At 30.3% G+C, this 57,671-nt stretch carries 56 protein-coding genes, 4 tRNA genes, 3 rRNA genes, 1 pseudogene and 1 riboswitch (2 of these 65 only partly in view); of the genes and pseudogenes, 42 read left to right on the top strand and 22 right to left on the bottom strand.

What is annotated here, in order from left to right; translation table 11 throughout:
- From AB8B22_RS08295 to AB8B22_RS08285, 3 genes are all read left to right on the top strand, one after another.
- Positions 1-232, top strand: partial view of a helix-turn-helix domain-containing protein gene (locus tag AB8B22_RS08295; protein WP_369710754.1) — the 3' portion only. Its footprint begins 143 nt before the window's first position; only the last 232 of its 375 coding nucleotides appear in the window; the start codon falls outside the window, past its left edge; it ends in the stop codon at positions 230-232.
- The gene (locus AB8B22_RS08290; protein ID WP_369710753.1) at positions 213-743 is read left to right on the top strand and encodes an ImmA/IrrE family metallo-endopeptidase; all 531 of its coding nucleotides are present in this window, start codon (positions 213-215) and stop codon (positions 741-743) included. Before AB8B22_RS08295 ends, AB8B22_RS08290 begins: the two co-directional genes overlap by 20 nt.
- 152 nt (positions 744-895) lie before the next feature.
- Complete coding sequence (locus AB8B22_RS08285; RefSeq protein ID WP_314081238.1) at positions 896-1,129, top strand: hypothetical protein; 234 nt, start codon at positions 896-898, stop codon at positions 1,127-1,129.
- A 28-nt stretch (positions 1,130-1,157) separates the two neighbouring features.
- Here the strand turns inward: AB8B22_RS08285 and AB8B22_RS08280 are convergent, their stop codons facing one another.
- Entirely contained in the window at positions 1,158-1,310 is a 153-nt protein-coding gene (locus tag AB8B22_RS08280; protein WP_314081241.1) for a hypothetical protein, read from the bottom strand.
- 361 nt (positions 1,311-1,671) lie between these two features.
- Between AB8B22_RS08280 and AB8B22_RS08275 the strand changes: the two genes are divergently transcribed.
- On the top strand, positions 1,672-2,055 hold the full coding sequence (locus AB8B22_RS08275; RefSeq protein WP_369710752.1) for an FxLYD domain-containing protein: 384 nt from the start codon (positions 1,672-1,674) through the stop codon (positions 2,053-2,055).
- Here the strand turns inward: AB8B22_RS08275 and AB8B22_RS08270 are convergent.
- The 10 genes from AB8B22_RS08270 to AB8B22_RS08225 all read right to left on the bottom strand — a co-directional run bounded on the left by AB8B22_RS08270 (position 2,036) and on the right by AB8B22_RS08225 (position 11,489).
- Positions 2,036-2,782 (bottom strand): amino acid ABC transporter ATP-binding protein, encoded by a 747-nt coding sequence (locus tag AB8B22_RS08270; protein WP_094079881.1) that lies wholly within the window; start codon positions 2,780-2,782, stop codon positions 2,036-2,038. The two genes, AB8B22_RS08275 and AB8B22_RS08270, sit on opposite strands and share 20 nt — an antisense overlap.
- Before the next feature lie 51 nt (positions 2,783-2,833).
- Positions 2,834-4,351 (bottom strand): ABC transporter substrate-binding protein/permease, encoded by a 1,518-nt coding sequence (locus tag AB8B22_RS08265; protein WP_369710751.1) that lies wholly within the window; start codon positions 4,349-4,351, stop codon positions 2,834-2,836.
- An 8-nt stretch (positions 4,352-4,359) separates the two neighbouring features.
- Positions 4,360-5,361 carry an aspartate-semialdehyde dehydrogenase gene (locus tag AB8B22_RS08260; RefSeq protein WP_369710750.1) on the bottom strand — a complete coding sequence of 334 codons (1,002 nt, stop codon included), beginning with the start codon at positions 5,359-5,361 and terminating at the stop codon, positions 4,360-4,362.
- Between the two features lie 258 nt (positions 5,362-5,619).
- A riboswitch (Lysine riboswitch) is annotated at positions 5,620-5,793 on the bottom strand.
- Between the two features lie 89 nt (positions 5,794-5,882).
- Positions 5,883-6,926: a GDP-mannose 4,6-dehydratase gene (locus tag AB8B22_RS08255; protein ID WP_369710749.1), complete on the bottom strand. Its 1,044-nt coding sequence runs from the start codon at positions 6,924-6,926 to the stop codon at positions 5,883-5,885.
- A gap of 1 nt (position 6,927) precedes the next feature.
- Positions 6,928-7,218, bottom strand: a complete 291-nt coding sequence (locus AB8B22_RS08250) for a lipid-A-disaccharide synthase N-terminal domain-containing protein (protein ID WP_369710748.1) — start codon at positions 7,216-7,218, stop codon at positions 6,928-6,930.
- Positions 7,200-8,618 carry an ArnT family glycosyltransferase gene (locus AB8B22_RS08245; RefSeq protein ID WP_369710747.1) on the bottom strand — a complete coding sequence of 473 codons (1,419 nt, stop codon included), beginning with the start codon at positions 8,616-8,618 and terminating at the stop codon, positions 7,200-7,202. Before AB8B22_RS08245 ends, AB8B22_RS08250 begins: the two co-directional genes overlap by 19 nt.
- Entirely contained in the window at positions 8,590-9,306 is a 717-nt protein-coding gene (locus AB8B22_RS08240; protein WP_369711944.1) for a glycosyltransferase family 2 protein, read from the bottom strand. Before AB8B22_RS08240 ends, AB8B22_RS08245 begins: the two co-directional genes overlap by 29 nt.
- 36 nt (positions 9,307-9,342) lie before the next feature.
- Positions 9,343-10,254 carry a UDP-glucose dehydrogenase family protein gene (locus AB8B22_RS08235; protein WP_369710746.1) on the bottom strand — a complete coding sequence of 304 codons (912 nt, stop codon included), beginning with the start codon at positions 10,252-10,254 and terminating at the stop codon, positions 9,343-9,345.
- Between the two features lie 19 nt (positions 10,255-10,273).
- Positions 10,274-10,681, bottom strand: coding sequence for an NAD-binding protein (locus tag AB8B22_RS08230; protein WP_369710745.1), 408 nt, complete (start codon positions 10,679-10,681; stop codon positions 10,274-10,276).
- A 283-nt stretch (positions 10,682-10,964) separates the two neighbouring features.
- Positions 10,965-11,489: a PepSY domain-containing protein gene (locus AB8B22_RS08225; RefSeq protein ID WP_369710744.1), complete on the bottom strand. Its 525-nt coding sequence runs from the start codon at positions 11,487-11,489 to the stop codon at positions 10,965-10,967.
- A gap of 370 nt (positions 11,490-11,859) precedes the next feature.
- Between AB8B22_RS08225 and AB8B22_RS08220 the strand changes: the two genes are divergently transcribed.
- The 3 genes from AB8B22_RS08220 to AB8B22_RS08210 all read left to right on the top strand — a co-directional run bounded on the left by AB8B22_RS08220 (position 11,860) and on the right by AB8B22_RS08210 (position 13,766).
- Positions 11,860-13,128, top strand: a complete 1,269-nt coding sequence (locus AB8B22_RS08220; protein WP_369710743.1) for a hypothetical protein — start codon at positions 11,860-11,862, stop codon at positions 13,126-13,128.
- Positions 13,109-13,378: a hypothetical protein gene (locus AB8B22_RS08215; RefSeq protein WP_018497864.1), complete on the top strand. Its 270-nt coding sequence runs from the start codon at positions 13,109-13,111 to the stop codon at positions 13,376-13,378. Before AB8B22_RS08220 ends, AB8B22_RS08215 begins: the two co-directional genes overlap by 20 nt.
- 247 nt (positions 13,379-13,625) lie before the next feature.
- Positions 13,626-13,766, top strand: a complete 141-nt coding sequence (locus AB8B22_RS08210; RefSeq protein ID WP_369710742.1) for a hypothetical protein — start codon at positions 13,626-13,628, stop codon at positions 13,764-13,766.
- Between the two features lie 231 nt (positions 13,767-13,997).
- On the opposite strand, the gene AB8B22_RS08205 is transcribed toward AB8B22_RS08210, so the two are convergent.
- Positions 13,998-14,726 carry a phosphatase PAP2 family protein gene (locus AB8B22_RS08205; protein WP_369710741.1) on the bottom strand — a complete coding sequence of 243 codons (729 nt, stop codon included), beginning with the start codon at positions 14,724-14,726 and terminating at the stop codon, positions 13,998-14,000.
- 368 nt (positions 14,727-15,094) lie between these two features.
- Here AB8B22_RS08205 and AB8B22_RS08200 point away from each other — a divergent pair, with 368 nt between their 5' ends.
- Together AB8B22_RS08200 and AB8B22_RS08195 are read left to right on the top strand one after the other, a co-directional pair.
- Entirely contained in the window at positions 15,095-15,742 is a 648-nt protein-coding gene (locus tag AB8B22_RS08200) for a response regulator transcription factor (protein ID WP_369710740.1), read from the top strand.
- Positions 15,739-17,052 carry a sensor histidine kinase gene (locus AB8B22_RS08195; protein WP_369710739.1) on the top strand — a complete coding sequence of 438 codons (1,314 nt, stop codon included), beginning with the start codon at positions 15,739-15,741 and terminating at the stop codon, positions 17,050-17,052. The genes AB8B22_RS08200 and AB8B22_RS08195 overlap by 4 nt, the downstream gene beginning before the upstream one ends.
- A gap of 58 nt (positions 17,053-17,110) precedes the next feature.
- Here the strand turns inward: AB8B22_RS08195 and AB8B22_RS08190 are convergent, their stop codons facing one another.
- Both AB8B22_RS08190 and truA read right to left on the bottom strand, forming a co-directional pair.
- Positions 17,111-17,581, bottom strand: coding sequence for a GNAT family N-acetyltransferase (locus tag AB8B22_RS08190; RefSeq protein WP_094079896.1), 471 nt, complete (start codon positions 17,579-17,581; stop codon positions 17,111-17,113).
- Between the two features lie 144 nt (positions 17,582-17,725).
- The gene (truA, locus tag AB8B22_RS08185) at positions 17,726-18,463 is read right to left on the bottom strand and encodes a tRNA pseudouridine(38-40) synthase TruA (protein ID WP_369710738.1); all 738 of its coding nucleotides are present in this window, start codon (positions 18,461-18,463) and stop codon (positions 17,726-17,728) included.
- A gap of 231 nt (positions 18,464-18,694) precedes the next feature.
- Between truA and AB8B22_RS08180 the strand changes: the two genes are divergently transcribed.
- Complete coding sequence (locus AB8B22_RS08180; RefSeq protein WP_369711943.1) at positions 18,695-19,678, top strand: S66 peptidase family protein; 984 nt, start codon at positions 18,695-18,697, stop codon at positions 19,676-19,678.
- A 58-nt stretch (positions 19,679-19,736) separates the two neighbouring features.
- Here AB8B22_RS08180 and AB8B22_RS08175 read toward each other — a convergent pair whose 3' ends face one another.
- Entirely contained in the window at positions 19,737-20,408 is a 672-nt protein-coding gene (locus tag AB8B22_RS08175; protein ID WP_094079898.1) for a DUF3298 domain-containing protein, read from the bottom strand.
- A 168-nt stretch (positions 20,409-20,576) separates the two neighbouring features.
- Here AB8B22_RS08175 and AB8B22_RS08170 point away from each other — a divergent pair, with 168 nt between their 5' ends.
- The 12 genes and pseudogenes from AB8B22_RS08170 (at position 20,577) to queA (ending at position 32,901) form a co-directional block, all read left to right on the top strand.
- Positions 20,577-21,590: a DUF3829 domain-containing protein gene (locus tag AB8B22_RS08170; RefSeq protein WP_369710737.1), complete on the top strand. Its 1,014-nt coding sequence runs from the start codon at positions 20,577-20,579 to the stop codon at positions 21,588-21,590.
- Positions 21,591-21,866: 276 nt separating this feature from the next.
- Positions 21,867-23,364 (top strand): 16S ribosomal RNA (locus tag AB8B22_RS08165).
- A gap of 109 nt (positions 23,365-23,473) precedes the next feature.
- Positions 23,474-26,350: ribosomal RNA gene (locus tag AB8B22_RS08160) — 23S ribosomal RNA — on the top strand.
- Positions 26,351-26,401: 51 nt separating this feature from the next.
- Positions 26,402-26,514: ribosomal RNA gene (rrf, locus tag AB8B22_RS08155) — 5S ribosomal RNA — on the top strand.
- The 16S, 23S and 5S rRNA genes sit together here with 1 tRNA gene alongside, the layout of an rRNA operon.
- A 14-nt stretch (positions 26,515-26,528) precedes the next feature.
- Positions 26,529-26,605, top strand: a tRNA-Asn gene (locus AB8B22_RS08150).
- An 86-nt stretch (positions 26,606-26,691) separates the two neighbouring features.
- Positions 26,692-27,771 (top strand): peptide chain release factor 1, encoded by a 1,080-nt coding sequence (gene prfA, locus AB8B22_RS08145; protein ID WP_094079900.1) that lies wholly within the window; start codon positions 26,692-26,694, stop codon positions 27,769-27,771.
- A complete protein-coding gene (prmC, locus tag AB8B22_RS08140) occupies positions 27,764-28,867 on the top strand; it encodes a peptide chain release factor N(5)-glutamine methyltransferase (protein WP_369710736.1) in 1,104 nt (367 codons plus the stop codon). The genes prfA and prmC overlap by 8 nt, the downstream gene beginning before the upstream one ends.
- A gap of 93 nt (positions 28,868-28,960) precedes the next feature.
- A complete protein-coding gene (locus AB8B22_RS08135; RefSeq protein ID WP_094079902.1) occupies positions 28,961-29,965 on the top strand; it encodes a hypothetical protein in 1,005 nt (334 codons plus the stop codon).
- A gap of 79 nt (positions 29,966-30,044) precedes the next feature.
- Positions 30,045-30,308, top strand: a pseudogene (locus tag AB8B22_RS08130) (S-adenosylmethionine:tRNA ribosyltransferase-isomerase); the annotation flags it as partial.
- Positions 30,309-30,348: 40 nt separating this feature from the next.
- On the top strand, positions 30,349-30,465 hold the full coding sequence (locus tag AB8B22_RS08125; protein ID WP_080680096.1) for a MarR family transcriptional regulator: 117 nt from the start codon (positions 30,349-30,351) through the stop codon (positions 30,463-30,465).
- A gap of 417 nt (positions 30,466-30,882) precedes the next feature.
- Positions 30,883-32,046, top strand: coding sequence for an RNA-guided endonuclease InsQ/TnpB family protein (locus AB8B22_RS08120; RefSeq protein WP_369710735.1), 1,164 nt, complete (start codon positions 30,883-30,885; stop codon positions 32,044-32,046).
- 66 nt (positions 32,047-32,112) lie between these two features.
- A complete protein-coding gene (queA, locus tag AB8B22_RS08115) occupies positions 32,113-32,901 on the top strand; it encodes a tRNA preQ1(34) S-adenosylmethionine ribosyltransferase-isomerase QueA (RefSeq protein ID WP_369710734.1) in 789 nt (262 codons plus the stop codon).
- 198 nt (positions 32,902-33,099) lie between these two features.
- Here queA and AB8B22_RS08110 read toward each other — a convergent pair whose 3' ends face one another.
- Positions 33,100-33,933, bottom strand: a complete 834-nt coding sequence (locus AB8B22_RS08110; protein WP_094079905.1) for a TetR/AcrR family transcriptional regulator — start codon at positions 33,931-33,933, stop codon at positions 33,100-33,102.
- Positions 33,934-34,210: 277 nt separating this feature from the next.
- Between AB8B22_RS08110 and AB8B22_RS08105 the strand changes: the two genes are divergently transcribed.
- Genes AB8B22_RS08105 through AB8B22_RS08095 form a run of 3 tightly spaced genes read left to right on the top strand, consistent with a single transcriptional unit; the run spans position 34,211 to position 36,158 of the window.
- Positions 34,211-35,131 (top strand): manganese-dependent inorganic pyrophosphatase, encoded by a 921-nt coding sequence (locus tag AB8B22_RS08105; RefSeq protein WP_369710733.1) that lies wholly within the window; start codon positions 34,211-34,213, stop codon positions 35,129-35,131.
- Between the two features lie 24 nt (positions 35,132-35,155).
- Positions 35,156-35,503: a hypothetical protein gene (locus tag AB8B22_RS08100; RefSeq protein WP_094079907.1), complete on the top strand. Its 348-nt coding sequence runs from the start codon at positions 35,156-35,158 to the stop codon at positions 35,501-35,503.
- A gap of 13 nt (positions 35,504-35,516) precedes the next feature.
- Positions 35,517-36,158 (top strand): peptidylprolyl isomerase, encoded by a 642-nt coding sequence (locus tag AB8B22_RS08095; RefSeq protein WP_094079908.1) that lies wholly within the window; start codon positions 35,517-35,519, stop codon positions 36,156-36,158.
- An 82-nt stretch (positions 36,159-36,240) separates the two neighbouring features.
- Here the strand turns inward: AB8B22_RS08095 and AB8B22_RS08090 are convergent, their stop codons facing one another.
- Positions 36,241-36,990, bottom strand: coding sequence for a gamma-glutamyl-gamma-aminobutyrate hydrolase family protein (locus tag AB8B22_RS08090; protein ID WP_369710732.1), 750 nt, complete (start codon positions 36,988-36,990; stop codon positions 36,241-36,243).
- A 264-nt stretch (positions 36,991-37,254) separates the two neighbouring features.
- Here AB8B22_RS08090 and carA point away from each other — a divergent pair, with 264 nt between their 5' ends.
- From carA to AB8B22_RS08070, 4 genes are all read left to right on the top strand, one after another.
- A complete protein-coding gene (gene carA, locus AB8B22_RS08085; protein WP_094079910.1) occupies positions 37,255-38,337 on the top strand; it encodes a glutamine-hydrolyzing carbamoyl-phosphate synthase small subunit in 1,083 nt (360 codons plus the stop codon).
- A 130-nt stretch (positions 38,338-38,467) separates the two neighbouring features.
- Positions 38,468-41,650, top strand: coding sequence for a carbamoyl-phosphate synthase large subunit (gene carB, locus AB8B22_RS08080; RefSeq protein WP_369710731.1), 3,183 nt, complete (start codon positions 38,468-38,470; stop codon positions 41,648-41,650).
- Positions 41,651-41,714: 64 nt separating this feature from the next.
- Positions 41,715-42,464, top strand: a complete 750-nt coding sequence (locus AB8B22_RS08075; protein WP_369710730.1) for a glycosyltransferase family 2 protein — start codon at positions 41,715-41,717, stop codon at positions 42,462-42,464.
- Between the two features lie 28 nt (positions 42,465-42,492).
- Entirely contained in the window at positions 42,493-43,164 is a 672-nt protein-coding gene (locus AB8B22_RS08070) for an HAD family hydrolase (RefSeq protein ID WP_369710729.1), read from the top strand.
- Between the two features lie 174 nt (positions 43,165-43,338).
- Here AB8B22_RS08070 and AB8B22_RS08065 read toward each other — a convergent pair whose 3' ends face one another.
- Complete coding sequence (locus tag AB8B22_RS08065) at positions 43,339-44,082, bottom strand: TRADD-N-associated membrane domain-containing protein (protein ID WP_369710728.1); 744 nt, start codon at positions 44,080-44,082, stop codon at positions 43,339-43,341.
- A gap of 347 nt (positions 44,083-44,429) precedes the next feature.
- Here AB8B22_RS08065 and AB8B22_RS08060 point away from each other — a divergent pair, with 347 nt between their 5' ends.
- The 7 genes from AB8B22_RS08060 to AB8B22_RS08030 all read left to right on the top strand — a co-directional run bounded on the left by AB8B22_RS08060 (position 44,430) and on the right by AB8B22_RS08030 (position 50,876).
- Positions 44,430-45,728 carry an adenylosuccinate synthase gene (locus AB8B22_RS08060; RefSeq protein ID WP_369710727.1) on the top strand — a complete coding sequence of 433 codons (1,299 nt, stop codon included), beginning with the start codon at positions 44,430-44,432 and terminating at the stop codon, positions 45,726-45,728.
- A 92-nt stretch (positions 45,729-45,820) separates the two neighbouring features.
- Complete coding sequence (gene purB, locus AB8B22_RS08055) at positions 45,821-47,263, top strand: adenylosuccinate lyase (protein ID WP_369710726.1); 1,443 nt, start codon at positions 45,821-45,823, stop codon at positions 47,261-47,263.
- 8 nt (positions 47,264-47,271) lie between these two features.
- Positions 47,272-47,775, top strand: a complete 504-nt coding sequence (locus tag AB8B22_RS08050; RefSeq protein ID WP_369710725.1) for a very short patch repair endonuclease — start codon at positions 47,272-47,274, stop codon at positions 47,773-47,775.
- An 85-nt stretch (positions 47,776-47,860) separates the two neighbouring features.
- Positions 47,861-48,856 carry a YiiG family protein gene (locus AB8B22_RS08045; RefSeq protein WP_369710724.1) on the top strand — a complete coding sequence of 332 codons (996 nt, stop codon included), beginning with the start codon at positions 47,861-47,863 and terminating at the stop codon, positions 48,854-48,856.
- A gap of 106 nt (positions 48,857-48,962) precedes the next feature.
- Positions 48,963-49,631, top strand: coding sequence for a sakacin A production response regulator (locus AB8B22_RS08040; protein WP_369710723.1), 669 nt, complete (start codon positions 48,963-48,965; stop codon positions 49,629-49,631).
- Between the two features lie 7 nt (positions 49,632-49,638).
- The gene (locus AB8B22_RS08035; protein WP_369710722.1) at positions 49,639-50,373 is read left to right on the top strand and encodes a hypothetical protein; all 735 of its coding nucleotides are present in this window, start codon (positions 49,639-49,641) and stop codon (positions 50,371-50,373) included.
- A 194-nt stretch (positions 50,374-50,567) separates the two neighbouring features.
- Positions 50,568-50,876, top strand: coding sequence for a J domain-containing protein (locus AB8B22_RS08030; protein ID WP_369710721.1), 309 nt, complete (start codon positions 50,568-50,570; stop codon positions 50,874-50,876).
- 356 nt (positions 50,877-51,232) lie between these two features.
- Here AB8B22_RS08030 and AB8B22_RS08025 read toward each other — a convergent pair.
- The 3 genes from AB8B22_RS08025 to AB8B22_RS08015 all read right to left on the bottom strand — a co-directional run bounded on the left by AB8B22_RS08025 (position 51,233) and on the right by AB8B22_RS08015 (position 51,473).
- Positions 51,233-51,308, bottom strand: a tRNA-Phe gene (locus AB8B22_RS08025).
- Positions 51,309-51,312: 4 nt separating this feature from the next.
- Positions 51,313-51,389 (bottom strand) — tRNA-Asp (locus tag AB8B22_RS08020).
- Positions 51,390-51,397: 8 nt separating this feature from the next.
- Positions 51,398-51,473 (bottom strand) — tRNA-Val (locus AB8B22_RS08015).
- 212 nt (positions 51,474-51,685) lie between these two features.
- Here AB8B22_RS08015 and AB8B22_RS08010 point away from each other — a divergent pair.
- The 4 genes from AB8B22_RS08010 to AB8B22_RS07995 all read left to right on the top strand — a co-directional run bounded on the left by AB8B22_RS08010 (position 51,686) and on the right by AB8B22_RS07995 (position 55,119).
- Entirely contained in the window at positions 51,686-52,183 is a 498-nt protein-coding gene (locus AB8B22_RS08010) for a hypothetical protein (RefSeq protein ID WP_369710720.1), read from the top strand.
- A gap of 262 nt (positions 52,184-52,445) precedes the next feature.
- Positions 52,446-53,786: an electron transport complex subunit RsxC gene (rsxC, locus tag AB8B22_RS08005; RefSeq protein WP_369710719.1), complete on the top strand. Its 1,341-nt coding sequence runs from the start codon at positions 52,446-52,448 to the stop codon at positions 53,784-53,786.
- A 3-nt stretch (positions 53,787-53,789) separates the two neighbouring features.
- Positions 53,790-54,047, top strand: a complete 258-nt coding sequence (locus AB8B22_RS08000) for a hypothetical protein (RefSeq protein WP_369710718.1) — start codon at positions 53,790-53,792, stop codon at positions 54,045-54,047.
- Positions 53,998-55,119, top strand: a complete 1,122-nt coding sequence (locus tag AB8B22_RS07995) for an RnfABCDGE type electron transport complex subunit D (RefSeq protein WP_369710717.1) — start codon at positions 53,998-54,000, stop codon at positions 55,117-55,119. Before AB8B22_RS08000 ends, AB8B22_RS07995 begins: the two co-directional genes overlap by 50 nt.
- A gap of 158 nt (positions 55,120-55,277) precedes the next feature.
- Here the strand turns inward: AB8B22_RS07995 and AB8B22_RS07990 are convergent, their stop codons facing one another.
- Entirely contained in the window at positions 55,278-55,514 is a 237-nt protein-coding gene (locus tag AB8B22_RS07990) for a hypothetical protein (RefSeq protein ID WP_314082987.1), read from the bottom strand.
- Positions 55,515-55,674: 160 nt separating this feature from the next.
- On the opposite strand from AB8B22_RS07990, the gene AB8B22_RS07985 reads away from it, so the two are divergent.
- Both AB8B22_RS07985 and AB8B22_RS07980 read left to right on the top strand, forming a co-directional pair.
- Positions 55,675-57,219 (top strand): flotillin family protein, encoded by a 1,545-nt coding sequence (locus AB8B22_RS07985; RefSeq protein WP_369710716.1) that lies wholly within the window; start codon positions 55,675-55,677, stop codon positions 57,217-57,219.
- Positions 57,220-57,413: 194 nt separating this feature from the next.
- A protein-coding gene (locus AB8B22_RS07980; RefSeq protein ID WP_369710715.1) for a CorA family divalent cation transporter crosses the window boundary here: on the top strand, positions 57,414-57,671 show its 5' portion. 648 nt of this gene lie beyond the right edge of the window; 258 of the gene's 906 nt are visible here — the first part of the coding sequence; its start codon is at positions 57,414-57,416; its stop codon lies off the right edge, out of view.

Below are 57,671 nucleotides of genomic sequence, written 5' to 3'. Positions count from 1 at the left end.
TCCAAAAGATTTTGCAGAAAAACTTTTCAAAGTCTATCAATTGAGTGAGAATGTTAAGGAAAAAATTTTGCAGGCAATAAATATTTATTCAGGCGAAATGAAGATACGGTTAGATTCTTTGAATGAAAAACAGCAAGAATTAAGTTTATTGTATGCTAGAGAAATTAGTAAGCTGAATGACAAACAAATAGAAAAGATAAGGGGGTACTTGAATGGAAATACAGAAGAATAGTTCAAAAATAAAGGTAAAGCCACTCTCTAGAAAAGATATAAGAAATATTGCTGAAACTCTAAAGAAAAAGTGGGGGTTAAAAGGAAAAAAGATAAATATTTTAAAATTTTTGGAGATATTTGTGTCTTTAGTAAAGTATGAGTATGAAATTGTAGAAGATTCTCAACTTAAAACAAATTATGCAGAATTCGATCCTTCGGACAAGGTTATGAGAATAAGAGAAAGTGTTTATTCGGGAGCGGCTAAAGGGAATACCAGAGATAGATTTACAATAGCACACGAAATAGGACATATGATATTACATTCTTTGATGGATGCTGAAATAAAATTTTGTAGATTCGATGAGACTGTGAAATCTTATGAAGATATTGAATGGCAGGCAAATACTTTTGCAGCAGAGTTTTTAGTCGATTTTTCTGAAATTGAATATATGAATATAGATGAAATATCTGAAAAATTTGGAGTATCAAGAAAAGTTGCCCAAATTCAGAAAGAGAAATTATATTTATAATTTTATATATATAAAAAAATAGTTTAACAAACGGCAAATTTGTAAAACTATTATAAATCTTGAAAAGTAAAAGATTTTGTTGTATTTCCTAAAATTATTATAACAAAAAAACCTTTATTTTTCAAGAAATATTTTGAAAAATGGAGGTGCTTATGGAAACTAAAGAAATAGCAAATTTAGCAGGACATATTTTGGAGCCAGAGTATAAATCAACAAACAGTTTGGTAAAAAGTATTGCTGGTTCAGCTTTAAAATGTTGCGGACATAAAGGAGTTCCACACGCTGAAATAATTGAAAAAGCAACGATGATAAGCTATGCTGGCTCAAAAATCTATAAAAAGATGGAAGTTAAGCTAGCGAACGAAATATTAAGAAAATATGCGTAACTGAGTTTAAAGACTAGGACAAAAAGTTCTAGTCTTTTTCTATATTCTTAATAGCTGTTTCAATTTTAACTTTTAAAATTTTCAAATCTTGAAGTTTCATTTCTTTCAGCTCAATTATTTTAATTTTCTTCAAATTTTGAATATCTTTTTCAGAAAGATTTGTTATTTTTAGTTTTTTCATTTATCGCTCCTTGATTTTTTGGTAAGGATTTGGTAAAATGAATTTGTAAAGAGTTATTTTATTTCTCTATCAATGTTCTAGCATTGATAGGGATATATTTATAATAATCAACATAAATAGTGCTCTAAGTATGTGTGGTTAAGATTAGTGCGTACTTTCGCACCATAAAGTGGTTTTGTTTATATCAATCCTTACGGTATTGATATTTTTTTTTAGAATATTTTAGAAAAAATGAGGAGAAAATTATAAATAAAAAAATAAAGAAAAAGTAAATAACATTACAAATAATGTCCAATCTAATGATATTTCTGTTCCGTCTAAATCTAACTCAGAAAAAAAGAATATGAAATAAAAGATATAGATGTTAAAAGAGAATTTAACAGCCTATATAAAAGGAACTTTGGTTAATACTGGAGAAGAAAAAGGACATTTTTTCAAAATTTCGATTCCTTGTTATGATGATGCTGGAAATGAATTGGGAAATGCACAGACAGAAGATACAGTTGACAATGTTGAAGTAAATGGAAAGTGGGAATTTAAAGCTGCATTCATGGGAACAAAGCTAGAAAAATGTGATGTTGAACAAGCGAAAGTATCAGGATTAAAAAAAAGAAAGCTTTATAATTTAAGGATTTTTTTGCAATTTTTATTTTTGTATGTTTTAAAAAATTTTTTTCAAAGAAAACAGAGTGGCTATGACCACTCTGAAATTATATTTAAATTTATTACTTTTTCAACATTCTAAATAAAAATTCTTTTGTCCTATTGTGTTTTGGTTTCTCAAAAATAATTTCTGGCTTATCATCTTCTAGAATTATCCCTTGATCCATGAAAACTACTCTACTTGAAACATCATGAGCAAAATCCATTTCATGTGTAACAACAATCATTGTAAGTCCACTTTTGGCTAAATCTTTCATTACTTTTAAAACTTCTCCAACCATTTCAGGATCTAGTGCAGATGTTGGTTCATCAAATAGTAGTACTTCTGGTTCCATCGACAAGGCTCTTGCAATTGCAACCCTTTGCTTTTGACCACCTGAGATTTGATTTGGTTTTGCATTAATAAATCTTGACATTCCAACTTTTCCTAAAAATTTTTTTGCCACTTTTTCAGCTTCTTGCCTAGTTCTTTTCAAAACTTTCATTTGTCCGATAACGCAGTTATCTAGAACACTTAAATTATTAAATAAATTAAATTGCTGAAAGACCATTCCAACTTTTTCTCTCAACTCAACCAAAGGAACATCGCCGTTCAATACATCTTTCCCGTGGATTAAGATTTGCCCGCTAGTAGGTGTTTCTAGTAAATTTATGCATCGTAAAAGCGTAGATTTTCCACTTCCAGAAGAACCTATTATACTCACGACTTCTCCTTCGTGTACATTAAAGTTTATATCTTTTAAAACCGTTCTATTCCCAAAATCTTTTCTTATATTCTTAATTTCTATTACTTTTTGTTTATCTGACATTATTTTTCTCCTTCTTCAACTTCTTCTAAAAATTCAAATGTTTGATACCATCTATTTTTTCTCAAGTTGTTTTAGAAGTAGTGATAATGTAAATGTTAAGAAGAAGTAAATCACACTTGTTATGATAAATACTTCATAGTATCTCGAATATGTTCCCGCAACAGATTTTGAAATAAAGAATAATTCTGTAACGCTGATTACGTTTAGTACAGAAGTATCTTTAATATTTACAATAAATTCATTTCCAATCATCGGTAAAATATTTCTAAACATTTGTGGGAAAATTATACTCTTCATTGTTTGGAAATTTGTCATTCCAATCGCTTTTGCGGCTTCAAATTGCCCTTTATCAATTGAATCAATTCCACCTCTTATGATCTCACTCATATAAGCTCCAGTATTTATTGAAACAATAAACAACGCAGCTACAATCGGCGATAAATTTAGTCCAAATACTTGCGATAATCCGTAGTAAATTACCATTGACTGCACCATCATCGGAGTTCCTCTAAACACTGCAATATATATTGCAAATAATTTATTTAAGATATAAAATCCTGCTTTTTTGGCTTTAGAAGTTCTGTTATCTGCTTCAGCTTCCACTTGTCTTGACAAGGCAACCACCATTCCAATTAAAAATCCAACCACAGTTCCTGTTAATGAAATAAATAGTGTCATAATTGTCCCTTTAACAAATTGATGCCAGTTTTTTTGAATAAAGAACGCAACCCATTCAAAAAATGATCTTGAAGTATTCCCAGGTTGTGTTTTTATCGCCTTTTCCATTATTTTTTGTCTTGCTTTTGGAGTTAAATCTTCATCAAGTATTTTATTTACTTTCTCTTCCAATTCTGTATTTCCCAGTTTCATTCCAATCGCAACATTTACTTCTGAAGTTTCATACTTAAATCCTGTATTTTTATCAAATGATATAAATGTTAAATTTGGATTTGAATATTGAGCTGCCATCGCTCCTGGTCTTTCTGATACATATCCATCAATTTTATTGGAATTTAGAGCAACTATCATCGCTGGGAAACTTTCCATCGCAGTCTGCTTACTAACACCTTTCATTTGATCAATTACATCATAATGCAATGTGTTTAACTGTCCTGTAATTCTTGCTCCAGAAAAATCATTGATTGATTTTGCTTTAGCATATTTTCCATTTTTCTTAACAACTACTACTAAATCTGATTCATAATACGGTTTGGTAAATAATAGACTTTGTTTTCTTTCAGGTGTCGCCGACATACCAGCTATTACCAAATCAACTTTCCCAGATGTTAGCGCAGGTCCTAACAAAGCATCCCATTCTGTTTTTACTATTACTAACTTTTTCCCTAATTTTTTAGCTATAACTTTAGCTATTTCAACATCGTAACCGCCACAGTATCCACCATTAGTTGGTACTGCACCATTTTTATTCGTGTCTTGGAACCAGTTGAATGGAGCGTACCCACACTCCATTCCCACTTTAATTTCATTACTTGCACTATACCCTGTTACGAATGTCAACATAAAAATTAAGAATACTATTAATCTACTTTTTATTTTGTTCATTCTCATTTTTATTCTTACAATGCTCCTTCTTTAATTAATGTTTCGGCAATTTGAATTGTATTTGTTGCCGCACCTTTTCTAATGTTGTCTGCAACTACCCATAAATTTAATCCATTATCAACAGTATCATCTCTTCTTATTCTACCAACATAAACTTCATCAGTATCTTGTGCTGTTATTGGCATTGGATAAACTTTGTTTTTACCATCATTTTGAACGATTACACCTTCTTTTTCTTCAAATGCTTTAATTACATCTTCTAATTCAAAAGGTTTTTCCAATTCAACATTTACAGAAACTCCATGTCCAAATTTAACTGGAATTCTAACACAAGTTGCTGTAACTTTTAAATTTGGTAAACTTAAAATTTTTCTTGTTTCATTTATCATTTTTTCTTCTTCTTTTGTATATCCATTTTCTAAAAATACATCAATGTGTGGCAATGCATTGAAAGCTATTTGATGAGGGAAATTTGTTGATGGTTTTCCTTGTAAATTATTTTCTAAATCATCTAATCCTTTTTTTCCAGCTCCTGCAACTGCTTGATAAGTTGAGTAAATTACTCTTTTTAATCCATATTTATCTTGCAATACTTTTAAAATTGGCATTACTTGAATTGTTGAACAATTTGGGTTTGCAATAATTCCTCTGTGATTTTTCAATGCTTCTGGATTTGCTTCAGGTACAACTAAAGGAATGTCTTTATCCATTCTCCAAGCACTACTATTATCCACTACTACAGCACCTTTATCTCTAAATTTAGGTGCGAACTCTTTAGAAATTCCTCCTCCTGCTGAGAATAAAGCTACATCAATATCTTCTTTAATATTTTCGTCTTTCAATTCGATTACTGTGTATTCTTTTCCTCCCCAATTTACAACTTTTCCAGCCGATCTAGCCGATGCATAAAGATATAAATTTTCCACTGGGAAATTTCTTTCTTTTAATACTTTTAAAAATGTTTGTCCTACTAATCCTGTTGCTCCAACTACTGCTACGTTATATTTTTTACTCATTATACTTTCTCCTCCTAGTAATTTTTATTATTTATTAAAAATTTTGTTTTTACTGGTTAAATTATATCACAAAAATTTTATTTTTTCACTTTTTTTTAGAAAAAAGCAATTCATTTCCTAATTAAATGAAAAAACTTCTTGCCAATATTTGTTAGAGTTCAAAAATTTCCTTTTCTAAAAATTTTTTATATAAATAAAAAATGCTGATAACGAACATCAGCATATAAAATATATAATCTAAAATAAAATCACATTTATATATCTGACAGCTCACCATTACATATTATAATGGCAGTTCTATAGATATTCTCCATAGACCCAGCAGCAAAGTTCATCACTCTTCCTGCTTCGGCGATTTCCCCTTTCAAATTATTTCATTGAATTGACTTTCTCAATAAATCTACTCTTAAAAACCGCGCCTCTATCTTGTAACATTATACTAAATTTTTTTTAACTTGTAAACAGTTCAAAGAAAGTTTTTTCTTGATATAGAAATATCAAATATAAAAAAAGTTTACATTTTACTTACTTTCTTCTTTCTTTTCAAACCATTCAAAAAATTTTTCTATTCCATCTTCAAAATCTGTTTTTGGACTATAACCAAGAAGTTTTTTGGCTTTGGAAATATTAGCGTATGTCATCGGCATATCCCCTTTTTGAAAGTCGCAAAATTCTAAATCAGCTTTGTAGCCTGAAATTTTTTCCATTATTTTTACCATTTCCATAAGAGTTATTACTTTGTTGTTTCCAAGATTGAAGATTTCGTAGCATTCATTTTTTTTGTTTATAAATTTTATTGAAGCTGTGATTCCTGCGATTATATCATCAATATAAGTATAGTCCCGCCCTGTCTTGCCATCTCCATAAATTGATATTTTTTCATTGTATTTCAATTTTCTTGCAAATTTATGAATGGCTAAATCTGACCGCTGTCCTGGTCCATAAACTGTAAAAAATCTGAGCATTACAACTTTTATACTGTAATTTTTGTAATATAGATACGCCATTTCTTCGCAAGTTTTTTTAGTTAGAGCATAAGGCGATAAAGTTTTTTTTATGTTATCGCTTTCTGAAAAAGGAAGTTTTGGTGTATCTCCGTAAACTGAAGATGAAGAAGCACAGACAAAATTGTTAATTTCAAATTTTTTACATAATTCCAATAAATTTAAAGTTCCTTTTATATTTGTTTCTTCGTAGTCCAACGGTCTTTCAAAAGATGGTCGCACTCCAGCTTTTGCCGCTAAATGCACGATTCCGTCAAATTTATAGTTTTTAAAAGTTTCTTTCAAATCATCGAAATTTCTGATGTCTTTGTTTAATAAGATTATATTTTTATCTGCATTATTTATAAAGTTGACAAATTCTTTTAGATTTTTTTCTTTTTCATCATATTTTATTTCAAAAGAAGTATTTGTTGCTTCACACAAATTGGAAATTTTGATTTTGTAATCATAAAAATCGTCAAAATTGTCAACTACAATTATTTTAAAATGTTCTGATAGCAATTTTTTTACAAGATGGGATCCTATAAATCCCGCTCCACCTGTGATTAAATAAGTTTTCATTTTATTTCAATTTTCCTTTCTTTATATTTTTTTCTATTTTTTCTGTATTTTTAATAATAAGTAAATTTCTTATATAAACGATAAATCCAAATAATTGTCCCAAAGTAAAGACAATATCTTTTCTGTAAATTGCATAAATTAGCAAAAGAAAACTTCCAAAAAGGCTTAAAAACCAAAATGAAATTGGAACAACGCTTTTTTTTCTTTTTTCACTCATAATCCATTGAACTAAAAATTTTGCGGAAAACATCAGTTGTCCCGCCAATCCTAAAATTATAAATATTTTTTCCATTTTATTTTCTCCCGTCTATTTTTATTTTTTTCTATGTAAATATAGTTTGAATCATAATTTCTCGCATCTGTCATTTTATTTATTTTACTTATATTAAATCCTGCAACAAAAGTAACTATTGGAAATAGTAATCCCAAAAATATAAATCCTGCTTTTTTTCCAGCTTTTAAAAATAATAATAAACTTACCATTCCTACATTGAATAGTGAAAAAATGGAAATTACTTTAAATGGAACAAAATCTCTTGAATTTGAGAAAATCATAACGATTGAAGTTACTATAAAAATAGAAATTGTTATGAAAAAAAGAATATTTTTTGTTTCAAAAGGGATTTTTCTATAATTCATAGCTGTCAAAATTCCAATTGGAGTTACAATTGGAAGTAAGTAAATGACAAGTTTACTGCTTGAAACTGACAAATAAAATAATGTTGAAAAAATCCATATTAATAGAAATTTTTCAAAATCATTCGTATTTTTTTCTTTAATCCATAAAACAACGGATTTATACATCACATACACTGAATACACAGTCCACGGAAATACTGTCATTGGTAAAGTATATAAATAATAATAAAACGGTCTTTTATGGGCAAAAGCTTTCACTGCTCTTCCAAAAAGTTGTTTAAAAAATAATTCATTAATAAATACATTTCCTAAACTTATGTAGGCTGGAATTATCCAAAATAGGACAAATGCTAGAATTATTGCTAATCCTTTGTAAAATCCTACCTCTTTTAAAGAATATTTTTTTGAAGCTGTAAATTTGAAAAGAATTATCACTAATAACGGAGTCAAAAGACCTACGATTCCTTTAAATAAAAAGGCAAATCCGATGTAGACAAAAGTTATCCATTTTTTTTGATAATCATTTTTTTCATAACATTCAAAAAAATTTAAAAGCGATAAAGCTATGAAACAGCTAAGATAAATGTCCATTCTAACTACGATTACAGAAACATATTTAAGAATTCCTGTAAATGTTATAAATATTGACATTATAGCAATATTCTCATCAAATTTTATTTTTAAAAATCTATATAATTTTATGAGTAAAAAACTTTCAATAAATATGTTAAAAATGACAATTCCGTAAGTATAATAATTTCTAAAAATAAATTTTGAAAAGATAATTATCCAAAAGAATAGTGGCGGTTTATCCGTATAAAGTTTTCCAGATAAATAATACACAAATGGATTTTTATTTTTTATTATATTTTGAGCAATATACAAATATTTTAATTCATTTCTCTGAGTAAACATTCGATTAAAAAGTGGCAATGTTACGAGAATTAGCACAATTGGGATAAAATATTCAAATTTAAATTTTATTTTTATTTTTTTTAACTTAAAATCTTTGTAAAAATTGAATTTAGTAATTTTTTTTGTCGGCAATTTCATAGTTTATTCTCCTTTTTTTCATCCATCTCACCGCAAAAACATCTTCAAATCCGACAAATAGTCTATTAAAAGTCGTATATTTAGATTTTCCATAAATACGGTCGTAATGCGGTACTGCTATTTCAATCACAGAAAATCCATTTATTTTTGCAAGTGTGGGTAAAAATCTGTGCATTCCTTTATACAGGTAAAAAGATTTTACAACTTCCCTTTTAAACACTTTTAAAGGACAACCTGTATCGTGAATATTGTCTTTTGTAATAAAATTTCTAAATGAATTTCCAACTAATGAAGCCAGTTTTCTGTAAAAGCCGTCTTGTCTTGTCGCACGCATTCCGTTTACCATATCATATTCCTTTAAATATGGGATAAGAAGAGAAATATCTTTTGGATTTGTCTGCAAATCTCCATCCATTGACACGACAATATCTCCGCTGCAATACTTAAACCCTGCCGAAAGTGCCGCACTTTGTCCACAGTTTTTCTTAAAAAAAATAGGTTTTAAATATTTTTTATCTTTTGACAATTTTTCAAGAATCTCCTTTGATTTATCAGTACTCCCATCGTCAACTAAAATAAATTCATATTCACTATATTTCCCTTTTATCGCCAATTCCAGTTTTTCCACTAAAAGAGATATATTCTCCTCTTCATTAAAAATCGGTACAACAAATGATATTTCCATAATTTTTTCTCCTTTTTTTAAATTTATAATAAAAGAGCATTAATTTCTCCCAATTGGATAATAGTGAAAATAATTTCTAATATTTTCGTTATCTGAAAACATATTTCTAAAATCAAAAAAATAATTACTCTTCATAACATTTTTTATTTTCTCTAAATCCATATTTTTAAATTGTTCCCACTCTGTAGTCAAAATTAGACAGTCTGAATTTTTGGCACATTCATATTCGTTTTTACAATATTTAATACAATCTGAATAGTTTTCAAGTTCCTTTTTTGTCTTTTCCATTCCTCGAGGACAGTAAACTTTGATTTTTGCTCCTACATTCATCAATTTTTTTATAATTTTTATCGCAGGGGATTCCCTTATATCATCAGTTTCTGGCTTAAACGACAGTCCCAAGATTGAAATTGTCTTACCTTTTACACTTCCAAGTTTATTTTTTATCTTTTTTATCAAAATATCTTTCAAATCATCATTAAATTTCACAGTAGAATTTACAATACTCATCTCACAGTCATTATTTTTTCCAATATTTAGTATCGCAAGAGTATCTTTTGGAAAACAGGAACCTCCAAAACCAAGTCCCGCATTCAAAAATTCATTTCCAATTCTGTGGTCAAATCCCATAATTTTTGAAACATCTTCAATATTTGCTCCTGTCTTTTCAGAAAGCATCGCCATTTCATTAATAAACGATATTTTTACAGACAAAAACGCATTTGAAGAATATTTGGACAATTCTGCCGTTTCAAGATTTGTAAAAATTATTGGAATTTGTTTTTTTAAAAAGTATTCATAAATTTTATAAATTTCTTTTTTTATTTTTTCTTTATTATCATTTTCATCAATTCCTACAACAATCCTATCAGGATTTAAAAAGTCATAAACAGCCTTTCCTTCTCTTAAAAATTCAGGATTTGAAATAACTGATACATTAAGATTACCCATATTTCTTTTTTTAATTCATCTAAAATAATTTTTTTAATTTTTTTGTTTGTTCCCCCATCGGAACAGTTGATTTTGTAATAATAAGGCTATCTTTTGAAAGAAATTGAGCTAAATTTTTACTTGCAGCCGTGATATAATTCAAATTTGAACTTCCATCAGCCAAAGGTGGCGTTCCTACCGCAAGAAATATCACATCAGCATTTTTTATCCCAGAATTATAATCCAAAGTAAATTTAATTTTTCCGTTTTTCAATGACTTTTTTAAAGTTTCTTCCAATTCTGGCTCATAAATAGGCGATTTTCCCTGTTTTAACATTTCAATCTTTGTCGCATCATTATCAATACAGACAACATCAAATCCTAAATCTGACATTACAACACCTTGAACTAAACCGATGTATCCTGTTCCGATTATTGCTATATTCATAATCATTCCTCCATTAATTTAATTTTTTTCTTAAATCTATTCTTTATAAAAATAAAAATTTATTTACATATTTTTTTCTTATATAATAAATATAGCACAGAAATATATTTTAAAAGTGAATTTAAACTGAATAATCAAAAAAGAACTGTTTAAAAAATTTATTTTCTAAACAATTCTTTTTAAAAAAGTAATGAAAATTATCAAAATACATATTTAATCAAAATTTATTTTGTTAAATATTAATATTATTTAAATAATTTTTTCTAATTTATTAATAATTAATTTAGTCAATTTCAAAATCTAATATTTCCCCTGTATTTGCATCAATTTTATATTCTTTTTTAGTATTTCCTTCTATAAGATCTACTTCATAGACCAGCTTTCCTTTTTTTCTTTCAAGTTCGATACTTTTGAAAGTTGCATTTGGAGCTTGTTTTTTTGCTATGCTTTTTGCCTGCTCAACTGAAATTTTCGTGTTTGCTATTGCAGGATTTAATTCATCGTCATCTATATCAGTTTTTGCTCTAAAAATCTGCCCTGTATTTGCATCAATTTTATATTCTTTTTTAGTGTTAGTGTTTCCTTCCCACAATTCAATGTCATATACAGGTCCTCTTTTTGTATTTTCTAATTTCACTTTTTTTAATTGTCCATTCGGTGTATTTTTTTTAGCGATTTTGACAGCTTCTTCCCGACTGATTTTTGTTGCAATATTTCGATTATTTGAAGTTGCACCGTATGCAAGTAATCCTCCTAGTAATAAAAAACTTAAAATTCCTGTTTTAAAAAAATTTTTTTGATTTTTCATAGCACCATCTCCTTACAATTTTTTTTATTTTAAATATCAAAATTATATCTTTTTATTTTTTTAAATAAAGATATAATATTCTTGATATAACTATAATATCATAAAAAAGATATTTTTTGAATGAATTTAAACTGAATAAATTTTATAAAAAAGAAACTTGAAAAACTGAAATTTGTCTTTTAAAAGATTTTAGCTATTATTCTTTAAATTTTAAATTATTTAACATATTTTATGCTTAAAAATTATGAATTAATCGGTACATACATAAGAAAATTTGCAGTAGCAAGATTTTTAATTTTTTTCTTTAAACAGATATTTACATTTGTATATGATTAATGTTAAAATAATAAAAAAAGAAAGGAATATTAGTATGGCAAACAGCAATTTCTTTGGACAGTTAAGAGAAACTAGACTTTCTGAGACTGTAGAAAATATTGCTGGTGAAAGGTTGAAAGTAGCAAGTACTCAAAATGAGATTAAATCAGCTTTTGAAGAGGCATATTCTGATTTAGGTTATAAGGCTGAAATTAAATTTAGTACACCAGAAGAAACTCCTGAATTAAAAGACAAAGCAGGAACTGCTTATGTTTCATCTACTGGAGTACATACGATGATAATAAATATAAATGCCAAAGAAAATAGTACAAAATCGGGGCTTATTGGAACAATTTCGGAAGAAGGGAGTCATATTATAAATGGAGCCAAAGGAAGACAAATAGAAACAGGAACTGAAGAAAAAGGACTAGAAAGTACAAGAAGAGCAACTAATTCATATTTTCAGGATAAGTATAAGGATGACAAGACTACTATTTCTATGAAATCTGATGGCGCTATTGATACTAGTAAATTGGGAGTTAATGTTGGAGATCGTCCAGAATATGAAGATATTTTCACTATAAAAAATTCTTTATATAAAGGATTAAGCGATAATCAAATAGTTGAAAAGGTTGGTAAAGATTATAATTGGGAAGGAGTTAATTATCGAAATTTAGTAGAAGAAATAATGCAAAAAGATCATGATAATTCACTATTAAGTTATATTAAAGATCATGTTGGAGAAAAAATAACAATAGCAGTTATTTCAACTTTAGCAAGGAAATATTTAATTGGAAAAGGACTTTCTAATGCAGCTGCAACAAAAGCAGGAGGTTGGATTGCATTTGGATTATTTACAGTTAATGAAGTAAGTAAATTGAAAGAATTTAGAAATTTTGGTTCAAATGGTAGAGCAGCTTTAATTTTAGCATTAGGAAAAGAAAGAGAGAGATTTAATAGTGCTGTAAAGGCAGCAAGTTGGGAAAGTAATTATATAAAAAATAATTTTTATAATGGAGCAAAGAAAATTGAGAATGAAAATAATTTTGATATATTTTACCAAACTGAATATTTATTATGGCAACAAACATATGAAAAATGGCCAAAAGAACATCAAGAATTTTTTAAAAATGCTATAAATGCTTCAGGAAAAGGTAAGGAATTAAATACTATCATAAAATCTCAAAAAAGATATTACAGATTTATAAATAGTGGATATTATAAAAATTCAAATGGTAAAAATATCTATTATCCCGCTGGAAGTCCTAATTGGTATAATAGAAGAAATGGAGAAACTAATTGGAATGTTTGGAATAGTTTTTAAATTCATAAAAAATAATGAATATGTATATTATTCATTGTATTCAGTGTTAAGTTTAGCAATAATATTTATATTTTATAAATATATAAAATTATTTGAAAAATTTAATGATTTAAAAAAAATATTTTTATGGTATTTAGTATTCTTTGGAATTTATGGACCTTATAAAAAATTAAAAGTTAAAAATTATTTAATTAGATTTTTAATATCGACATCTATTTTAGTTATAATTTCAATAGGTGATAAGCTATGAAAATATTAATTGTAATTATTTTTTACTTAAGGATATTTATTTTGATTAAATTGTTGTTTTTATCTAATTTAAATATTCCAAAAGAAAATGAAATATATACATATTTAAAATTTGTAAATTTTGAATATACGTTATTAATTTTTAGTAATGACAAAAAAAATATATTGAATTTGTTTATAAATATTTGCTTTCTCTTTTGGCTTTTAAAAATTATGTAAATATATTCTAAATTATATACATATAAAAAATGTATCAAGGAATAACTTATGAAAATTATAAAATAATTGAAGAAAAAGGAAGTATTTGTAAATTAGTTGATAAAGATTTTCCACTTTCTTCTAGAACAATAATACATCTTATAAAAAAAATATCTGATAATATGCAGTAGCACGAATATTAAATAACGATAGATATATGGTTATTGATAACGTTACAGAACATTTGATGAAAAAATTATAATAGATGATTAATGATATAATTCCTACTCATTTAATAATAAAAAATTCAGACACATTAATCGAAAAGCAAATTTTAATACCAAACAAGTTTAAAATTTGTGAGAGTGTCCAAAATTTTATATAAACTCAAAATATAATATATATGCAGGATGATATTTTTATCATCCTGTTTTTAAATTTTTATTTTTATAATTTAAAGTATTTGCCATTATATCTTTTTTTAAGATTCCAATATTTGTTTTTCTGTCATAAGAAAATAATCTTGTTTTTCTAATTCTTTCTTTATTCTCAAACATCTTTTTATGCACAAATTTTGCGATAAAATATGAAAGAATAACACTTGCAACAACATCAGTAGTCCAATGACGCACCAAATAAATACGGCTCATTCCTACTAAAATTCCCAAGATGAATAACGGTATTTTTATTGCTTTGCTTTTTATGATAAAAGATAAAATCCAAATTGTTCCCCAAATAGTAATTGTATGTCCTGATGGAAAAGATACATAACTTCCTTTCCAAAATGAACTATTTTTAATCAAAGTCATTATTCCATAAAATTTATCAGGATTTATAGTTATCGACGGTCTTGCTCTTGCGAATAACACTTTCATTATATTCAATATAATTTGAGTAGAAAGCAAAGTAAAAATTACTGCTAAAATATATTTTTTTAAAAAATTATATTTCTGTTTATTGATTAAAAAGAATGATAGCAATACAACTGTAAGCATTAATTCCAAATATCCTTCTCCAAATTTAGTAATTAAACGAAAAAATTTTTCAATACTTTCTGAATGTTTAAAAATGCTGAAATTTGAATTATAAGATAAATGTTTAAAAAAGAATTTATCTACAGAAAAAATATAATTTGTTAGTTTCAATTGCATCACATCTCCTTCTTTATTTTTATTTTAGATAATTAGTAATTTCTAAATTTATATATTCTTATTTTTTTAAAATTAAGATATAATATTTTCGATAAGTAATGGTATCATAAAAAACAAATTTTAAACTGAATTTAAACTGAATAAATTCTTTATTAAATAAAATAAAAAAGGAACTTACAAAAAGCTCCTGTTTTATTATTAAAATTACTTTATTAATGAAAAAATTATTAGTTTATTTAATTTAATGCCTTTTTATTTTTGTAAAATTAAGATATAATATTTTCAATAAGTAATGGTATCATAAAAAGTAAATTTAAAACTGAATTTAAACTGAATAAATTTTAGAAAGGAAAAAATAAAAGAAAAAAATGGGAAAGATATTAGTTGTTGAAGATGATAAAAAAATATCACGTATTTTAAAATTACAGCTTGAACACAAAAATCATGAAATAACGATAATCGAAAATGGAATTGACGCATTAAATGAAATTGACAGAAAAAGGGACTTTTATGATTTGATGCTTCTGGATTTGGGACTTCCTTCGATGGAAGGGAATGATGTCTGCAAAAATGTTAGAAAAATATCAGAAGTTCCAATAATCGTTGTTTCTGCGAAAAATAATACGGAAGAAAAAGTTGAATTATTAAAATCAGGAGCGAGCGATTATGTTACAAAACCTTTTGATTTTCTTGAGCTTGATGCAAGAATTGACATAAATATTAGAAAAGAGAAAATTTCTGAAATCGTTTATAAAACTTTAAAGTTAAATACAGAAAATTATTCTGTTTATTTGGAAGAAACTCCTGTTTTATTGACAAAAACAGAATTTGAGCTGGTTAAACTTTTGACTGAGAATAAAGAGGAAATTGTTTCACGAGATAAAATCGTTGAAAAAATATGGGGCTGGGAAGCTAGTGATAATCTTCTTGACAGCACGATGAAAAAAATTAGGCAAAAATTGGGAAAAGAAAAAATTAAAACTGTGAGAGGAATTGGGTATATTTTAAAAATATGAAAAAAATAAAATTAAAAAAAATAAAAGATAAAATAATTTTTGCAAATACAGTAAGTCTAGTTTTTATCTCATTTATAATTATCTTGGGAATGACCATATTTTTAATTCATAAAGCTGTTGAAGCGGAAACTAAAGAAATGGATAAACTTGTCTTATCTGCCATCGAAAAATTAAATAATGTTCCGACTGATAAATTGAAAGAAACTTACAAAAACTATGATTATGCTGATAAACAATATATTTCCCTTGCAGTTGAAAAAAATGGGAATTTCATTTATTTGACAGATGACGAAAATCATTCGGATTTTAAGAAAATTAAAGAGAATAAACTTGAAACAAAATGGGACAGATTTGTCTACAAAAGAATTTACACTGTGAATAATACAAAATATTATGCAATAAGAAATTTTGAATTTATGGAAGCACATGAAATTTTGTATGTTATGCTTTTAATGTTTATTTTAATCACAATTTCAATTATCATAATTTCAAAAATTGTAGCAGAATATGTGTTAAATCCGTTGTCAAATATAATTTTTCAAAGTAAGGAAATAAATAATCATAATATTGATGCACAATTGACCAAAACAAGAGATGACGAAATTGGAGAATTAATTGATGTGTTGAATGAAACTTTTAAGAAAAAAGAGGAGATTATAAAGAGTCAAAAGACTTTTTCTTCTGATGTGTCGCACGAATTAAAAACGCCACTTGCCATAATGAAAGGTTATTTAGATATATTAGAATGGGGAAAAAATGACAAAGATTTATTAAATGAAGCCATTGAAAATTTGAATCTTGAGGTAAAAAATATTGAAAGAATAATAAATACATTATTTTTAAGTTCTAATCTCGAAAAAATTACTATTAAAAAAGAAGTTATCGATGTAAAACAACTTTTTGAAAAAATAAAAAAAGATTATGAACTTTTGAATATCAAAAGGAAAATTTTAGTAAAATCCGATGGCAATGTGAATATTTTTGTTGATAAAAACTTAATTTCAGAAGTTTTACGTGGATTGATTGACAATAGCATAAAATATTCTGTCGGAAATATTGAATTAATTGCCAAAGAAGATGAAATGGCTGAAATTATCGTAAGAAATTATGGAGAAGGGATTCCTGAAGAAGAAAAGAAAAAACTGTTTAATCGTAATTTTCAAGGGAAAAACGCTAAAAAAGGAGCAGGACTTGGACTTTCAATTATAAAAGATATAATTTTGTTAAATGACGGCGAAATTTATTTAGAAAATAGAGAAAATGGACTTGATGTAAGAATGATATTTAAAAAAATTGAATTTGAAAAATAAAAGAGAGTATCCAAAATTTTGACACTCTCAAATAAAGTTACTTATTAATAGCCTTTTTTTAATTTTTTTCAATACATCTCATCAAATATCTTTTTACATTGTCTCCATATTCATTTTCCAAATTTTCCACAATTTTAAAATTTAATTTTTTATAGATTTTTTGTGCGGCAAAATTGTCAATATCAACGGTTAGTTCAAATTTTTTAATTCCTATTTTTTTTAAATATTGAATTGTATATTCCAAAAGTTTCGTTGCGTAGCCTTTTTTTTCAAATTTTGGAACTGTAGAAACTCCGTAGATGTAAGCTAATTCTTTGTCAAAACTGCTAAGAACTTCGATTACTGAGATAAGTTCTTCCTTTTCATCATCTGTCATCGCAACAAAAACTTTTCCATATTTTGCAAATGGCTTTATATTCCAATTTCCAACCGTCGCTTCTCCAAATACTTCATTTTCGTGTTCTACTATTTTAAACAGCAAATCTGAATCTTTTTTCGCATCTAAAACTTTTATTTTATAGTTTTCCATAAACCTTCCTTTCTTTCTTTCTTTTTTACTTTAATTTTCTTTTCTATCTTATCTTATCTTATCTTATCTTATTTTATTTTATCTTTTCTTCTCTTTTTAATTTAATTTAATTTATTCGATTGAATTAAGTTATAATTTAAAATTTTAATAATTAACTTTATATAAATATAGTCCTTCAGAACGAGACAATATTTTTTTACAGTTTTCATCTGGATTTTCAAGTCTTTTTTTTATATAGTCAATATTTTCTTTTCCAAAATAAATAGAAAGCGCTGAGCCAATCATTATTCTAACCATTGTTTTCAAAAATCCATTTCCACAAATCTCAATTTTTATTGCATCATTTTCAGAGTAACATTTTATGTAAAAAATTTCTCTCACAGGATTTCTATACGCCTTATCTTTTTTCATAAAACTGCTGAAATTATGAATTCCAATAAATTCATCCATAATTTTTTGAAACTTTTTTACTTCAATTGATTTTGCAATCGGCGTGACATAAGAACTCTCAAACGGTGTAATTTTATCTTCTAGTTTCATAATGTAGAGATAAGTACGACTTTTTGCATCAAATCGAGCATTAAATGTATCAGAAACCTCGTTTATTGCTAAAATTTTTATCTCGCCTTTTAAACTTTTATTAAGCTGTCTTTTTATCGGCTCAATCGGTATATTTTTGTCAATAAAAAAATTTGATACTTGCTCATAAGCGTGAACACCTTTATCTGTCCGCCCCGATGAAATCATATTTATTTCTTGAGAAAAAGTATTTTTTATAATCTTTTCAATTTCTCCTTGCACAGTTTTTTGTGATTTTTGTCTTTGAAAACCAGAAAATTTACTTCCATCGTATTGGTAAATTATTTTTATGTTTTTTTTCATATTTTTTGTTCTTTTCTTTCTTTCTTAAAAAAAATTATTGTTTTAATTATTATTTTATTCTTTTTAAAATGGTATAACATATTTTAAAATAAGTCAAGAAAAAATAACTTTAATATTTTTAATTTTTCTTTTATTGTGATAATCAATTTTTTATGTTATACTTTTTTTATAGTTTGTAATTAATTTTGCAAATATGAAAAAAATTTAATAAATGGAGGAAAAGTTTTGAAAGTGAAAAATAAATTGTTATTTTTTTTTATGAATTTATTATTTAGTGTATGTGCATTTACTGTTGAAAGTAATGAAGTCATTATTCCGAAAGGGTTAAAACCTGGCGATACGATAGGATTAGTTGCGCCTGCTAATTATAAAGGAGATAATGCAATGTATGAAGTTGAATATTTAAGAAATAGAGGCTTTAATATAGTTTTTGGAAGATCATTTGATTCAAAGTGGTATGGATTTGGAGGGAATGACGCTGTGAGAGCAAAAGATATAAATGATATGTTTGCAAATCCTAGAATTAATGCGATTTTTGCAATTAGAGGAGGATATGGAGCGATCAGATTTATTGATAAGTTAAATTATGATGCAATTAAAAAAAATCCTAAAATTATTTCTGGATTTAGTGACATCACAACTTTATTACTTGCAATCAATGAAAAAACAGGACTTGTAACTTTTCACGGACCGATGGCGGATAATTTAAAAGAAATTCCATCAACAACAGAAAATTCATTTAATAAAGCATTTATGAGCAATTCTTCGTATAATTTATTGGATTTTGACAACAGTTATACAATTATGAAAAGTGGGCGTGGCAGTGGAAGAATAACAGGTGGAAATTTGTCGTTAATTGTTGCGACTTTGGGAACTGACTACGAAATAAATACAGATGGTAAAGTTTTATTTTTGGAAGAAGTAAATGAAGATAGCTATCGTGTAGATAGAATGCTGCAGCAGCTTAGGTTAGCTGGAAAATTTAAAAATCTAAAAGGGATAATAATAGGAGATTTTAGAAATCCTAAAAAGGCTGATCCAACTGATATGAGCATAGATGAAGTTTTTTACGACAATTTTGGAAAACTTAACATTCCAATAATCAAAGGGTTAAAATCAGGGCATGTAAGACCATTTATTACGATTCCTATTGGAGCAAATGTAAAAATTGACACATATAAAAGAGAAGCGATTATTGAAAAATCAACTAAATAAAAAAAATAAAACTGTCAATAAATTTATTGACAGTTCTTTTTATTTTAGGTTTTTATAGTTATTGCTGAATGTTAAGAAGACCTATTAGATCTTTAAATAAAAATGGAATAAATGCTTGTCCATCGGCAAAATTAGTTCCTAAATTTTTGTTATAAACTAAAATTAGAGCATCATCTTCTAGATAAAAATTTGTTTTTTTAGAAACTCCTTTAAATCTTGTTTCATCTGATTTTTGTAATCCTAATTCTGCAAATTTACCAGTAATCAAATTTTCCAATTCTTTTTCATAACCAGGAAAAAATAAATCTTTTAACAATAATGGCTTACCGCTTTTGACATTGAATGAAATACCATCAGTTTCTTTAGACAACATTCCGACTTTTGAATTTTTTTCAACTGCATCAAAAGCAACACTCACGAAATAACCATTATTTCCAGTTACTCTTGAAGTAACAGTATAGGTTTTGTCTTTAGTTGATTTAAATTCTTGAATAAATTTTTCCATTGATTTATTCATCTGTCTGACAACATCTGATTTTTTACCTGTGAATGCAAAATATTCAACTCTTGATTTTCCTAAAATTTTTGTTCTTTTTAACGGAGTTATACCACTTTCTGATTTGGCATCAAAGTTTGTAAATGTAAAAGTTGTATCCACTTTTTCTTTTTGTTTCGCAAATGACAAGTTAAACATAAGCAATGCCATGAATAACAATGTTAGTTTTTTCATTTTATAATCACCTCAAAAAAATTTTTTTCATTTGCTATATTATATACTAAAATTTACAAATAATCAAATATATTATTTTTTCATTTGCTTGACATGGTCTTTAAAAATTATTATAATTGAAAAGTGAGAGAAATTTTAAGAATAAAAAAAAGGACGGTATAAAAATTAATGAAAAAAATAGGCTTACTTATACTTGTTATGCTTAGTTTGGTAATAATGACAAAATTTGTAAAAGTGGAAAAAGTCCAAAAAAATGTCAAAACGAAAGAACAAGCACTGCTTGAAACTAATAAAGTAAAATATAACAAACATATAAGATTTTATAATAGAATCTTGAGTATAGACAAAGGATTGCTATATTATTTTGAAGATGCAGGAATGGAACGAACAATTGACAGGTCGCAGTCAGAAGATATAGAGTTAAATATTCCAATAGATCAGGAGTTTATAAATAAATTAAAAACTTTAGAAGAAAGTAATGATAAAAAAGATGATTTGGATAAAAAAGCAATAGCTATGTTACCAGTATTAGAAAAGATGTTGCCTATAAGTGAAAGTATGAAAAATTATTATAAAAATAAACAATATCTAAAAGATAATTTTTCATTGGGAGAAAATTTACATGGACAATTATTAGATAACCTTGAAAAATACAATAGTGTTGCGAAAGCTTATAAAGAAGCCTTTGAGAAAAAATCAAAAGAAGTAAAAAATTTGATGGAAAAAGATTATGACAAAAGAAAATTTTTCATTACATATAGGCAGTTAGTTTATATAGATAGTGGAGAAGATTTTATAAATGAAATTCGTAGGCAAAAATTAGATGCAAGCAATTTTACAATTAAAGGAAATGATAAAGATTTTAAAAAAATATTTGATAAAATCGACAAGTCACTATTAAAGCTTGAAAAAAGTGTAAAAAATGGAAAACAGATGAAAAAAGAAGGATTTGACTTAAACGATCATAATGTATTCATCACAAAAGCCAAGATTTTTAAAGATTCTGCAAATAGATTTATAACAAGAATTAAGAAAAAAGAAAAAGCAACTTACTCATCAGTAAGTGATGGATTTTATGCGCAAACAGAAGAAGGGACACCAGAAAATGTAGTAGCAACATTTAATGAAGTTGTAAAAGAGCATAACAGACTCTTGGTGAAACAGTTAAAAAATAAAAAATAAAAAATATCTTGTGAAGTCAGTTGTTGATTTTACAAGTTTTTTTTATACATTTTAATGTTACACTTGATTATATGTTATTCCCAATTTAAAAAATTTTTTTAAAAAAAGAGTTGACAACGGAAATTTTTTTTGATATAATATATTCCGTCGATTGGGAAAAGGTCGGCGGAAGGACAATGGAAAGAGAAGAAGAAAAAGCAGAGTGATAGATAAGAAAATAGAAGTCAAGGCTTAGAAATAGGCCTCGTCAAGGAACAATAAGGTGAAATATAATGTTGAATGAAGAGTTTGATCCTGGCTCAGGATGAACGCTGACAGAATGCTTAACACATGCAAGTCGATGGGGAAGCGGCGCTTGCGCCGTGGCAACCATGGCGGACGGGTGAGTAACGCGTAAAGAACTTGCCGGATGGACCGGGATAACAGCTGGAAACGGCTGGCAAGACCGGATACTGTGGGCTTACCGCATGGCTTACCCATGAAAAGGATGCCGTCCGAGAGCTTTGCGTCCTATTAGCTGGTTGGTAAGGTGACGGCTTACCAAGGCGATGATAGGTAGCCACCTGAGAGGGTGGACTACCACAAGGGGACTGAGATACTACCTTACTCCTACGGGAGGCAGCAGTGGGGAATATTGGACAATGGGGGCAACCCTGATCCAGCAATTCTGTGTGCACGAAGAAGGTTTTCGGATCGTAAAGTGCTTTCAGCAGGGAGGAAGGAAGTGACTGTACCTGCAGAAGAAGCGACGGCTAAATACGTGCCAGCAGCCGCGGTAATACGTATGTCGCGAGCGTTATCCGGAATTATTGGGCATAAAGGGCATCTAGGCCGGTAAGTCCGGGGTGAAAACTGCTGGCTCAACCAGCAGCCTGCCTTGAAACTACCCGGCTTGAGTGCTGGAGAGGTGGACGGAACTGCACGAGTAGAGGTGAAATTCGTAGATATGTGCAGGAATGCCGATGATGAAGATAGTTCACTGGACGGCAACTGACGCTGAAGTGCGAAAGCTAGGGGAGCGAACAGGATTAGATACCCTGGTAGTCCTAGCTGTAAACGATGATTACTGGTGTGGGCATGAAGAGTGTCCGTGCCGAAGCTAATGCGATAAGTAATCCGCCAGGAGTACCGCAAGGCTGAAACTCAAAGGAATTGACGGGGACCCGCACAAGCGGTGGAGCATGTGGTTTAATTCGACGCAACGCGAGGAACCTTACCAGATCTTGACATCCTCGGAAGGCGGCGGAGACGCCGCTGTGCCCTCGGGAGCCGAGTGACAGGTGGTGCATGGCTGTCGACAGCTCGTGTCGTGAGATGTTGGGTTAAGTCCCGCAACGAGCGCAACCCCTATCGCTAGTTGCCATCATCAGGTTGGGGACTCTAGCGAGACTGCCTGCGAAGAGCAGGAGGAAGGTGGGGATGACGTCAAGTCATCATGCCCCTTATGATCTGGGCTACACACGTGCTACAATGGCTGGTACAGAGAGATGCGACGCAGCAATGCCAAGCCAACCTCTAAAGCCAGTCCAAGTTCGGATTGAAGCCTGCAACTCGGCTTCATGAAGTTGGAATCGCTAGTAATCGCGGATCAGCAATGCCGCGGTGAATACGTTCTCGGGTCTTGTACACACCGCCCGTCACACCACGAGAGTTGTCTGCACCTGAAGCTGCCGGTCTAACCTTTCGGAAGAAGGCATCTAAGGTGTGGACAGTGATTGGGGTGAAGTCGTAACAAGGTATCCGTACCGGAAGGTGCGGATGGATCACCTCCTTTCTAAGGAGCATGTTTTCCTGCGCTTCTTCTTTGAAGTTTTTCCTTTTAAGGACAATGGGAAATGAATAGTAGGTAAAAGATTACAACAAAATAGATTATTCTGTTTGATAAAAAAGCTAATTAAGAGCACACGGAGGATGCTGGGCAATAACAGCCGAAGAAGGACGCGATAAGCTGCGATAAGTCAGTGAGATGCACATAATCAATGACGCCTGAATCTCCGAATGGGGCAACCCGCATGCTTGAAGAGCATGCACGAGAGTGGTAAGCCTGCGAACTGAAACATCTAAGTAGCAGGAGGAAAAGAAAGTAAAAACGATTCCCTGAGTAGCGGCGAGCGAACGGGGAGAAGCCTAAACCGTGCCGGTGTCAAGCTGGCAGCGTTGCCGGCACGGGGTTGTGGGATTTCATACGACTGACGCCATAATGTCTAAGTGTAGTAAGTAGAATCAGCTGGAAAGCTGAACCGTAGAAGGTGACAGTCCTGTATCACGTAAATGCTGGGTCATGACTTGAAACTCCCGAGTAGCGTCAAGCACGAGGAACTTGGCGTGAATCAGCGTGGACCATATCACGCAAGGCTAAATACTGTTATTGACCGATAGTGAAGAGTACCGTGAGGGAAAGGTGAAAAGAACCCTGTGCAAGGGAGTGAAATAGAATTTGAAACCGTGTGCTTACAAACGGTAGGAGCCCTTCGGGGTGACTGCGTGGATTTTGGTTAATCATCCTGCGAGTTATGATCAGTGGCAAGGCTAATTAATGAAGCCGAAGGGAAACCGAGTCTTAACAGGGCGGCTAAGTCGCTGGTCATAGACGCGAAACCTAGTGATCTAGTCCAGGCTGAAGCTGAGGTAAGACTCAGTGGAGGTAGAACTCACCGCCGTTGAAAAGTTGGGAGATGAGATAGGTCTAGGGGTGAAAAGCCAATCGAACTAGGAAATAGCCCGTTCTCTCCGAAATGCATTTAGGTGCAGCCTGAATCTTAGATAACTGGGGGTAGAGCACTGTATGATCTAGGGGCGTACTGCTTACCGAAATCAAGCAAACTGCGAATACCATTTATTACTGATTCGGAGTGAGTCCGTGGATGACAAGGTCCGCGGACGAGAGGGGAACAGCCCAGACCACCAGCTAAGGTCCCAAATTATGTCTAAGTGGGAAAGGAGGTGGATATTCACAGACAACCAGGAGGTTGGCTTAGAAGCAGCCATGCCTTGAAAGAGTGCGTAATAGCTCACTGGTCGAGAGTATCTGCGCCGAAGATGTAACGGGGCTCAAGACATAAACCGAAGCTGTGGAAGTACCATGCCGCTTGGTAGGAGAGCGTTCTGTAGGTCTGCGAAGGCTTAGGAAGGCCTGCTGGAGACATCAGAAGCGAGAATGCAGGAATGAGTAGCGAGAAGGAGGGCGAGAATCCCTCCGGAAGTCCAAGGTTTCCGGGGAAGGTTTGTCCGCCCCGGGAAGTCGGGACCTAAGCGTAAGCAGAGATGTGATTGCGAATGGGAAACAGGTTAATATTCCTGTACCGCTGTCAGTCGCCTGAGTGACGGAGTGACGCAGCAAGGTATGTGAGAAGGCTGACGGAATAGCCTTTCTAAAGGCGTAGCCTGGGCACGCAGGCAAATCCGCGTGCCTAAAGGTGAGACCCTATGGGCAAGTGCTCCTGCACAAGTCACAGATCCTACACTGCCAAGAAAAACTTCTAGCGAGACTGGACAGCGCCCGTACCCTAAACCGACACAGGTGGACAGAGTGAGAAACTTAAGGCCGACAGGATAACTCTAGCTAAGGAACTCTGCAAAATAGCCCCGTAACTTCGGGAGAAGGGGTGCCTGACATACCTGAGGGGAGAAGCGCCTCAAGGGGAAACAGGCCGCAGTGAAGAGTCTCAAGCAACTGTTTACCAAAAACACAGGTCTATGCTAAGCTGGAAGGCGACGTATATGGGCTGACACCTGCCCAGTGCCGGAAGGTTAAGAGGAGGAGTGAGAGCTCCGATTTGAAGCCCCGGTGAACGGCGGCCGTAACTATAACGGTCCTAAGGTAGCGAAATTCCTTGTCGGGTAAGTTCCGACCTGCACGAATGGTGAAATGATTTGAGAGCTGTCTTGGCTGGAGACCTGGTGAAGTTGTAATGCCGGTGAAGATACCGGCTACCTGCAGTAGGACGGAAAGACCCCGTGGAGCTTCACTGCAGCCTGGCATTGGGTTCTGGCAACGTGTGTATAGGATAGTTGGGAGACTGCGAAGTTGAGGCGCCAGCCTCTTCCGAGTCGCTGTTGGAATACCAACCATATGCTGCCGGAATTCTAATCCGCTCGCGGAGACAGTGCTAGGCGGGCAGTTTGACTGGGGCGGTCGCCTCCAAAAGAGTAACGGAGGCGTTCAAAGGTTCCCTCGGGCTGGATGGAAATCAGCCTTCGAGTGCAAACGCATAAGGGAGCTTGACTGCAAGACCGACGGGTCGAGCAGGTACGAAAGTAGGAGTTAGTGATCCGGCGGTCCCTCATGGAAGTAGTCGCTCAACGGATAAAAGCTACCCCGGGGATAACAGGCTGATACTTCCCAAGAGTCCATATCGACGGAAGTGTTTGGCACCTCGATGTCGGCTCGTCTCATCCTGGGGCTGGAGAAGGTCCCAAGGGTTGGGCTGTTCGCCCATTAAAGAGGCACGCGAGCTGGGTTCAGAACGTCGTGAGACAGTTCGGTCCCTATCCACTGCAGGCGCTTGAGCACTGAAAAGATCTGACCTTAGTACGAGAGGACCGGGTTGGACAGACCTCTGATGTATCAGCTGTCACGCCAGTGGCACGGCTGAGTAGTCACGTCTGGTAAGGATAATCGCTGAAAGCATCTAAGCGAGAAGCCGGCTTTGAGATGAGTGCTCGCAGTATCCACAGAGAACATGTGGTCGATAGGCTGGGGATGTAAGCGCAGCAATGCGTTCAGTTGACCAGTACTAATATTACTTGGGCTTTTTTAATCTTTTGCTCGCCTGCTATTTATTTCCCATTGCCCTTTACATCCATTCTTGTTTGGTGACCATTGCGGCAGGGATACACCCGGTGACATCCCGAACCCGGCAGTTAAGTCTGCTTGCGCCTACGATACTTGGCATGCGCCAGGGAAAATGGGCAGTCGCCAAACTTTTCTTTTTCTGCGTCTCCGTAGCTCAGCTGGTTAGAGCATCTGACTGTTAATCAGAGGGCCGCTGGTTCGAGCCCAGCCGGGGACGCCATTTTTTATTGAAAAACTAAGAAAGATATGTTATAATAAAAATTGTTGGAAGTAGAAAAAGAGAAAAAATAGGAGTGAAAAATAAATATGTTTCAAAAATTAGATGATGTTGTTTTAAAACATAAAGAACTTACGGATTTACTTATGAGTCCCGAAGTTACTAGTGATCCTAAAAAAATTATGGAATATAATAAGGCTTTGAACAGTATTGATGAAGTGGTTCAAAAATATACTTATTATAAAGAGCAAAAAGAAGAAATGGAAAATCTTAAAGAAGATTTGAAAACAGAAAAAGATCACGAGATGAAAGAAATGATGTTGGAAGAAATTCATTTGATTGAAGAAAAGATTCCTATATTAGAAGAGGAATTGAAAGTACTTTTATTACCTAAAGATCCTAATGATGACAAAAACGTTATTATGGAAATTAGAGCAGGTGCGGGTGGAGATGAAGCTGCACTTTTTGCTTATGATATATTTAGAATGTTTATAAGATATGCTGAGAGAAATCGTTGGAAAACAGAAATTATTGATAAAAGTGAAATTGGAGTTGGTGGACTAAAAGAAGTGACTTTTCTTATTAAGGGGCATGGAGCTTATTCGAGATTAAAATTTGAAAGTGGGGTTCACAGAGTTCAAAGAGTTCCTGCGACTGAGTCTTCTGGAAGGGTTCATACTTCAACAATTACAGTTGCAGTGCTTCCTGAAATTGATGATGTGAGCGAAGTTGAAATTAATCCAAGTGATTTAAAAATTGATACTTATAGATCGAGTGGAGCGGGTGGACAACATGTAAACACTACAGATTCAGCGGTTAGAATTACACATTTGCCGACAGGGCTTGTTGTTACTTCCCAAGATGGGCGTTCACAAATTAAAAATAAAGAAGCTGCGATGAAAGTGCTGGCTTCAAAACTTTATGAAATGGAATATGAAAAACAGAGAAAAGAAGTGGAAAATGAAAGAAGATCTCAGGTGGGAAGCGGTGATAGATCTGAAAAAATTAGAACTTATAATTTTCCACAAGGAAGAGTTACAGATCATAGAATTAAATTGACTTTGCATAGACTTGAAGCAGTTTTGGACGGAGATTTGGACGAAATGATTGATGCACTGATTGCTTATGACCAGGCTGAAATGCTTAAAGCTGTTGGTGATAATGAATAAATTGCTTGATATATTAAATAAATCTGTTGAGTATTTGAAAAAAAGACACATAAAAGATGCAAGATTAAAGGTCGAAAGTATTTTTTCAGAAGTATTGAAAATGCCAAGAATAATGCTTTATGCAAATTTTGAAAAGGAACTTTCGCAGTTTGAAATTAATAAAATAAAAGAAAAATTGACTGATGCATTAAAAAGAAATAAAGATATTTCGAGTTCAATTGAAGTTAAAGATGACGATAGTTTAAAAAGTTTACTTGTTAAAAGTATTGATTTTTTAAAAAAAAATCATGTGAATGAAGCTAAGCTAAAAGCGGAAATTATATTTTCAAGCGTTTTGGAAATTGAGAGAATGATGCTTTTTACGAAGTATAATGAGAAAATATTTAAAGAAAAAAAAGATAAATTAAGAAAATTTATTTCAAAAGTTGGGAAAGAAAATTTTCCGATACAATATCTTTTAAATGAACAAGAATTTTATGGAAGAAAATTTTATGTGGATAAGGGTGTATTAATTCCACGTCAGGATACTGAAGTTTTGGTTCAAAAAGCCATTGAAATTTTAAAAAAAAATGGAAAAGAAAATAAAAATTCAAAAAAAATACTTGATATTGGCTGTGGAAGTGGTATAATAGGAATAACAATAGCGTTAGAAATCGAAAATAGTTATGTTTTAGGTGTAGATATATCGGAAAAAGCATTGGAAACATCTGAAAAAAATAAAAAAATGCTGAATTCAAAAAACATAAAATTTATAAAATCGGATTTGTTTGAAAATGTCGAATTCAATAGTTTTGACATGATTGTGTCAAATCCGCCGTATATTTCTTTAGGTGAAATGGGAATAATGTCTGATGACACTTTACACGAACCGAGCGAAGCACTTTTTGCAGAAAATGATGGATTATATTTTTATTTGGAAATTTCTAGTAGAGCTAAAGATTATTTGGCAGAAAATGGATTTTTACTTTTTGAAATTGGATTTAGGCAAGGCTATAAAGTGAAAGAAATTATGGAGAAATTTGGATTTAGAAATATTGAAATCATTGAAGACTTAAATGGAAACAATAGAGTTATAATTGGACAGAAAAATTCATAAATATTTTGGTTTAGAAACAAGCCATTTATCTTGTGATAAAAAAACAGTTTCAAAAAAATTAAATTGAAAAAATAAAAAAGAGGAGATGAGTTAATGATTAGTGACAGGAAAATCATAAAAACAGCAGGAATCTTATTATTAGGACTTACATTATCAGTATCAGCGTTTGGAGGACAAGTAAAATCTGCAAGTGGAAATTCTCAATTAGAAAATTTAATAAAAAATCAATATAATAATCAAAGTATCAATTTAAATGTAAATAGCAGCGTAAAAAATATGCAACAGACTGGAAGTTATACAAAACCAAGCACCACAGAATTTATTTCTACTACAAATGGAAAATCTCAAGATGGAATGCCTGAATTAAAATTGACTAGAGAGCAATTGCTGTCAGTTGCAAACAAAATTTTTCAAAATGAAACAGGCGGTTCGGTAAGTAATTTAGTTGACTGGAATGATGGAGAAAATTTTCCTTCGCTTGGAATAGGTCATTTTACTTGGTTTAAAGCTAGTGGTGGAAGAAGTGGATTTGGAGACAGCCTTCCTGATATGGTTGCTTATTTTAGAAGCAAAGGTATTAAATTGCCGAAAATTTTAGCAGAAAATAGATTTTCACCTTGGGAAAGTAAATCTGAACTTATGAGCAAAAAATCCAGAGGAGATAAAGATATTCAAGAATTAATTTCTTTTTTTGATAATACAAGAGATATTCAAGTGATGTTTATTTATGAAAGATTAAAATCCTCATTAGGAAAAATGTTAAATGCATCATCAAACAAAGAAAATTTAAAAAATCAATTTAATAGAATGGTGGAAACTCCCAACGGACTTTATGCTCTAATAGATTATGTCAATTTTAAAGGAGAGGGATTATCGGGCGTTTCCTCATACAACAATGTTGCTTGGGGACTAAGACAGGTACTGGAAAATATGAAAGGAACGGCTACAGGTCAAAGTGCTTTAGTAGAATTTAGTAATTCTGCAAAATATGTACTACAAAGAAGAGTAAAAAATGCACCAAGAAATGAAAGCAGATGGTTACAAGGCTGGTACAACAGAGTGGATACTTACAAGACATTTGTAATAGGTAGTTTATAATTTTTTTTGGCAGAGACTTTTTTAGTTTCTGCCATCTTTTTTAATTCATAAAAAATTTAAAAATAAAAAGGAGAAAAGAGTGAAAATATCAGATTTTGATTTTGAATTGCCAAAGGAATTAATTGCACAAAAAGCAATGGAACCTAGAGACAGTTCCAGACTTTTAGTATTAGATAAAAAAGAAAAAACGCTTGAACACAGACATTTTTTTAATATAATTGATTATTTGAAAAAAGGTGATGTGCTTGTCATAAATAGGACAAAAGTTATTCCTGCAAGAATTTTTGGACATAAAAAGTTGTATGGAGATGAAATTGGGGCTTTGATGGAATGTTTTTTATTAAATAGTGCAAGAACACTCGCAACGCAAGGAGTGAGATGAATTGCACGAAAATTTTAGTAAGCATATAGGGAAACTTGTATGTAGACACGGAGCAAAACCGTGCAACAAAGAAACTGAACTGCTGGGAACTCTTAAAGCTAGTATAACCACAACATAATACCTTCGTTAAAATATGGTATAGGTGTGAAGGTAGCGAAAGCAGAAAAAATATACTAGATGGTGCAAGGTTAAATCCTAAACATTATGATAATAGACAATCAGCAGCTAAGCCTGAAAAGGAAAGTTCAACGACTATCCCTCGTGAGGGGAGTACAATACAAGCGGTTGGTATTGGAAGTGGTTTCGCCTAAGTCCTTGAAATAGGATATGGATAAGATATAGTCTGTGCTTGTTAGAGATAACAAGAAGTTCATAAGAGAACTGCATAAGTAGTAGCGCACTTGTGTGAACGACGCTTCCCACTGTTGTGGGGTTTTAAAAACTTTAAAAATATTTAAAAATAAATAAAAAACTTTGCTTAATTATTGAAAAATGTATTAAAAATACGGTATAATAACCTTATGAAAGTGAGGTGATGTATACGTATTTAACATTAAAACAACAGGTAAAACATCTTAGTAAAAAAGAGTTTAGAATTTTAAAATATCTATGTCATATAGCAAAGAACTTAACTAATGAAGCTATATATAATATTAGACAATACTATTTTAATAAGAAAAAGTATTTAAGCTATAACGAAAACTATAAAATGCTTAAAAATAGTGAAAACTATAAGAAGTTAAATTCTAATATGGCTCAACAAATTCTAAAAGAAGCAGACGGAAGTTTCAAATCATTTTTTGGGCTTTTAAAACTTGCTAAGAATGGTCAATATAATTTTAAAGATATAAAATTACCTAAATATCTTGCTAAAGATGGATTTACAACTCTTGTTATAGGTTTTGTAAGATTAAAAGATGATATGCTGATAGTTCCTTATTCAAATTCGTTTAAGAAAACTCATCAGGAAGTTAAAATTAAGCTGCCACCAGTATTAAAAGGCAAGAAGATAAAAGAGATTAGAATAATGCCAAAACAACATTCTAGGTACTTTGAAATTCAATACATTTATGAGGTAGAAGAAGTTCAAAGGGAATTAAATAAAGAAAATGCACTAGGAATTGATTTAGGTATAGATAATCTTTGTACTTGTGTTACAAATACTGGAGCTTCATTCATAATAGATGGTAGAAAATTAAAATCAATAAATCAATACTATAACAAGACAAATGCAAAATTGCAAAGCATAAAAGATAAGCAAAAGATTAAGCGGACAACATTAAGGCAAAAGAGAATAGCTAGAAGGAGAAATAATCGTATAGAAGATTATCTTTCAAATATAGGAAGCATAAATAATCAAAATTTTGTAAATATACCATATGGAAAATTAAGAGATAAATTAATATATCTATGTAAACTATATGGAATAGAATTTAAGCTGCAAGAAGAGAGTTATACATCAAAAGCAAGTTTCTTTGATGGAGATGAAATTCCAATATATGATAAAGAAAATCTACAAGAATATGTATTCAGTGGAAAAAGAATAAAAAGAGGACTATATCAAACAAGCACAAGTAAACTCATAAATGCAGATTGTAACGGAGCATTAAATATTCTAAGAAAAAGTAAAGTTGTGGACTTAAGCGTCCTATACAATAGAGGTGAACTGAACACACCTAAAAGAATAAGGGTAGTGTAAGGCTATCAAACTTCTTAGAAAATTTTTAAATATTTTTAAAGATTTTAGAACCCTGCGACTTTAGTCGTGGGAGGTTCAGTAAAAAGATATGATTTGAAAACTTGGGAAGTCTTGCTAAAACCTGCCAAAAAGTTGAAAATAGGACAGAAAATTGTGTTTAGCGAAGGACTACTGGAAGCTGAATTAATTGAGATTAAAGAAGACGGAAATAGAGTTTTGAAATTTGAATTTGAGGGAAATTTTGAAGAAATATTGGATAAATTGGGGGAGATGCCATTACCACCTTATATAACTGAAAAACTTTCAGATAAAAATCGTTATCAGACAGTTTATGCAAAAAAAGGAGAATCAGTTGCAGCACCAACTGCAGGGCTTCATTTTACAATGGAACTGCTTGAAAAAATAAAGAAAAAAGGAGTCATTTTGACAGAAGTATTTTTGGATGTAGGACTTGGGACTTTTAGACCTGTGCAAGTTGAAGATGTGACAGAGCATAAAATGCACAGTGAAAAATACTGGATTCCTGAAAAAACTGCAAAAATTGTAAACGAAGCTAAAAAAAATGGGAATAGAATTATCGCGGTTGGGACAACTTCGGTGAGAACATTGGAATCCTGTGTAGGTGAAAATGGTAAACTTCTTCCAAAAAATGGAGCTACAAATATTTTTATCTATGGAGACTATAAATTTAAAATTGTCGACGCGATGATTACTAATTTTCATTTGCCAAAATCTACACTTGTTATGCTAGTTTCAGCATTTGCTAGAAAAGATTTTGTGTTTTCTGCGTATAAGGAGGCGATTAAAGAAAAATACAGATTTTATAGTTTTGGAGATTCAATGTTTATATATTAAAAAACGAGCCGTGTGCTCGTTTTTTTTGTATGAAAGAAGTCTAAATGTAGAGATGGGGCGTCTCTTCTAGACACCTATTTATACCATATAAATGTGGATTTGTCAAATGAATTAAAAGTTTTAAAAGTCAAAATATTTTTTTGTTTTTTTAAGATAATTTAATAAGATTATAAAATTTATATTTTTTATCTATTTTCATTATTTTTTATAAGTATTTTTGAAATAGTTATTCAAAGCGCCATAAACATTTCCTAAATTTTCCATTTTTTCTATTTCTTCCATGTCAGGCTCTTTAAAATCTTCGGTATTATCTTTGTTTTTTTTTGTTTCTTCGATACTTTTTAAATTATCGGAAAAGTTTTGAGAGATGGAAATTTCTTCTGAAAAATTATTCTCATCTTTTAATTTTTTTGTTTCAATTTCAACTTTCGTTTTTTTGATTTCTGGCTTTTCTTTTTTTTCATAAATTTTAAAGGTCTGATCAAAAAAAATAAAAAAATCATTTATTGCATTTTCTTCTTTTTCAGTTTTTAAAAGAAGGATTGTCCCCTCAAAAATCGCAATTAAAATTCTGGCTAAACTTTCGGGAGGAATGTCAGAAAACTTTTCCAAAGAAGAATACTTTAGAGTTGTTATAAAAAAAGAAAATCGCAATTCTATTTTTTGGTAAGATTTAACGAGTTCTTCTCGAATTTGATTATTTATATCGGACAATTCCAGTGACAAATTCCCAAGTGGACTTCCGCCATGAAATCTATTGTTCTTTATATTTTCAAAATATTTTTGAAAAAAATCTCTAAATTTTGAAATTGACAAATCATTTACAATTGTGTTAAAAAAATTTATCAAATTTTCAGTATGATATTTTATCACTTCAAATAAAACTTCTTCCTTTGTTGAAAAAAATTTGTAAAAATAGTCATTTGGAATTTTACATTCCTGAAAAATATCAGTTAATTCGGTATTCAAATACCCTTTATAATAAAATAATTTAGCACTTTGCTGAATTATAATTCTTTTTTTTCTTTTCATAAAAGTTTTCCTTTCTTAAAAAACAATCCTTTAGTGATTATCTTAATAATATATTTCAGATCATAAAACAAATTTAACACTAAAAAATTGACTAGCATGCCATTATTAGTATACTAAAAAAATTAATTATTAGCAAGAAAAAAAATTTTATTTATTTTATTAAAATAATTTAAAAAATAAATTTTTAAAAATTCTATTTTAAAAATAAGATAAATAGGTTATAATATAAAAGAATAAAATTAGAAAAATTTATAATAAAAAATTAGGAGGAAAAATAATGTCAATATTAATTTTTGGACATAAAAATCCAGATACGGATACAATCTGTTCGGCATTAGCTTATGCTGAATTAAAAAATAAACTTGGGAAAGATGTAAAACCTGTGAGATTGGGAGAACTTAATGAAGAGACAAAATTTGTTTTGGACTATTTTAAAGTTGGAAAACCTGAACTTGTGACGAATGTCGCTGGGGAAAAAATCATTTTGGTGGACCACAACGAAAGAACTCAAACAGCCGATGGATTTGAAGAAGCAAAAGTTTTGGAATTGATTGACCATCACAGAATTTCTAACTTTAACGTGGACGAACCACTTTATGCGAGAGTTGAGCCAGTTGGATGTACTGCTACAATAATCTTAAAATTATTTAAAGAAAATAATTTAATACCTTCAAAAGAAGTAGCAGGACTTATGTTAAGTGCAATTATTTCTGACACATTGTTATTTAAATCACCAACTTGTACTCTACAAGATACAAATGCAGGGCTTGAGTTAGCGAAAATTGCTGGAGTTAATCCAAACGAATATGGACTTGAAATGTTAAAAGCTGGAACTGCATTAGGTGATAAAACAGAAGCTGAATTACTTACAATGGATATGAAAATTTTTGAAATTGATGGACAAAAAATTGGTGTGGCACAAGTAAATACTGTTAATGAAGCAGAATTGCTGGAAAATAAAAAAGCGTTACTAACAGAAATTAACAATATTATTTCTAAAGAAAACTTGAAATTTTTCATGTTTGTAATTACAAATATTTTGTCAAATGATTCTGTTGCAATTGTTGAGGGGAATGGAGATGCAGTTATTGAAAAAGCGTTTGGACAAAAAGTGGAAGATAACGAAGTTGTTTTAAAAGGGGTAGTTTCTCGTAAAAAACAAATTGTTCCACCTTTGACAAAAGCTATTCAAGATTAAATTTTAAGACAGGGAATAGAAAAAATGGCGATAGTTAAATTAAAAAAAAGAGAAGAGTTGAAGATACTTTTTGCGGTCAGAATGCCTGAAATTGTGTCAGAACTTTATAAAGAAATAAAAAATAAGAAAATAGCTAATTCAAAATTAAAAGAGATTTTGAACATAAAGAAAGACAGAGTTATTAATATTATTGAGTTAGTTGATAGCTTTGAAAATATTTTTTCAGTGCTTGTAATTTATGACAATATTTTAACAGAAAAAGAGCTTTTAAAATATGATTTGGAAATTGAAAGTATTAATTTTAGAATTTTGGATTTAAATTTTAACGGTAAAATTGAGATGGAAAAAATTATTGAGAGCGTTAAAGGTTAAAAAAGGAGGATTTATGAAATTAAGAAAATTGACATTGTTAGTCGGTGCAATGATGTTGTTTGTATTAAATATAATAAATGCAAAAAACATAAAAGTTGGTGAAAAGACAAAAGGAGAAAAAAATTTTGAAAAAATAATGAAAAAATTTGACTTGGAAGCTACAATTCACACAACAAAAGGAGATATTAATGTATTTTTGTATCCTGAAGCAGCTCCTGTAAATGTGGCAAATTTTGTGTTTTTAGCAAAAAAAGGATTTTATGATGGATTGACTTTTCATAGAGTTATTCCAAATGGAATTGTGCAAGGTGGAGATCCAAAAGGAGACGGGACTGGAAGTGCTGGATATAATGTCGACGATGAATTTGTAGATTGGTTAAATTTTAATAATAGTGGGATGTTAGCTATGGCAAATTCAGGAGAAAATACGAATGGGAGTCAATTTTTTATATCATTACAAGGAATGCCATCTCTTAATGGAAAGCATACTGTGATTGGTAGTTTAAAAACAGGTTCTGATCTAGCGATTGCAAAAGTTATAAGACAGGGGGACAAAATTTTGAGCATTGATATAAAAGGGAAAAAAGTTGATGACTTTTTGAGCTATTTTTCTGTAGAAACAGCTGATTGGGAAAGTAAGATGCAAAATAATTAAATATTAAATAAAGTAAACGAAAAAGATTGCCTTAAATTTTTAGCAATCTTTTTTTATATTATTTTTTACATTTCCTTATTTTTTATATCTCATCTTTTTTCTTACTTTTTACATAATCAATAAATTTTTTAAATATTTTGTGGGCATATTTATCTGTAGCTGACATCATTTCAGGATGCCACTGGATTCCTAAGATAAGATTTTGTGTATTTAAATTTTCAATCGCTTCAATAACTCCGTCGCTGCTTTTAGCAATCGGCTTAAATCCAGGTGCTATTTTATTTATAATCTGATGATGAAAGCTGTTTACAAATCCAATTCCACTCTCAAAAATATCGTTTAAAAAACTATTTTTATCAATTGAAATTGAATGAGTAAAGACATTCCATTTAGCTTTTTGAAAATGTTTAATCGAAATATTTTCTGCATATGATAAATCTTGATGTAGCGTTCCGCCAAATATAACATTTATTAACTGGTGTCCACGGCAAATTCCTAAAATAGGCTTTTTTAATTTTTCTGCAGTTTTTATTAGGATTGTATCAAAGTGGTCTCTATCAGGAAAAATTTCTCCTAGCTTTTCTTTGGGTTCTTCTCCGTAAAGCAGTGGAAATACATCATTTCCTCCAGACAAAATAATGGCATCGACATTTTTTACCATTTCTTCAATAATCTCGTCATCTGTGTTGAATGGCAAGACATATGGAACTCCTCCAGCACGAATAACAGAATCAATGTAGCTTTGATCTAAAGAACTGCGCTTATATCCTGCAAAAAGACCATTTTCAAGATGTGTTGTACTTCCTGAAATACCTATGAGTGGTTTTTTCATATTTTTTTCTCCTCTTTTTATGTTATATATATATTAATTTGTAGCTTAATTTTAACATATTTGCAAGTAAAATACAATTTTAGACAAAGTTCTACAATAAAAAAATTCTTAATTTTTAAAAAATTCAAAATATTGATAAAACTAAAAAAATATAGTATAATTAATAGATTAAAGAAGTTCAATTTCTGAAAATCGCATAAATAAATTAATAAAAAAATTTTGTGAAAAATAATGTTAAAAAAATTAAAAATATGGAGGTAGATTATGTACTCATTGGATAAACAGCTAGTTTTGGAAGATGGCAGTGTGTATAAAGGGTATGGAATTGGTGCAGATATAGAAATGGCGGGGGAGGTTGTATTTAATACAGCGATGACAGGGTATCAGGAAACGCTTTCAGATCCATCATATAACGGACAAATTATTACATTTACATATCCACTAATCGGAAATTATGGTATAAATAGAGATGATTATGAAACTATTAATCCTAGCATAAAGGGAATAGTTACACGTGAAATATGCAGAAAACCTTCTAATTTTAGAAAAGAATTTACTTTGGATGAAGTGCTAAAAGATTTGAATATTCCAGGAATTTCCGGGATTGATACAAGAAGTCTGACAAAAAAGATTAGAGAGCACGGAACAATAAAAGGAATTATTACAGGGATTGAAAAAGATGCGCAAAAAGTTGCAGAAAGTTTGAGAAAAAATAACTTGCCAACTAATCAAATTGAACAAGTGTCGACAAAAAAGGCATTTTTGTCTTCAGGACTTGGAAAAAGAGTTGTGCTGATTGATTTGGGGATGAAATCTGGAATTATGAGAGAGCTTAATTTAAGAGGCTGTGACATTATCGTTATGCCGCACGATGCAAGTGCAAAAGAGATTTTAAGGCAAAAACCAGATGGAATAATGCTAAGTAATGGACCTGGGGATCCTGTAGATGTGCCAGAAACAATTAGTACAATAAAAGATTTAATAGGAAAAGTTCCAATTTTTGGAATTTGTATGGGACATCAGCTAATTTCACTAGCTTGTGGGGCAAAAACATATAAGTTGAAATTTGGACATAGAGGGGCTAATCAGCCTGTGAAAAATCTAATTACTGGAAAAGTTGATATTACAGCGCAAAATCACGGCTATGCAGTTGATATTGACTCGCTTAAGGATACAGATTTGGAGCTTACTCACATTGCAGTAAATGACGGGACTTGTGAAGGTGTCAGACACAAGAAGTATTCGGTATTTTCAGTGCAATATCATCCAGAAGCGTCACCTGGACCACACGATCCGAACTACTTGTTTGACCAATTTATTGAAAATATGAAAAAATATAAATATTAAATATGAAAAAGTATATATAATTTTTTAGAAAATATTCTTAAATAAAATGTAACATATTTAAGAGAAACTTTTTTAAATAAAATAAAAATTGAGAATTACTATTTTAAAAAGATTAGGAGTTGTTAAAAAAATGCCAAAACGAAAAGACATAGAAACAATATTAGTAATTGGTTCAGGACCAATAATAATAGGACAAGCTGCGGAATTTGACTATGCGGGAACACAAGCTTGTCTGTCACTTCGGGAAGAAGGGTACAAAGTAATACTTGTAAATTCAAATCCAGCGACTATTATGACAGATAAGGAAATTGCAGACAAAGTATTTATCGAGCCTTTAACTGTAGAATTCGTTTCAAAAATTATTAGAAAGGAAAGACCAGATGCATTGCTTCCCACGCTTGGCGGACAAGTTGGACTAAATCTTGCTGTAGAACTTCACAATTCAGGAGTTCTTTCAGAATGTGGAGTGGAACTTTTAGGGACAAAGCTATCTTCTATTAAACAGGCTGAGGACAGGGAACTTTTTAGAGATTTGATGAATGAGTTAAACGAGCCTGTGCCAGAATCGGACATCATTCACAATCTTGAACAGGCTAGAGAATTTGTTTCAAAAATTGGGTATCCAGTAATTGTCAGACCTGCTTTTACAATGGGTGGAACAGGTGGAGGAATCTGCCATAACGATGCTGAACTTAAAGATATTGTAAGTAATGGGCTTCGTTATTCGCCAGTGACTCAATGTCTTTTGGAAAAATCTATTGCGGGATATAAAGAAATTGAGTATGAAGTTATGCGAGACAGCAATGATACGGCAATTGTAGTCTGCAACATGGAAAATATTGATCCGGTTGGTATTCATACAGGGGATTCAATAGTTGTGGCACCATCGCAGACATTGACAGATAGAGAATATCATATGTTAAGAGATGTTTCATTAAAAATAATAAGAGCATTAAAAATTGAAGGTGGATGTAATGTGCAGTTGGCACTTGATCCAAATTCATTTAAATACTATATAATCGAAGTAAATCCGAGAGTTTCCCGTTCATCAGCTCTAGCTTCCAAAGCTACAGGTTATCCAATCGCAAAAATTGCAGCAAAAATCGCAGTTGGACTTACGCTTGATGAAATTATAAACCCTGTTACAAAAAATTCTTACGCTTGTTTTGAGCCATCACTAGATTATGTCGTAAGTAAAATACCAAGATTTCCATTTGACAAATTTGAGAAAGCTGATAGACATTTGGGGACTCAAATGAAAGCAACTGGAGAAGTTATGGCAATTGGGAGAACTTACGAAGAAAGTTTATTAAAAGCAATTCGTTCGCTTGAATATGGAGTTCATCATCTAGGACTTCCAAACGGAGATGAATTTCAGTTGGAATATATTTTGCGAAGAATTCAAAAAGCTGGAGATGAAAGACTATTTTTCATTGGAGAAGCGCTAAGACGGGGAGTTACACCTGGTAATATTCACGAAATGACAAAAATAGATATGTTTTTCCTTGATAAAATGAAAAATATTATTGATATTGAAGTGGAATTAAAAGCAAATGTTGGAAATCCTGATGTACTTTTATTTGCCAAAAAATTTGGATTTTCGGACAAAGTTATTGCACATCGTTGGAATACGACTGAAGAAGAAGTTTACAAGCTTCGTGAAGAATATAGTATTAAGCCAGTTTTTAAAATGGTAGATACTTGTGCTGCAGAATTTAAGTCAGAAACACCTTATTTTTATTCAAGCTACGAAGATGAAAATGAGAGTATTATTGGAGATAAGAAAAAAATTGTTGTATTGGGATCAGGACCAATTAGAATTGGACAAGGAGTGGAATTTGACTATGCGACAGTTCATGCTGTAAAGGCAATAAAAGAAATTGGATATGAAGCAATTATTGTAAATAATAACCCTGAAACAGTTTCAACTGACTTTTCAATTTCAGATAAACTTTACTTTGAACCGCTTACAGAAGAAGATGTTATGGCAATTATTGAATTAGAACAGCCTGAAGGAGTCGTAGTTCAATTTGGAGGACAGACTGCGATAAATCTTGCTGAAAAATTGGATAAGCACGGAGTAAAAATACTTGGAACTGCACTTGAAGAAATTGATAACGCTGAAAATAGAGATAAATTTGAAGCATTACTTCATAAATTAAACATTCCACAACCGCTTGGAAAAACCGCGTTTGATACAGAAACAGCTGTAAAAAATGCTGCGGAAATCGGTTATCCTGTGTTAGTAAGACCGTCTTATGTACTTGGAGGTCGTGCGATGGAAATCGTTTACAGGGAAGAAGAGTTAAGACATTATATGGAAAATGCTGTAAAAGTGTCGCCTGATCATCCAGTTTTGACAGATAGATATTTAGTTGGAAAAGAAATTGAAGTGGATGCGATTTGTGATGGAGAAACTGTTGTAATTCCTGGAATAATGGAGCATATCGAAAGAGCGGGAGTTCACTCGGGGGATTCGATTGCCGTTTATCCACCACAAAGTTTGACAAAAGAACATATTGACACATTAGTTGATTATACAGTTAGACTTGCAAAAGGACTTAATATAGTTGGACTTCTTAATATTCAATATGTAATCAGTCACGGAGAAGTTTTTGTTCTGGAAGTAAATCCGAGAAGTTCGAGAACTGTGCCATTTTTGAGTAAAATAACAAAAGTTCCAATGGCAAACTTGGCTATGAAAGGAATTTTGGGAGAAACATTGGCTTCTAAGGGTTATAAAACCGGATTGATACCTACTGGAAATAAAGTCTATACAAAAGTTCCGGTATTTAGTTTCCAAAAATTAAAAGATGTGGATACAACACTCGGGCCTGAAATGAAATCAACTGGAGAAGTTATGGGAAGTGATGAAAGCCTTGAAAAATCACTTTACAAGGGATTAATTTCTGCGGGAATAAAAGTAAAGGATCAAGGAAGTGTGCTATTTACAATAAGTGGCGTGGCAAAAGAAGAAGCGTATAAACTTGCTCAAAGATTTTCAAATTTGGGATACAATTTGATGGCGACTGAAAAAACAGCTCAGTATTTTAGAGACAGAGGACTTAGAGTGGAAACTGTCGGAAAAATTAATGAAAATAAATACAAACACAATGTGCTTGACGTAATTTACAAAGGTCATGTGGATATGATTATTAATACCGCAGCTAAGAAAAAAAGTGCGACAACTGACGGATTTAAAATTAGACGAGCTGCGAGTGAACAGGAAATTGCGTGTCTAACTTCACTTGACACAGCTGATGCGCTATTAAAGGTGCTGGAATCTATTTCATTTAATGTAGCATCGATATAAAATAAATTTTTTCAAAAAGAAATAATTTGAAAAAGTTTTTAAAAATAAAAAAATTGGAGAAAAGATGGAAAAAGACAAAGTTTCAATTATAATTCCAATGTATAATGCAGAAAAGTTTATCGCAAGAGCAATAGAAAGTGTGTGCTCACAAACTTATCAAAACTGGGAGCTGCTTATAATAAATGATAAATCGAAGGACAAAAGTTTTGAAATTGCAAATGAGTTTGCAACAAAAGATGACAGAATTAAAATTGTAGATGCAAAAGAAAATGTCGGAGTTGTGAGAGGAAGAAATCAGCTGATAGAAAAGTCAACTGGGAAATATATTGCTTTTCTTGACGCTGATGACTTTTGGCACAAAAAAAAATTGGAAAAGCAGATAAATTTTATGAAAGAAAAGGGTGCCACTATAAGTTGCACTGAATATACAAGGGTTAGGGAAGACGAAACAAAAATAAACGAAGTTGTCATAAAAGAAAAAATTTCTTACAAAGATATGTTAAAAAATAACTATCTAGGCTGTCTTACGGTGATTTATGACGCACAAAAATTGGGAAAAAGATATTTTAAGCAGAGAGATAAAAATGAAGATTATGTGCTGTGGCTGGAAATTGTAAAAGAAGTAAAAGTAATTTATGGACTTAAAGAAAATTTGGCATTTTACAGAGTCTTGGACAATTCTCGCTCGAGTAATAAATTTAAAACAGCAAAAGTCAGATGGGAAATCTACAGAAATGAAGAAAAATTATCATTTTTTAGTGCGATTTACTATTTCATTCACTATGCTTTTTTTGCGTTAAAAAAAAGCAAATAAATTTTTAAAAATAAAGAAGGAGGAAGAAATGGGGGAAAAATTTTTTGACGAAATTGAATTGTTTTTATTTGATATGGACGGCTTGCTATTCGATACAGAAACAATTTATGTGGAATATGGACGTGAAGTGGCTAAAGAAAAGGGTTATACAATAACAAAGGACATTGTGGAAAAAACATCAGGTGTTACAAATGACAAAGCAAGAATATTGTTCAAGGAAGCATTGGGACAAGATTTCCCATATGATGAAATGATGGGTACCGTTAAAAATTATATACTGGAAAAAGCTCTAAAAGGGGAAGTTCCACTAAAACTCGGTGCATTGGAATTGCTTGAATTTTTGAAGAAGAATAATAAACAGATAATTTTGGCAACTTCATCGGATTTACATTTGGCAGAAGCATTGACGGAAAGAAAGGACGTAAAAAAATATTTTTCTCATTTAATAACTGCGGAAGATGTCGTTCACGGTAAACCTGATCCGGAAGTGTTTTTAATAAGTGCCAAAAAAGCTGGAGTCTCTCCTGAAAAAACAGTTGTATTTGAAGATTCGTTCAATGGAATAAGAGCGGCGCATGCGGCTGGGACATTTCCCATTATGGTGCCAGATAAATTGAAACCGACTGAGGAAATTGAAAAGCTGGTTTATAAAAAGTTTGATAACTTAATGGAAGTGCTTGATTACTTTGAGGGGAAGTAAATTACTAAAAATAAAATAGAAATTGATTAATAGGAGTTATTTTATGGAAAGAAAATAAAGTAACTCCTATTACTGTATTGATACTAAATACCCTTTAAAAAGCGAAATTATATTTATTGATTTGTTTAAAGTTTATTGTTCAAATTAAAAATCTTTGTAATTGATGAGTTTTGGTTAATCAATATTACTATTTTCTCTAGAAATAATTTTAGCAACTTCTGCTAATGTTGCATTTTGTAAATCTTGATTTTTAATTTTTGTAATTAGCACATTAGCGAAAAGATTGTTATTACTATCAATTAATTTATTATGAAACTTTAAAGATGCTTTTATCGTTTCAATATACATTTTTATGAAGATAGCCCCAACAAAGTTAGTTAATATACCAGATATAGTTCCGATTAATATTGAAATCACATCTTTATCTTTGAATAACATAATTGAAAGTATTATAATGAAAATTCCTAAAATAATAATACCTATTCCAATTGGAAATAATAATTTTAAGTGTCCTAAATTTATATCATAGTATCTTTTTATTTCTTTTTGATGTTTTTTAAATTGTATTTCAGCCTTTTTTTCATATTGATTTTCTGATATTTCTAATAACTCAATTTCATCATCTATTTCTAAAATACGCTCTTCATTTGATATAATTTTAGGATTTGTCATAAACATAAAGAAAACAAGACTATATACTCCTAAAATAATAAGTATTATTCCGTATCGACGAAAATATATATTATAGGAATAAATATAATTAATAAAAATTAAACTTAACCCCAATAATATATAAGTAGAAGGTATAAAAAGAAAGAAAAAACGTTTTCTTTTTAGAGTGTTAATTTCTTGTTTTAATTCTTCTTTTAATTTTTTTGCATAATTATATCTATTTTTAAAATCATTATTTTTATCCAAATTATCTTCACTCCTTTATAAATTCTTATTGTTAGTTATATTATTTGTAATTAAAATTACTAAATATTATGTTATAATTATTTATAACATATTTAAATAAAAAAGTCTATGTTTAAAAAATTATATCAGAATATATAAAAATTGTAAATTTTAAATTTAGATATGAAATGAAAGTTTGAAATAGAAAAGTTTATAAAAATATAAAAAAGACAATATTGAAAAAATACAACAAATATAGTAAAATAAATAGTAAAAAGATAAAATTTTAGTAAGGTAGATTTTTTAGTTTTTTACGGTTCAGTTTTTTTAAGGAGTAAGAAAATTCTAAAGATTTGGGAGGAATAAATATGGGAAGTAATACTTTTGTAATAGTGGGAACGCAGTGGGGAGATGAAGGAAAAGGTAAAATAATAGATGTGCTGTCTCCAAAAGCGGACTATGTAGTGAGATTTCAAGGAGGAAATAACGCAGGACATACGGTTGTCGTAAATGATGAAAAATTCATTTTGCACTTATTGCCATCTGGAATAATAAATTCAGCTGGAAAGTGTATAATTGGAGCTGGAGTTGTAATTGACATTGAAGTTTTATTAGAAGAAATTGAAGAGCTGGAAAAAAGAGGAAGAAAATTAGATAATTTATTTATTGATGAAAGAGCACATATAATAATGCCTTATCATATTGCAATTGACAAAGCGAAAGAAGAAGCTATGGGAGAAAATAAAATTGGGACAACTCAAAGAGGAATCGGGCCTTGCTATATTGACAAAATCGCAAGAAATGGAATTAGAATCGGAGATTTGCTGGAACCAGAAAGATTTAGAGATAAATTAGCTTGGAATGTGGCAGAAAAAAACGACATGCTTACTAGATATGGAAAAGAAACTTTTGATTTGAAAAAACTTTATAATAAATTTATGAAACTTGCTGAAAAGATTAAATTTAGAATCATTGATGCAGTTGTGGAAATTAACGAAGGGATTGAAGCTGGAAAAGTGGTGCTTTTTGAAGGTGCACAAGCGTTAATGCTTGACATTGACTACGGAACTTACCCTTACGTAACTTCATCATCACCAACATCTGGTGGAGTAACAGTTGGAACTGGAGTTGCACCGACAAAAATTTCAAGAGTTCTTGGAGTTATGAAAGCATACACAACAAGAGTTGGAGAAGGACCTTTTCCAACAGAATTGGAAAATGAAGATGGAGAAACTTTGAGAAAAGTTGGACATGAATTTGGTGCGACAACTGGGCGTCCTAGAAGATGTGGATGGCTTGACTTGGTAATTGGGAAATATGCGGTGTTAATCGACGGATTGACAGATATTGTATTGACAAAATTAGATGTATTGACTGGATTTGAAAAAATTAAAGTTGCGGTTGGTTATGAAATTGATGGAAAAGTTTGTTATTCATATCCTGGAAACTTGAGAAAATCTAAAGACTTGAAAATAATTTACGATGAGTTAGATGGTTGGCAAGAAGATATTACTCAAATAAAAAATTACGAAGACTTGCCAGAAAATTGTAAAAAATATATTGAATATATTGAAAATAAATTGAAATGCCGTGTTTCAATGATTTCAGTTGGACCTGAAAGAACTCAAAATATTTATAGATATGATTTGGGAGAGTTTGTAAAATAGAAATTTTCTAAGGCAAAAAAATTAGGAAAATTAAAAAATTTCAAAGTTGTTAGCATTAAATTAGAAATAAAAATAATTAGGAGGAATTAGAAATGGCAGATATGAGCATATATTCAAATCCGTTGGCGGAGAGATATTCGAGTAAGGAGATGTTGCATATTTTTTCACCTGAGTTTAAGTTTAGAACTTGGAGAAAATTGTGGATAAATTTGGCTGAGGCTGAAAAAGAGCTTGGGCTTGATTTTATTACTGATGAACAAATTGAGGAACTTAAAAAATATAAAGATGATGTGGATTTTGAAGTTGCAGCAAAATTTGAGAAAAAGTTAAGACACGATGTGATGGCTCATGTGCATACTTATGGAGAACAGGCGAAAAATGCAAGAAAAATTATTCATTTGGGAGCGACAAGTGCATATGTTGGGGATAATACTGATTTGATTCAAATTAAGGAAGGGCTTTTGGTTGTTAAAAGAAGAATGCTTACTTTGATTGAAAAAATGAGAGATTTTGCATTGGAATATAAAGACTTACCGACTTTAGGATTTACTCATTTTCAAGCGGCACAACTTACAACGGTTGGAAAAAGAGCGACATTGTGGCTTCATTCTTTGCTTCTTGATTTTGAAGAATTGGAATTTAGATTAGAGCACTTGAGATTTAGAGGAGTCAAAGGAACTACTGGGACTCAGGCTAGTTTTAAAGAATTATTTGAAGGAGATTTTGAAAAAGTAAAACAGTTGGATGAATTGGTTACTGAAAAAGCTGGGTTTAGCAAAAAACAAGGTGTTTCAGGACAAACTTACGATAGAAAAGTGGACGCACAAATCTTGAATTTATTGTCAAATATTGCTCAATCTTCTCACAAATTTACGAATGATTTTAGACTATTACAGCATTTGAAGGAATTGGAAGAACCGTTTGAAAAAAATCAAATTGGTTCAAGTGCGATGGCATACAAGAGAAATCCAATGAGAAGCGAAAGAATTTCATCACTTGCAAAATACGTGATTTCAAGCTCACAGACAGGAGCGTTAGTTTTTGCAACACAATGGTTCGAAAGAACATTGGACGATTCTGCAAGCAAGAGACTTTCGATTCCACAAGCATTCTTGGCGGTTGATGCAATCTTAATTATTTGGCTTAACATTATGGATGGAGTTGTTGTTTATCCAAAAGTAATTGAAGCTAATATTCAAAAGGAATTACCATTTATGGCAACCGAAAATATCATTATGGAATCAGTTAAAAAAGGAATGGATAGACAAGAAGTTCATGAAATTATAAGAGAACTTTCAATGGAAGAAACAAAGGAAATTAAGTTGAATGGAAATCCCAATAGATTAATTGACAGAATTATAAAAGACGGCAGACTGGGACTTAAAGCGCAAGATATGGAAGGAATCTTGGTTTCTGCTAATTATACTGGATTTGCTGGACAGCAGACTGAAGATTTTGTTAAGAATGAGATTAATCCGATTTTGGATAGATATAAGGATGAGATTGTTGAGGATAGGGAAGAATTGAGAGTTTAATTTGAAAAATGAAAAAAGCAAAAAAAATTTCCCTCACAAGAAGCCAGAACATGGCAAGAATAAAATCTAAAAACACTAAACCTGAGATTTATATTCGGAAATTGCTTTATAAAATGGGATATAGATACAGAGTAAACTATTCACAGCTTCCAGGAACGCCTGATATTTTTATTTTGAAATATAATACTGCGATATTTGTGAATGGATGCTTTTGGCATAGGCATAAAAATTGTAAAATTGCAACTTTTCCTAAGACACATACTGAATATTGGGAAAAGAAGTTTAGGAGAAATGTAGAGAGGGATATTGAGGTTCGTGAGAAGCTTTTTGAGATGGATATTAGCGTTATTACGATTTGGGAATGTGAAATTAATAAAATGCGACAGAATGAAGAGTATAGGGGAAAATATCTAAAAATTTTAAGGGATAGGATTGAAAGGGTTTTTAATTATGAGGAAGAGGATATTTCAGTGCAGATGGAAGTTGCAGAGAAAAGTACACCTTACAAATAATAAATTTTATAATTATTAAAAATTAAAATATAAAAATTTTTGATTTTTTTAGAAAAAATAAATTAAAGAAAGAGAGTCGATAAAAATGAAAAAAACAAAAGTATTAGTAACGTTATTGATGCTGTTACTTGTAATTTCGTGTGGAAAAAAAGGAAATGGTAAGGATAAAGGACCTGACTTAAAAAATATTGGGGGAACAAATAAGAAAGTTAATGAAGTTGAAAAATATAATTTGTATATTGAAATTTATAATAAATTGCACAGCTTTGAGAAGACAACTAATTCTTATTTTAAAGAAGTTGGTGCAGAAGCTCAATTTAAAAAGCCGGATGGAAGTGTAAATGCAGATTTTTACGATGTTAAGAATATTATAACAGAATTGGAAAAAGCAATACCGACAAAACCTAAAATGGCAGAACTTGACAAGGCTTCGGAAAATTTACTTGCAGTATTTAAAGAATTGAAACCATTAGCAGATGATATGAATTCTTATTATTCTGGAAAAGACTATACAAGTGACAATTACAAGAAAGCTCAGGAATTTCATACAAAATTTTTAGAAATTCTAAAAAAATATGATGTAGCAGTTTTGGCATTTAGAACAGAAATAGATAAAAAAATAGTTGAGCAAAGGGAAAAGGAAGCTAAGCAACTGCAAAAAGAAGGAAGAACGATTGCGTATAACAGAATGATGATTTTGAGCGTGGGAGAAGAAGTGCTAAATGAAATTAGCAGACAAAAATTAACTGGGGCAAATGTAGTTTCTGGAGATGCTGGCAAATTTAAGGGTTTACAGGAAAAATTGATTAATGTGGTAGCAGAATTTAATAAATCTGTAAAAGATGAAAAACAAATGAAAAAAGAAGGTTATAAAGATTATGATTTAACTGGTTTCACAAATAAAGCTGATAGTTTTAAAGCTAGTTTAGCTAATCTTGTGGAAAGAATTGAAATTAAAAAGCCAATATCAGAATTTGCATTAAGAAATCAATTCTTCTTGGAAAATGAAAAAGGATCACCAGAAAACGTTATTAAATCATTTAATGAGCTTGTAAAAGAATACAATAGTATGAATAAGTAATAATGTTTGTATAAAGCTATACTATTTTAAAATTTAGTATAGTTTTTTATTTTAATAAAATATGTTATAATTTTAAAAATGGAATTAAACAAAAAGGATGATAATTATGAATAAAAAATTTAACTATAACTCATTAATCGAATATACAAATTATGAAGGAAAAAAATATGTAAAACCTGAAAAGGCGGGAGATTTAAAAGAAGATATGGAGCTTTTTAGGAAAAATGGGCAAAATGCTAGAAAAGTTTTTACGGAAATTGCAAAGGCTTTGAAAGAAAAAACAGATGGATTTCATTTGCAAAAAGTTAGCAGCTGGATGAATCAGGCTCAGATTGCAAGACCTTATCTTTGGGTGTTTTTGCGACAAGATGGGGATAGTGAAAGTGAATCAGGGATTGCGTTGAGAGTTTTTAAAAATGAGAAGACTAAGAAAATTGGGATTTCGCTTGAAGTGAGTTTTGTTGAGCGTAAAATTGGGGAAAATACGCTTGAAAATCAGAATAAAGTTTTGCAAATGCCGATTGATGAACCGCTTTATTATTTTGTGCAATTTGCGAAAAGTAAGGAAAACTGTGCTTTGGATAGATTTGAAGGAAATGAAAAAAATAGAGAAAAATTTCTTAAAGATTGGGAAAATGGGAAAATTAGGAAAGTTTTGGTTAAGTTTGATGTGGAAGAGATTGAACAATTTGAGAGTTTGGATGAGCTTGTTGAGGAATTTTTGAAGGGATTTGAATTGTTAATACCGTTTTATTTGAAAACAAAGGAGATTTAGGAAGAAAATGATTTCGGATTTTGATAAAATGTATAATTGGATATTGGAATTTACTAATTTTCTTTCATATGAAGTTCGTCCGTTAGAAAAATATGACAGATTTTTAAAAAATTTTCACCTTAATTTCAATGCAAATGAAAAAAGAATGATTATTAAATTTATGAATGAAGATGGAATATTTAATCACACTTATAATTTAACGGATTTTGAAAAGAAACTATTAAAGTATAACTTAAATAATCTGAGTGAAATAGAAAACATGTCAAATTATTTACCTGATGAAGCTAAGGATTTAATTGAAATTTCTGAAAAAATTAAAAGTAAAAAGGAAGAAGATAATGAAAAAGGGTATGAAAAATTTATTGAAAATTTTTTGGATATTAAAATTTTTAAGCTGTTTGGAAAAAATATAACTTTGTATTCTAAAAAAGATGTGGAAAATTCAAATATATTAAAGAGAATAATCAAATTAATGACATACAGGTTAAAAAATGAATTTAATGTAATTAATAATTTGATGTATATTTTTGATATGAAATCTTCAAAAGATAGTATTGCATTGAAATTGTATGGTTGCTTATATGTTGGTGCGTTGATCTTTGGTTGTATTTTATATTTATTTTTTAATGAAATTATGATTATGTGGATACTTTTTATATTTTTCATAATATCAGAATATATAAATGTCTTGTTAAAAGAAAAAATTTTGAATGAAATAAAAATAATGAGTCGAGTTTTTTAATGTTTTTTTTAATTACAGTGATATATGTTTATACTATGTCTTTTAAATTTGAACTTGTATACCAATATATGATTTTAAATCTAGTGATATTTTTTAAAACAATAGCAATTTCGCATTTGAGATATAAACGATTGAAAAATTTTTCAAAGAAAGTTTTAGATGTGTTTGTTCTAAAAAAATAAGGAGTGATAATTTTGAATTTTGATGAAGCGTTTAAAATACTGAAAATAGAGCCGACAGATGATAAGAAGAAAATAAAAATTGCATATTCCAAGATGCTTAAAAAATATCATCCTGAGGAGTTTCCTGAGATGTTTATGAAGATTAATGAAGCGTATAGAGTTGCTTTGGAGTTTGAAAAATCTGATTTTGATGAAGTGAAATCAGAGAGTGAAACGGCTGAGAAAAATGATGAAGATACAGAGTTTTTTGAAAGAGTGAAAAAGGATTTTGAAGAAAATAAAGAAAAATCTTTTTTTGGAAATTTTGAAGGACAGGATTGAAAGAGTCTTTAATTATGAAGAAGAGGATATTTCGATGCAGATGGAAGTTGCAGAGGAAAGTGGGAAATATACTTAAATTTTCTATAATTATCAGGCTATGGAAAATATTGCCTCGAATATTTTTTAAATTGAAGTAGTCATAATTTTTGGATTCGGTTTTATTGTAAGCTAAGTTCAAAATTGTGGCTATTTTTTAGAATATATCCAATTTATTGGAATTGATTTAGAATAAATAAAATATAAAATTAGGAAGAATTTTTGTAAATAAAAATTTAAGTAAGTTTGAAAAATTACGTATAAAAAAAATACCCCCTAAAAGGTATCATATCTACTTGTATATTCTTACCAATTAAACATGGTGCCCAGACGCGGAATCGAACCACGGACACAGGGATTTTCAGTCCCTTGCTCTACCGACTGAGCTATCTGGGCTAAATGGCGGAAGTGACGAGACTCGAACTCGCGACATCTTGCGTGACAGGCAAGCACTCTAACCAGCTGAGCTACACCTCCAAAAAAAATGGTGGTCACAATTGGGCTCGAACCAATGACCCCCTGCTTGTAAGGCAGGTGCTCTCCCAACTGAGCTATGCGACCATCACATTATTTATTACTTGCTTATTATATCAAATAAAAACTAAAATGTCAACACTTTTTTTGAAATTTTTATGTAATTAAAAAAAACTTTATTGTATAATTAAGTGCAACAAAAAAGTAAAAATTATTATAAAGAAAATTCAAAGATTATTTAATATAAAAACTGAGAGTTATAGTTTAAAATTATAAAAAGGAAAAAAGGAGAAATAATAATGAAAAGAAATAAAAAATTGATTATGACAATTTTATTAGTAATGGGCGTAAGTTATATTGGAAATGCAAGAATAAAAAATAGAAAATTTAAAAATATAGAAAAAACTTCAGTTGAATTGAAAAATATAAAGAGTAATTCAAAAGAACTAAATAGCCAAGAATATGCAAAAATTTTGGAAAATTTTAGAAAAAAAGCTGATAAATATCTTGAAACTGGAGATAAAATTCAGCTTGTGGACGATTATATAAATGACATTGAAAATGCTAAAGTTTCTAAAAAGGCATTGAAAGATAATTATGATGCTGATAAAGAGGCTTTTGGGATTGTTGAAGTGGCAATATTTATGAAAAGCTCGTATTCAGATGGAGAAAAAGCTAAAAAATTGACAGATGAAGATTATAAAAAAATGCAAGAAAAGTTTGTAAAAACAAATAAATTTAAACAGTTGGAGGGATATGTAGAAATACAGCCAGTACAACCACTACAAAATAAATAATAAAAAAGCTCAGATTAAAGTAAATTATCTGAGTTTTATTTTTTTATAGAAACAATTATATAAAAGATTTTCATTTTTAATAACTTTTCATAATAAAATATTAAAAAAATATATAATATAATAAATAGTTATGATATAATAAACAAAAGCAAAGTGTAATTCTAAAAATTTATGTAAATTTAATAAAAAAATAGAAAAATTAATAAGATAAAAAAATTAAGAGAATAAAAAGATAAAAGAATAAAAGGATAAAATAGAAAAAATGGAGTTTAAAGAAAAAAATTTTTTTAAAAAAGGTAAAATTAAAGATAATCAAATTGAAGATATGAAAATTGTCACTAAAAATATGAGTTTGAAAAAAATTTCAGAAAGTGAGATATTTTTTGTACCGCTTTTGCAACATAAGGGAGAGAGAGCTTTTGAGATTGTGAGAGTTGGTCAAGAAGTTAGAAAATATGAGAAAATAGCGCAAGGTTATGGAAGTATTTCGGCAAATATTCATTCGCCTGTTTCAGGGAAAGTTATTAGAATTATGAAAAATTTTTTGCCTGATGGAAGTAAAGTTAGAACGATAATTATTGAAAATAATTTTAAGGAAGAGCGAGTGAAACTTGTAAAAAGAAATATGAGAGAGCTTCAGATGGCGGAAAGTGAAGAAATTTTAAAAATTATTGAAGAGGCTGGAATTGTAGGGCTTGGTGGGGCAGGATTTCCCACGGCATCTAAATATGATATAAAACTTGAAAAAATTGATACATTTATTATTAATGGAATGGAAAGTGAGCCATATTTGACAGCGGACTATTTGCTTATGAAAAATTATGCAAAAGAGATTTGCCGTGGAATTAAAGTGGCTGAGAAAGTTTTAAGACCAAGACATATGGTTATCGCAATCTCAGAAAAAAATAAGGAGTTAGTCAGCGTTTTTGAGAGAATGGCAAGAGAAGTGAACATAGATTTGCAAATTAAAATTTTGTCAGCTGATTATCCACAAGGAAGTGAAATTTTATTAATTGATAAAATTACTGGGAAAAAAATTCAAAAAGGGAAATTGACTATTGAAAAAGGAGTCATTGTGAGTAATGTTGGAACAATTAAGGCAATTTATGACGCTTTTTTTAATGGAAAACCTTTAATTGAGAGAATTGTCACAATTTCAGGAGAAGAAGTTCCAAATGCTGGAAATTATAAAATTAGAATTGGAACGCCATTGGTTCACATAGTTGATTCTTTGAATATCACAAAAACAGATAAAATTATTTTTGGTGGACCGATGATGGGAAATAAAGTGAAAGAACCCAGTACGCCAATTATTAAAGGAATCTCTGGAGTTATATTTTTAAATGAAGAAAAAATTGAGTCAAAAAATTGTATTTCGTGTGGAAAATGTGTTGAAGTTTGTCCGATGAACTTAATTCCTTTTGAGTTTTCAAAATATTATGAAAAGGGAAGGTATGTTAAAATGTTAAATGCAAATATTTTTAATTGTATTGAGTGCGGTGCTTGTGAATATGTCTGTCCATCTAGAGTGCCTTTGATTGAGAGTATTAAAAATGGAAAAGAAATTTTGGTGGAACTTATCAATTTGGAGGTGGAAAGTTAATTTATGGATGAAAAATCTCTGATGGAAGAAATTTTAGGAATACGCTCTAAAAAAGATAGGGGAGAAACACTCTTATTTGAAGATGAAGCTGAGAAAAATCCTAAGTTTGACGAAGATAAAAAAAAAGAAGAAAAAGATAATTTAACAAAAAAAGAAGAAAAAAGGCAAAGAAAAAGAAATTTTGAAAAAGGAAAAAGAAGAAAAAGAACTGTTGGAAAAAGCAAAAAAAATGTTAAAAATCGCATCAGACATAAAATCTAAAAAAAGATTTTTTTCTCCGTTTATTTACGCTGGTGATACTGTGGAAAAAATAATGATAGATGTTATTTTGGCATTACTTCCAGCTATTTTAGTTTCAATTTTTTTATGCGGAATAAAATCGCTTTTATTAATCTTGATTTCAGTTATCTCAACAGTTTTGACAGAAAAAATCATCACAGCAGTTTTTTTTAAAAAAGAAAAAAATTCGATAAAAGATTTTTCGGCGGTGGTCACAGGAATAATATTTTCTTTGACACTTCCAGTTTTTGTGCCATATTATTTTGCAATTTTTGGCGGAGCGTGTGCTGTCATTTTTGGAAAAATGTTATACGGCGGACTTGGAAAAAACTTGTACAATCCTGCAGTTGTTGGGAAATTTTTTGTATTAATATTTTTTGAGAAAGTATTTTTAAAATTTAAATTTTCAAATACAAATTTTCAAATTTTAGATTTAAGATTATTCAGAAATTTTTTTGATTCATCATTCACAAGATTTTTGGACAGTTTGATTTTAAGTCGGTCAAACTCAATCGGAACTTTTTCTGGAATGGCATTAATTTTCGGGGGAATTTATTTAGTTATAAAAAAAAGAATATCCCCGTCCACTCCTTTGAGCTTTTTTTTGTCGTCAATAATTTTATCATTTTTTGTCCCTGAAATATCTAAAATTCCAATAGGAGAAATATTGCTAGTTGGAATTTTTATGGTGGCGGATATGCCTACAACTCCAGTTTTTTTGATTGGAAAAATATATTTTGGAATGATGTTGGCACTTGTATCATCAATACTTTTATCACAAAAAGTTCAAAACGAAGTACTGTTTTATGCAATAATAATTTTAAATAGTTTCACTCTGCTTATAAATAAGGTACTAAGACCAGTCACTTTTGGAAAAAATTTAAAAATTGAAGCCATAAAACAGTTTTTACAGTTAATTGTGTTGACATTTTTGATTGTAGCTGCAACTATTATTTTGATAAACTTATATAATTTTGGATTATTTAAATATTTGATTTATGGTTATAGCATAATTATGATTATTACTGCATTTATTTTCTTGAAAAACGATTAATATTATAGTCATAGGAAATTAAAAAAATATATTGATTTAAGAAAATTTATTAAATAGTGGAAATAGAGATATTTTTAGGATTTGTAAATTAATTTGAGAAACTGTAAAATAAAAAAGCTATTCAGAAATAGAAACTATATTCTGAATAACTTTCCTTTTTAGTCGGCTAAATATACATCGGTTAATTCTAAGTTACGGTAACCTGACCCAGTAAATTCAACTGTCCAATATCCATCATAAAATAATGTTCCAAAGGGATCACCTTTAAAATGAAATGTTTTTCCAGTATCAGCACTTACACAAGTGTTTCTTGATGTAACAGAACATCTTTCAACATATCTAGAAAATCCTAAAACTCCAAATAAAAGAAATGCCGATAAGATAATTTTTTTCATAAAAATCAACTCCATTTATTAAAATATATTTTTCACATAATTTGCTATATTATATCCTAAAAAATAAAAAAAAACAATAGGAAATTTATATTTAATCTTGCTTAAATAAAATTATGTGGTAAACTAATAGTGAAAAAAATTTTGAAAGGGAGTAAAAAAGATGAGAGTGATTATATTTTATGGACTTATTATTCTAATTGTTCTTGGACTTGTTTTATCATTGTTTGCTTATGTGAGAGTGCCGAATGATAAAATGGCGTTTATTTCAGGATTTAGAAAAAGAATGGTTAGCGGAAGACTTGCATTTTATGTGAGAGCTTTTGAGAGGGTCGATTATCTTGATTTGGCAGTATTTTCTGTCGATGTGGATACAAAGCAGTTTGTGCCTACCAATGATTTTATTAATATAAAAGCTGATGCAATTGTAAAATTGCAGGTGGGAACGACACAGGAGATAATGCTTATTGCAAGTAAAAATTTTTTGAATAAAAATCATGAGTATATGAGTAATGCGATAAAAGATGTTCTGGAAGGTAATTTAAGAGAAATTATCGGACAGATGAATTTAAAGGATATGGTTCAAAATCGAAAAGTTTTTAATCAGAAAGTTGAAGAAAATGTAATTGACGATTTGAGAAAGATGGGACTTGAGTTAAAATCGTTTAATGTACAGTCATTTACTGATGAAAAGGGAGTTATTGATAACTTAGGAATTGAAAATACGACTAAAATTTCAAAAGATGCAAGTATTGCAAAGGCCAATTCAGAAAAGGAAGTTGCGATTGCGAAAGCACAGGCTTATAAAGAAGCGCAGGATATTGAAATAAAAACTCGGGAAGAAATTGCGGAAAAGCAGAATGCACTAAAAATTAAACAAGCGGATTTGAAAATAGAAAGTGATACAAAACAAGCTCTTGCAGATATAACTTACGATATTCAAAAAGAAAAAAACCGTAAAGAGTATGAAGAAGTTATAGGAGACGCAAATTTCACTCAGCAAGATCAAGCAATTCGTGCAAATAAAGCAAAACTTGAAAGTGAAATTAAAATTGACCAGCAAATAAAAGCCGATGCAAAATTGTACAATATGACAAAAGACGCTGAAGCAAGATTAGTTGAAGAACAAAGACAAGCAGATGCTGAACTTTATAAACGGCAAAGACAAGCTGAAGGAATAAAATTACAGGCTTTGGCAGAGGCAGAGGCAAAGAAAATTCAGGCGGAAGCAGAAGCAAATGCAGTAAAAATTAAAATGTTAGCAGAGGCTGAAGGAATAGAAGCTAGAGGTAACGCTGAAGCTGGTGCAAAAGAAAAAATGTTGCTTGCAGAAGCTAGAGGTAAAAAAGAAACATTATTAGCAGAAGCAGAAGGACTTGATAAAAAAGCGGAAGCAATGAAAAAATACGGAGAAGCAGCAGTTGCAGAAATGTACTTTAAAGCACTTCCTGAAGTTGCAAAAAATGTGGCAGCGCCATTAAACAATATTGATAAAATAACAATGTACGGAGACGGAAATACAAGCAAATTGATTTCTGACATCACTCAAAGTATCGGAAAAATCAATGATGGAATTTCTGATGGAGCAGGTATTGATATAAAATCGCTGCTTGCAGGATTTTTGGGCGGAAAAGTGCTGGATAGTATTAAAAAAGATGATGTCGTTAGAAAAGGAAAAGAAGGTGAAGAAGAGAACAATAAGGGATAATCTTTTTATTAAAAATATTTAAAGATAAAAAAAAATCACGATTATTGATTTGATTGTGATTTTTTTAGTATAATTTAAAATTTTGTATGAAATTTAGTTTAAAAAAATTTTTTGAAAATTGAAATGGCCTCTGTTTTTTGATATAATTTATTGATTAAAGTAAAAAATTTTAGGAATAATCAAGGAAGGTTGCTATGATAAAAAGAATAGATACAAAAAGTGGGAAAACAATTTCTTACGTATATAATTTGAAAGATGAAGATTATAGAATTGTGTCTGAAAGATTGGAGATGGATGAGGAAAAGATAAAAAATGTAATTGATGAAGAAATTTTTACTCCGAGGATCTCAAAATCAGACTGGGAAATTTATAAATTGTATTATCCGACTGTGAAGAAACCTGTGATAGATAAAGAGGTTACATCTTACGAAATTAATCCAATTGTAATTTGT

It is taken from the genome of Leptotrichia rugosa, from assembly GCF_041200005.1.
Classification (GTDB): domain Bacteria; phylum Fusobacteriota; class Fusobacteriia; order Fusobacteriales; family Leptotrichiaceae; genus Leptotrichia; species Leptotrichia rugosa.
The sequence above is the reverse complement of the archived record's forward strand: the minus strand, read 5'-3'. Positions and strand labels throughout refer to the sequence as shown.

Coding starts and splice junctions, on each gene's coding strand:
- truA (WP_369710738.1), bottom strand. CDS start 18,463: ATGAAAAAAAACATAAAAATAATTTACCAATACGATGGAAGTAAATTT.
- AB8B22_RS08235 (WP_369710746.1), bottom strand. CDS start 10,254: ATGGGTAATCTTAATGTATCAGTTATTTCAAATCCTGAATTTTTAAGA.
- AB8B22_RS08035 (WP_369710722.1), top strand. CDS start 49,639: ATGATTTCGGATTTTGATAAAATGTATAATTGGATATTGGAATTTACT.
- AB8B22_RS07985 (WP_369710716.1), top strand. CDS start 55,675: ATGAGAGTGATTATATTTTATGGACTTATTATTCTAATTGTTCTTGGA.
- AB8B22_RS08060 (WP_369710727.1), top strand. CDS start 44,430: ATGGGAAGTAATACTTTTGTAATAGTGGGAACGCAGTGGGGAGATGAA.
- AB8B22_RS08275 (WP_369710752.1), top strand. CDS start 1,672: ATGTTAAAAGAGAATTTAACAGCCTATATAAAAGGAACTTTGGTTAAT.
- prfA (WP_094079900.1), top strand. CDS start 26,692: ATGTTTCAAAAATTAGATGATGTTGTTTTAAAACATAAAGAACTTACG.
- AB8B22_RS08010 (WP_369710720.1), top strand. CDS start 51,686: ATGAAAAGAAATAAAAAATTGATTATGACAATTTTATTAGTAATGGGC.
- prmC (WP_369710736.1), top strand. CDS start 27,764: ATGAATAAATTGCTTGATATATTAAATAAATCTGTTGAGTATTTGAAA.
- AB8B22_RS08225 (WP_369710744.1), bottom strand. CDS start 11,489: ATGAAAAATCAAAAAAATTTTTTTAAAACAGGAATTTTAAGTTTTTTA.
- AB8B22_RS08105 (WP_369710733.1), top strand. CDS start 34,211: ATGTCAATATTAATTTTTGGACATAAAAATCCAGATACGGATACAATC.
- AB8B22_RS08200 (WP_369710740.1), top strand. CDS start 15,095: ATGGGAAAGATATTAGTTGTTGAAGATGATAAAAAAATATCACGTATT.
- AB8B22_RS08000 (WP_369710718.1), top strand. CDS start 53,790: ATGGATGAAAAATCTCTGATGGAAGAAATTTTAGGAATACGCTCTAAA.
- AB8B22_RS08050 (WP_369710725.1), top strand. CDS start 47,272: ATGAAAAAAGCAAAAAAAATTTCCCTCACAAGAAGCCAGAACATGGCA.
- AB8B22_RS08045 (WP_369710724.1), top strand. CDS start 47,861: ATGAAAAAAACAAAAGTATTAGTAACGTTATTGATGCTGTTACTTGTA.
- AB8B22_RS08280 (WP_314081241.1), bottom strand. CDS start 1,310: ATGAAAAAACTAAAAATAACAAATCTTTCTGAAAAAGATATTCAAAAT.
- AB8B22_RS08210 (WP_369710742.1), top strand. CDS start 13,626: ATGTATCAAGGAATAACTTATGAAAATTATAAAATAATTGAAGAAAAA.
- AB8B22_RS08265 (WP_369710751.1), bottom strand. CDS start 4,351: ATGAGAATGAACAAAATAAAAAGTAGATTAATAGTATTCTTAATTTTT.
- AB8B22_RS08285 (WP_314081238.1), top strand. CDS start 896: ATGGAAACTAAAGAAATAGCAAATTTAGCAGGACATATTTTGGAGCCA.
- AB8B22_RS08075 (WP_369710730.1), top strand. CDS start 41,715: ATGGAAAAAGACAAAGTTTCAATTATAATTCCAATGTATAATGCAGAA.
- carA (WP_094079910.1), top strand. CDS start 37,255: ATGTACTCATTGGATAAACAGCTAGTTTTGGAAGATGGCAGTGTGTAT.
- AB8B22_RS08230 (WP_369710745.1), bottom strand. CDS start 10,681: ATGAATATAGCAATAATCGGAACAGGATACATCGGTTTAGTTCAAGGT.
- AB8B22_RS08095 (WP_094079908.1), top strand. CDS start 35,517: ATGAAATTAAGAAAATTGACATTGTTAGTCGGTGCAATGATGTTGTTT.
- AB8B22_RS08070 (WP_369710729.1), top strand. CDS start 42,493: ATGGGGGAAAAATTTTTTGACGAAATTGAATTGTTTTTATTTGATATG.
- AB8B22_RS08205 (WP_369710741.1), bottom strand. CDS start 14,726: ATGCAATTGAAACTAACAAATTATATTTTTTCTGTAGATAAATTCTTT.
- AB8B22_RS08195 (WP_369710739.1), top strand. CDS start 15,739: ATGAAAAAAATAAAATTAAAAAAAATAAAAGATAAAATAATTTTTGCA.
- AB8B22_RS08245 (WP_369710747.1), bottom strand. CDS start 8,618: ATGAAATTGCCGACAAAAAAAATTACTAAATTCAATTTTTACAAAGAT.
- AB8B22_RS08290 (WP_369710753.1), top strand. CDS start 213: ATGGAAATACAGAAGAATAGTTCAAAAATAAAGGTAAAGCCACTCTCT.
- AB8B22_RS08170 (WP_369710737.1), top strand. CDS start 20,577: ATGAAAAAAATAGGCTTACTTATACTTGTTATGCTTAGTTTGGTAATA.
- AB8B22_RS08190 (WP_094079896.1), bottom strand. CDS start 17,581: ATGGAAAACTATAAAATAAAAGTTTTAGATGCGAAAAAAGATTCAGAT.
- AB8B22_RS08260 (WP_369710750.1), bottom strand. CDS start 5,361: ATGAGTAAAAAATATAACGTAGCAGTAGTTGGAGCAACAGGATTAGTA.
- AB8B22_RS08120 (WP_369710735.1), top strand. CDS start 30,883: ATGTATACGTATTTAACATTAAAACAACAGGTAAAACATCTTAGTAAA.
- AB8B22_RS08040 (WP_369710723.1), top strand. CDS start 48,963: ATGAATAAAAAATTTAACTATAACTCATTAATCGAATATACAAATTAT.
- carB (WP_369710731.1), top strand. CDS start 38,468: ATGCCAAAACGAAAAGACATAGAAACAATATTAGTAATTGGTTCAGGA.
- AB8B22_RS08215 (WP_018497864.1), top strand. CDS start 13,109: ATGTTTGGAATAGTTTTTAAATTCATAAAAAATAATGAATATGTATAT.
- AB8B22_RS08250 (WP_369710748.1), bottom strand. CDS start 7,218: ATGGAAAAAATATTTATAATTTTAGGATTGGCGGGACAACTGATGTTT.
- AB8B22_RS08135 (WP_094079902.1), top strand. CDS start 28,961: ATGATTAGTGACAGGAAAATCATAAAAACAGCAGGAATCTTATTATTA.
- AB8B22_RS08100 (WP_094079907.1), top strand. CDS start 35,156: ATGGCGATAGTTAAATTAAAAAAAAGAGAAGAGTTGAAGATACTTTTT.
- AB8B22_RS08220 (WP_369710743.1), top strand. CDS start 11,860: ATGGCAAACAGCAATTTCTTTGGACAGTTAAGAGAAACTAGACTTTCT.
- AB8B22_RS08175 (WP_094079898.1), bottom strand. CDS start 20,408: ATGAAAAAACTAACATTGTTATTCATGGCATTGCTTATGTTTAACTTG.
- AB8B22_RS08090 (WP_369710732.1), bottom strand. CDS start 36,990: ATGAAAAAACCACTCATAGGTATTTCAGGAAGTACAACACATCTTGAA.
- AB8B22_RS08110 (WP_094079905.1), bottom strand. CDS start 33,933: ATGAAAAGAAAAAAAAGAATTATAATTCAGCAAAGTGCTAAATTATTT.
- rsxC (WP_369710719.1), top strand. CDS start 52,446: ATGGAGTTTAAAGAAAAAAATTTTTTTAAAAAAGGTAAAATTAAAGAT.
- AB8B22_RS08255 (WP_369710749.1), bottom strand. CDS start 6,926: ATGAAAACTTATTTAATCACAGGTGGAGCGGGATTTATAGGATCCCAT.
- purB (WP_369710726.1), top strand. CDS start 45,821: ATGGCAGATATGAGCATATATTCAAATCCGTTGGCGGAGAGATATTCG.
- AB8B22_RS07990 (WP_314082987.1), bottom strand. CDS start 55,514: ATGAAAAAAATTATCTTATCGGCATTTCTTTTATTTGGAGTTTTAGGA.
- AB8B22_RS08270 (WP_094079881.1), bottom strand. CDS start 2,782: ATGTCAGATAAACAAAAAGTAATAGAAATTAAGAATATAAGAAAAGAT.